The organism is Streptomyces sp. NPDC041784, assembly GCF_055591025.1.
The window spans coordinates 1-56,076 of the sequence record NZ_JBVJAB010000034.1 but is presented as its reverse complement, the minus strand read 5'-3'; the positions used below and the strand labels follow the sequence as shown (position 1 = coordinate 56,076).

At 72.2% G+C, this 56,076-nt stretch carries 52 protein-coding genes and 3 pseudogenes (1 of these 55 only partly in view); 27 read left to right on the top strand and 28 right to left on the bottom strand.

What is annotated here, in order from left to right:
• The 3 genes in view from ACZ6D7_RS40560 to ACZ6D7_RS40550 are tightly spaced (at most 11 nt apart) and all read left to right on the top strand, a layout consistent with a single transcriptional unit that may run on beyond the window.
• Positions 1-441: the 3' end of a sarcosine oxidase subunit beta family protein gene (locus tag ACZ6D7_RS40560; RefSeq protein WP_469502017.1), read on the top strand. The gene continues 792 nt to the left of window position 1, outside the view; 441 of the gene's 1,233 nt are visible here — the last part of the coding sequence; the start codon falls outside the window, past its left edge; the stop codon is at positions 439-441.
• Between the two features lie 11 nt (positions 442-452).
• Entirely contained in the window at positions 453-3,701 is a 3,249-nt protein-coding gene (locus ACZ6D7_RS40555) for a sarcosine oxidase subunit delta family protein (protein WP_469502013.1), read from the top strand.
• A complete protein-coding gene (locus ACZ6D7_RS40550) occupies positions 3,694-4,299 on the top strand; it encodes a sarcosine oxidase subunit gamma (RefSeq protein ID WP_469502010.1) in 606 nt (201 codons plus the stop codon). The genes ACZ6D7_RS40555 and ACZ6D7_RS40550 overlap by 8 nt, the downstream gene beginning before the upstream one ends.
• A 109-nt stretch (positions 4,300-4,408) precedes the next feature.
• On the opposite strand, the gene ACZ6D7_RS40545 is transcribed toward ACZ6D7_RS40550, so the two are convergent.
• Both ACZ6D7_RS40545 and purU read right to left on the bottom strand, forming a co-directional pair.
• Positions 4,409-5,200 (bottom strand): IclR family transcriptional regulator, encoded by a 792-nt coding sequence (locus tag ACZ6D7_RS40545; RefSeq protein WP_469502007.1) that lies wholly within the window; start codon positions 5,198-5,200, stop codon positions 4,409-4,411.
• Positions 5,201-5,232: 32 nt separating this feature from the next.
• Entirely contained in the window at positions 5,233-6,105 is an 873-nt protein-coding gene (gene purU / locus ACZ6D7_RS40540; protein ID WP_469502004.1) for a formyltetrahydrofolate deformylase, read from the bottom strand.
• Between the two features lie 253 nt (positions 6,106-6,358).
• On the opposite strand from purU, the gene ACZ6D7_RS40535 reads away from it, so the two are divergent.
• Positions 6,359-7,492, top strand: coding sequence for an aromatic ring-hydroxylating oxygenase subunit alpha (locus ACZ6D7_RS40535; protein ID WP_469502001.1), 1,134 nt, complete (start codon positions 6,359-6,361; stop codon positions 7,490-7,492).
• A gap of 65 nt (positions 7,493-7,557) precedes the next feature.
• On the opposite strand, the gene ACZ6D7_RS40530 is transcribed toward ACZ6D7_RS40535, so the two are convergent.
• The 3 genes from ACZ6D7_RS40530 to ACZ6D7_RS40520 form a co-directional block, all read right to left on the bottom strand.
• Positions 7,558-8,409 carry an MOSC domain-containing protein gene (locus tag ACZ6D7_RS40530; RefSeq protein ID WP_469501998.1) on the bottom strand — a complete coding sequence of 284 codons (852 nt, stop codon included), beginning with the start codon at positions 8,407-8,409 and terminating at the stop codon, positions 7,558-7,560.
• Positions 8,410-8,534: 125 nt separating this feature from the next.
• The gene (locus tag ACZ6D7_RS40525) at positions 8,535-8,858 is read right to left on the bottom strand and encodes a pyridoxine 5'-phosphate oxidase C-terminal domain-containing protein (protein WP_469501995.1); all 324 of its coding nucleotides are present in this window, start codon (positions 8,856-8,858) and stop codon (positions 8,535-8,537) included.
• Positions 8,859-8,934: 76 nt separating this feature from the next.
• Positions 8,935-10,074 carry a magnesium and cobalt transport protein CorA gene (locus tag ACZ6D7_RS40520; RefSeq protein ID WP_469501991.1) on the bottom strand — a complete coding sequence of 380 codons (1,140 nt, stop codon included), beginning with the start codon at positions 10,072-10,074 and terminating at the stop codon, positions 8,935-8,937.
• Positions 10,075-10,240: 166 nt separating this feature from the next.
• Here ACZ6D7_RS40520 and ACZ6D7_RS40515 point away from each other — a divergent pair, with 166 nt between their 5' ends.
• The gene (locus tag ACZ6D7_RS40515; RefSeq protein WP_469501987.1) at positions 10,241-11,347 is read left to right on the top strand and encodes a winged helix DNA-binding domain-containing protein; all 1,107 of its coding nucleotides are present in this window, start codon (positions 10,241-10,243) and stop codon (positions 11,345-11,347) included.
• Between the two features lie 124 nt (positions 11,348-11,471).
• On the opposite strand, the gene ACZ6D7_RS40510 is transcribed toward ACZ6D7_RS40515, so the two are convergent.
• From ACZ6D7_RS40510 to ACZ6D7_RS40500, 3 genes are all read right to left on the bottom strand, one after another.
• Positions 11,472-12,263: a S1 family peptidase gene (locus ACZ6D7_RS40510; protein WP_469501984.1), complete on the bottom strand. Its 792-nt coding sequence runs from the start codon at positions 12,261-12,263 to the stop codon at positions 11,472-11,474.
• A 259-nt stretch (positions 12,264-12,522) separates the two neighbouring features.
• Entirely contained in the window at positions 12,523-15,333 is a 2,811-nt protein-coding gene (locus tag ACZ6D7_RS40505) for a helix-turn-helix transcriptional regulator (protein WP_469501979.1), read from the bottom strand.
• A 250-nt stretch (positions 15,334-15,583) separates the two neighbouring features.
• Entirely contained in the window at positions 15,584-16,423 is an 840-nt protein-coding gene (locus ACZ6D7_RS40500; RefSeq protein ID WP_469501976.1) for a response regulator transcription factor, read from the bottom strand.
• A 200-nt stretch (positions 16,424-16,623) separates the two neighbouring features.
• Here ACZ6D7_RS40500 and ACZ6D7_RS40495 point away from each other — a divergent pair, with 200 nt between their 5' ends.
• The gene (locus ACZ6D7_RS40495; RefSeq protein ID WP_469501973.1) at positions 16,624-18,294 is read left to right on the top strand and encodes an AMP-binding protein; all 1,671 of its coding nucleotides are present in this window, start codon (positions 16,624-16,626) and stop codon (positions 18,292-18,294) included.
• Entirely contained in the window at positions 18,291-19,904 is a 1,614-nt protein-coding gene (locus ACZ6D7_RS40490) for an AMP-binding protein (RefSeq protein ID WP_469501969.1), read from the top strand. The genes ACZ6D7_RS40495 and ACZ6D7_RS40490 overlap by 4 nt, the downstream gene beginning before the upstream one ends.
• A gap of 32 nt (positions 19,905-19,936) precedes the next feature.
• Here ACZ6D7_RS40490 and ACZ6D7_RS40485 read toward each other — a convergent pair whose 3' ends face one another.
• A complete protein-coding gene (locus tag ACZ6D7_RS40485; protein ID WP_469501966.1) occupies positions 19,937-20,272 on the bottom strand; it encodes a hypothetical protein in 336 nt (111 codons plus the stop codon).
• A gap of 862 nt (positions 20,273-21,134) precedes the next feature.
• Between ACZ6D7_RS40485 and gcl the strand changes: the two genes are divergently transcribed.
• Complete coding sequence (gene gcl / locus ACZ6D7_RS40480; RefSeq protein ID WP_469501964.1) at positions 21,135-22,919, top strand: glyoxylate carboligase; 1,785 nt, start codon at positions 21,135-21,137, stop codon at positions 22,917-22,919.
• Between the two features lie 107 nt (positions 22,920-23,026).
• Here gcl and ACZ6D7_RS40475 read toward each other — a convergent pair whose 3' ends face one another.
• From ACZ6D7_RS40475 to ACZ6D7_RS40460, 4 genes are all read right to left on the bottom strand, one after another.
• Positions 23,027-23,656: a TIGR04222 domain-containing membrane protein gene (locus ACZ6D7_RS40475; RefSeq protein WP_469501961.1), complete on the bottom strand. Its 630-nt coding sequence runs from the start codon at positions 23,654-23,656 to the stop codon at positions 23,027-23,029.
• Between the two features lie 135 nt (positions 23,657-23,791).
• Positions 23,792-24,037, bottom strand: a complete 246-nt coding sequence (locus tag ACZ6D7_RS40470; protein WP_469501959.1) for a hypothetical protein — start codon at positions 24,035-24,037, stop codon at positions 23,792-23,794.
• A 556-nt stretch (positions 24,038-24,593) separates the two neighbouring features.
• Positions 24,594-25,487 carry a 2-hydroxy-3-oxopropionate reductase gene (locus ACZ6D7_RS40465; protein ID WP_469501956.1) on the bottom strand — a complete coding sequence of 298 codons (894 nt, stop codon included), beginning with the start codon at positions 25,485-25,487 and terminating at the stop codon, positions 24,594-24,596.
• 25 nt (positions 25,488-25,512) lie between these two features.
• A complete protein-coding gene (locus ACZ6D7_RS40460; protein WP_469501955.1) occupies positions 25,513-26,352 on the bottom strand; it encodes a TIM barrel protein in 840 nt (279 codons plus the stop codon).
• 138 nt (positions 26,353-26,490) lie between these two features.
• Here ACZ6D7_RS40460 and ACZ6D7_RS40455 point away from each other — a divergent pair, with 138 nt between their 5' ends.
• From ACZ6D7_RS40455 to ACZ6D7_RS40425, 7 genes are all read left to right on the top strand, one after another.
• Positions 26,491-26,739, top strand: a complete 249-nt coding sequence (locus ACZ6D7_RS40455) for a YkoF family thiamine-binding protein (protein WP_469501952.1) — start codon at positions 26,491-26,493, stop codon at positions 26,737-26,739.
• A complete protein-coding gene (locus tag ACZ6D7_RS40450; protein WP_469501949.1) occupies positions 26,736-27,104 on the top strand; it encodes a helix-turn-helix domain-containing protein in 369 nt (122 codons plus the stop codon). The genes ACZ6D7_RS40455 and ACZ6D7_RS40450 overlap by 4 nt, the downstream gene beginning before the upstream one ends.
• Before the next feature lie 123 nt (positions 27,105-27,227).
• Positions 27,228-27,746 carry a 2-oxo-4-hydroxy-4-carboxy-5-ureidoimidazoline decarboxylase gene (uraD, locus tag ACZ6D7_RS40445; protein ID WP_469501947.1) on the top strand — a complete coding sequence of 173 codons (519 nt, stop codon included), beginning with the start codon at positions 27,228-27,230 and terminating at the stop codon, positions 27,744-27,746.
• Between the two features lie 12 nt (positions 27,747-27,758).
• Positions 27,759-28,178 (top strand): hydroxyisourate hydrolase, encoded by a 420-nt coding sequence (uraH, locus tag ACZ6D7_RS40440; protein ID WP_469501945.1) that lies wholly within the window; start codon positions 27,759-27,761, stop codon positions 28,176-28,178.
• 2 nt (positions 28,179-28,180) lie between these two features.
• Complete coding sequence (pucL, locus tag ACZ6D7_RS40435; RefSeq protein WP_469501942.1) at positions 28,181-29,098, top strand: factor-independent urate hydroxylase; 918 nt, start codon at positions 28,181-28,183, stop codon at positions 29,096-29,098.
• 28 nt (positions 29,099-29,126) lie between these two features.
• Entirely contained in the window at positions 29,127-30,500 is a 1,374-nt protein-coding gene (locus tag ACZ6D7_RS40430) for an 8-oxoguanine deaminase (RefSeq protein WP_469501939.1), read from the top strand.
• Between the two features lie 73 nt (positions 30,501-30,573).
• Complete coding sequence (locus ACZ6D7_RS40425; RefSeq protein ID WP_469502066.1) at positions 30,574-30,810, top strand: hypothetical protein; 237 nt, start codon at positions 30,574-30,576, stop codon at positions 30,808-30,810.
• Here ACZ6D7_RS40425 and ACZ6D7_RS40420 read toward each other — a convergent pair.
• The gene (locus ACZ6D7_RS40420; RefSeq protein ID WP_469501936.1) at positions 30,776-31,588 is read right to left on the bottom strand and encodes a helix-turn-helix domain-containing protein; all 813 of its coding nucleotides are present in this window, start codon (positions 31,586-31,588) and stop codon (positions 30,776-30,778) included. The two genes, ACZ6D7_RS40425 and ACZ6D7_RS40420, sit on opposite strands and share 35 nt — an antisense overlap.
• A gap of 96 nt (positions 31,589-31,684) precedes the next feature.
• Here ACZ6D7_RS40420 and ACZ6D7_RS40415 point away from each other — a divergent pair, with 96 nt between their 5' ends.
• Positions 31,685-32,536 carry an NAD(P)H-binding protein gene (locus tag ACZ6D7_RS40415; protein ID WP_469501934.1) on the top strand — a complete coding sequence of 284 codons (852 nt, stop codon included), beginning with the start codon at positions 31,685-31,687 and terminating at the stop codon, positions 32,534-32,536.
• A 33-nt stretch (positions 32,537-32,569) separates the two neighbouring features.
• Here ACZ6D7_RS40415 and ACZ6D7_RS40410 read toward each other — a convergent pair whose 3' ends face one another.
• The 4 genes from ACZ6D7_RS40410 to ACZ6D7_RS40395 form a co-directional block, all read right to left on the bottom strand.
• The gene (locus tag ACZ6D7_RS40410) at positions 32,570-32,992 is read right to left on the bottom strand and encodes an acyl-CoA thioesterase (RefSeq protein WP_469501931.1); all 423 of its coding nucleotides are present in this window, start codon (positions 32,990-32,992) and stop codon (positions 32,570-32,572) included.
• A 73-nt stretch (positions 32,993-33,065) separates the two neighbouring features.
• Complete coding sequence (locus tag ACZ6D7_RS40405) at positions 33,066-33,722, bottom strand: hypothetical protein (RefSeq protein ID WP_469501928.1); 657 nt, start codon at positions 33,720-33,722, stop codon at positions 33,066-33,068.
• Positions 33,723-33,761: 39 nt separating this feature from the next.
• Positions 33,762-34,361, bottom strand: coding sequence for a histidine phosphatase family protein (locus ACZ6D7_RS40400; protein ID WP_469501925.1), 600 nt, complete (start codon positions 34,359-34,361; stop codon positions 33,762-33,764).
• A 67-nt stretch (positions 34,362-34,428) separates the two neighbouring features.
• On the bottom strand, positions 34,429-35,637 hold the full coding sequence (locus tag ACZ6D7_RS40395; RefSeq protein WP_469501922.1) for a pyridoxal phosphate-dependent aminotransferase: 1,209 nt from the start codon (positions 35,635-35,637) through the stop codon (positions 34,429-34,431).
• Between the two features lie 87 nt (positions 35,638-35,724).
• On the opposite strand from ACZ6D7_RS40395, the gene ACZ6D7_RS40390 reads away from it, so the two are divergent.
• Positions 35,725-36,351 carry a winged helix-turn-helix transcriptional regulator gene (locus tag ACZ6D7_RS40390; RefSeq protein WP_469501920.1) on the top strand — a complete coding sequence of 209 codons (627 nt, stop codon included), beginning with the start codon at positions 35,725-35,727 and terminating at the stop codon, positions 36,349-36,351.
• A 78-nt stretch (positions 36,352-36,429) separates the two neighbouring features.
• Here the strand turns inward: ACZ6D7_RS40390 and ACZ6D7_RS40385 are convergent, their stop codons facing one another.
• From ACZ6D7_RS40385 to ACZ6D7_RS40375, 3 genes are all read right to left on the bottom strand, one after another.
• Complete coding sequence (locus tag ACZ6D7_RS40385) at positions 36,430-37,233, bottom strand: hypothetical protein (protein WP_469501918.1); 804 nt, start codon at positions 37,231-37,233, stop codon at positions 36,430-36,432.
• Positions 37,233-38,513 carry a VWA domain-containing protein gene (locus ACZ6D7_RS40380; protein ID WP_469501915.1) on the bottom strand — a complete coding sequence of 427 codons (1,281 nt, stop codon included), beginning with the start codon at positions 38,511-38,513 and terminating at the stop codon, positions 37,233-37,235. Before ACZ6D7_RS40380 ends, ACZ6D7_RS40385 begins: the two co-directional genes overlap by 1 nt.
• A gap of 143 nt (positions 38,514-38,656) precedes the next feature.
• Positions 38,657-40,168, bottom strand: a complete 1,512-nt coding sequence (locus ACZ6D7_RS40375) for an IucA/IucC family protein (RefSeq protein WP_469501912.1) — start codon at positions 40,166-40,168, stop codon at positions 38,657-38,659.
• 125 nt (positions 40,169-40,293) lie between these two features.
• Here ACZ6D7_RS40375 and ACZ6D7_RS40370 point away from each other — a divergent pair, with 125 nt between their 5' ends.
• On the top strand, positions 40,294-41,853 hold the full coding sequence (locus ACZ6D7_RS40370) for an IucA/IucC family protein (protein WP_469501910.1): 1,560 nt from the start codon (positions 40,294-40,296) through the stop codon (positions 41,851-41,853).
• Here ACZ6D7_RS40370 and ACZ6D7_RS40365 read toward each other — a convergent pair.
• Positions 41,848-43,500 (bottom strand): FAD-binding oxidoreductase, encoded by a 1,653-nt coding sequence (locus tag ACZ6D7_RS40365; protein ID WP_469501907.1) that lies wholly within the window; start codon positions 43,498-43,500, stop codon positions 41,848-41,850. The two genes, ACZ6D7_RS40370 and ACZ6D7_RS40365, sit on opposite strands and share 6 nt — an antisense overlap.
• A 373-nt stretch (positions 43,501-43,873) precedes the next feature.
• Here ACZ6D7_RS40365 and ACZ6D7_RS40360 point away from each other — a divergent pair, with 373 nt between their 5' ends.
• Together ACZ6D7_RS40360 and ACZ6D7_RS40355 are read left to right on the top strand one after the other, a co-directional pair.
• On the top strand, positions 43,874-44,800 hold the full coding sequence (locus ACZ6D7_RS40360) for a HipA family kinase (RefSeq protein WP_469501904.1): 927 nt from the start codon (positions 43,874-43,876) through the stop codon (positions 44,798-44,800).
• Positions 44,797-45,078, top strand: a complete 282-nt coding sequence (locus ACZ6D7_RS40355; protein ID WP_469501902.1) for an Rdx family protein — start codon at positions 44,797-44,799, stop codon at positions 45,076-45,078. Before ACZ6D7_RS40360 ends, ACZ6D7_RS40355 begins: the two co-directional genes overlap by 4 nt.
• 7 nt (positions 45,079-45,085) lie before the next feature.
• Here the strand turns inward: ACZ6D7_RS40355 and aceB are convergent, their stop codons facing one another.
• Entirely contained in the window at positions 45,086-46,708 is a 1,623-nt protein-coding gene (gene aceB / locus ACZ6D7_RS40350; protein WP_469501899.1) for a malate synthase A, read from the bottom strand.
• A gap of 187 nt (positions 46,709-46,895) precedes the next feature.
• Entirely contained in the window at positions 46,896-47,495 is a 600-nt protein-coding gene (locus ACZ6D7_RS40345) for a nucleotidyltransferase family protein (protein WP_469501896.1), read from the bottom strand.
• A gap of 205 nt (positions 47,496-47,700) precedes the next feature.
• On the opposite strand from ACZ6D7_RS40345, the gene ACZ6D7_RS40340 reads away from it, so the two are divergent.
• A complete protein-coding gene (locus tag ACZ6D7_RS40340; RefSeq protein WP_469501894.1) occupies positions 47,701-48,015 on the top strand; it encodes a DUF5955 family protein in 315 nt (104 codons plus the stop codon).
• 38 nt (positions 48,016-48,053) lie between these two features.
• Here the strand turns inward: ACZ6D7_RS40340 and ACZ6D7_RS40335 are convergent, their stop codons facing one another.
• Entirely contained in the window at positions 48,054-48,362 is a 309-nt protein-coding gene (locus tag ACZ6D7_RS40335) for an antibiotic biosynthesis monooxygenase family protein (protein ID WP_416986242.1), read from the bottom strand.
• Between the two features lie 87 nt (positions 48,363-48,449).
• Complete coding sequence (locus tag ACZ6D7_RS40330; protein WP_469501890.1) at positions 48,450-49,247, bottom strand: IclR family transcriptional regulator; 798 nt, start codon at positions 49,245-49,247, stop codon at positions 48,450-48,452.
• Positions 49,248-49,523: 276 nt separating this feature from the next.
• Between ACZ6D7_RS40330 and allB the strand changes: the two genes are divergently transcribed.
• Together allB and alc are read left to right on the top strand one after the other, a co-directional pair.
• A complete protein-coding gene (gene allB / locus ACZ6D7_RS40325; RefSeq protein WP_469501888.1) occupies positions 49,524-50,864 on the top strand; it encodes an allantoinase AllB in 1,341 nt (446 codons plus the stop codon).
• Between the two features lie 59 nt (positions 50,865-50,923).
• Complete coding sequence (alc, locus tag ACZ6D7_RS40320) at positions 50,924-52,039, top strand: allantoicase (protein ID WP_469501886.1); 1,116 nt, start codon at positions 50,924-50,926, stop codon at positions 52,037-52,039.
• Between the two features lie 152 nt (positions 52,040-52,191).
• Here alc and ACZ6D7_RS40315 read toward each other — a convergent pair whose 3' ends face one another.
• Positions 52,192-52,938 (bottom strand): SDR family NAD(P)-dependent oxidoreductase, encoded by a 747-nt coding sequence (locus tag ACZ6D7_RS40315; protein WP_469501883.1) that lies wholly within the window; start codon positions 52,936-52,938, stop codon positions 52,192-52,194.
• A 125-nt stretch (positions 52,939-53,063) separates the two neighbouring features.
• Here ACZ6D7_RS40315 and ACZ6D7_RS40310 point away from each other — a divergent pair.
• From ACZ6D7_RS40310 to ACZ6D7_RS40300, 3 genes and pseudogenes are all read left to right on the top strand, one after another.
• Positions 53,064-53,887: pseudogene (locus ACZ6D7_RS40310) on the top strand (AIM24 family protein).
• 74 nt (positions 53,888-53,961) lie between these two features.
• On the top strand, positions 53,962-54,588 hold the full coding sequence (locus ACZ6D7_RS40305; RefSeq protein WP_469501881.1) for a dihydrofolate reductase family protein: 627 nt from the start codon (positions 53,962-53,964) through the stop codon (positions 54,586-54,588).
• Positions 54,589-54,676: 88 nt separating this feature from the next.
• Positions 54,677-54,934, top strand: a pseudogene (locus tag ACZ6D7_RS40300) (guanyl-specific ribonuclease); the annotation flags it as partial.
• A 233-nt stretch (positions 54,935-55,167) separates the two neighbouring features.
• Here ACZ6D7_RS40300 and ACZ6D7_RS40295 read toward each other — a convergent pair.
• The gene (locus tag ACZ6D7_RS40295; RefSeq protein ID WP_469501880.1) at positions 55,168-55,839 is read right to left on the bottom strand and encodes a site-specific integrase; all 672 of its coding nucleotides are present in this window, start codon (positions 55,837-55,839) and stop codon (positions 55,168-55,170) included.
• Between the two features lie 95 nt (positions 55,840-55,934).
• On the opposite strand from ACZ6D7_RS40295, the pseudogene ACZ6D7_RS40290 reads away from it, so the two are divergent.
• Positions 55,935-56,076 (top strand): annotated as a pseudogene (locus ACZ6D7_RS40290) (IS5/IS1182 family transposase); the annotation flags it as partial.

The window sequence follows — 56,076 nt, the reverse complement described above, 5'->3', positions numbered from 1 at the left end:
CACCCGACGGTCGTCATGTCCAACGCGGTCCATGTGTACGTCAGCCAGGCGCACAAGGGCGAGCTGGTGATGGGCGCGGGCATCGACTCGTACAACTCCTACACCCAGCGCGGCGCGTTCCACATCATCGAGGAACAGATGTCGGCGGCCCTGGAGCTCTTCCCGGTCTTCGCCCGCGCCCACGTGCTGCGCACCTGGGGCGGCATCGTCGACGTCAGCCCCGACGCCTCACCGATCATCGGCCTCACCCCGGTCGACAACCTCTACCTCAACTGCGGCTGGGGCACCGGCGGCTTCAAGGCCACCCCGGGCGTCGGCTGGGTCTACGCCCACACCATCGCCCACGACACCCCTCACCCCCTCAACGCCCCCTTCTCGCTCGACCGTTTCACCACCGGCGCGCTCGTCGACGAGCACGGCGCGGCCGCGGTGGCCCACTAGGGAGCCGAACCATGCTGTTGATCCCCTGCCCGTGGTGCGGGCCCCGAGACGAGGCCGAATTCCACTACGGCGGCCAGGCCCACGTGCCGTATCCGGAGGACCCGGCGGCCCTGACCGACGAGGAATGGGCCCGCTACCTCTTCTTCCGCGACAACCCGAAGGGCCCGTTCGCCGAGCGCTGGAACCATACGGCGGGCTGCCGCCGCTGGTTCAACGCGGTGCGGGACACGGCGACGAATGAGCTGCTGGCGGTGTACCGGGCGGGTGAGCCGCGTCCGGCAACTGCTGAGCCGCGTCCGGTCCATCCAGCCCGTCTGGGGGTACCCCCTCTGGGGGAGTTCGAGGCCGAGGCCCTTTCAGGGCCGAACGGGGGTCTGGGGGCGGAGCCCCCAGCGGGGTCCAGGGGTGGACCCCTGGATTCGGGAAGGGGCGGGGTGGGAGAGAACCAGCCGTTCCGCCTGCCCACCGGCGGCCGCGTCGACCGCAACCATCCCCTGACCTTCACTTTCGACGGCACCGCATACCAGGGCTACCGAGGCGACACCCTCGCCTCCGCCCTCCTCGCCAACGGCGTCATCCAGACCGGCACCAGCATCAAGCTCGGCCGCCCCCGAGGCATCTTCTCGGCCGGCGTCGAGGAGCCCAACGCGGTCGTCCAGATCGAGGAACCCTTCCCCGAGCCGATGCTCCCCGCGACGACCGTCGAGCTGTACGACGGCCTGGTCGCGAGCAGCCTCCCCGGCCAGGGCCGCCTCGCCACCACCGCGGACCCGTCCCGCTACGACGCCGTACACGCGCACTGCGACCTGCTGGTCGTCGGAGCCGGGCCGGCCGGCCTCGCAGCCGCAGCGGCGGCGGCGAAGAGCGGCGCACGCGTCATCCTCGCCGACGACCGGCCGGAACTCGGCGGCAGCCTCCTCGGCACCGGCGAACTCCTCGACTGGGTCGACGAGACCGGCACCCGGCTCGACGCGGCCCCCGACGTCCGCGTCCTGCGCCGCACCACCGTCTTCGGCTACTACGACGACAACCATCTCCTGGCCGTGGAGCGCCGCACCAACCACCTCGGTGCCGAGGCCCCGCAGAACGTCTCCCGCGAACGCGTGTGGCGTATCCGCGCCCGTCGCGTCGTCCTCGCCACCGGCGCCCACGAGCGCTCGCTCGCCTTCGCGGACAACGACCGCCCCGGCGTGATGCTGGCCGCCTCCGCGCGTGCCTACGTCAACCGCCACGGCGTCCTGCCCGGCCGCCACGCGGTCGTCCTCACCACCAACGACAGTGCCTACGCGGCCGCGCTGGACCTCACCGCGGCGGGCGTGGCCGTCGCGGCGATCGTCGACACGCGCACCGAGCCGGGGGAGTGGGCGGAGCGTGCCCGGCAGGCCGGCATCGAGGTGCTGTCCGGCCATGCCGTCACCGGCACGGAAGGCGCCCCGCGGCTCACCTCCGTGACCGTGGCCCCGTACGGAGAGTCCGCGGGGCAGCGGGAGTTCGCCGCCGACCTGCTGCTGGTGTCCGGCGGCTGGAACCCCGTCGCGCACCTGTTCAGCCAGGCGGGCGGCACCCTGCGCCACGACGAGGAGCTCGGCACCTTCGTTCCCGACGCCTCCCGCCAGCCGGTCGAGGTCGCGGGCAGCGCGAGCGGTGTCCTCGACCTGGCCCGGGTCCTCGCACAGGGGGCCGCTGCCGGAGCCCGCGCGATCGAGGCCGAGGGCTACACGTCCGAGACGCCCCGCCTCCCGCGGGTGCCCGTACAGCCCGAGACACCCCCCATGCGGGTCTTCACCGTCCCGGGCCGCGAGGGCGCCCCGCGCTTCGTCGACCTCCAACGCGACGTCACCGTCGACGACCTGGCCCGCGCGACCGGCGCCGGAATGCGCTCGGTCGAGCACACCAAGCGCTACACCACGGCCGGCACCGCCAACGACCAGGGCAAGACCTCCGGCGTCCTGGCCAGCGGCGCCGTCGCCGAACTGCTGGGCGTGGACATCTCGGCGCTCGGCACGACCACGTTCCGGCCGCCGTACACCCCCGTCTCCTTCGCCACCCTCGCCGGCCGCGACCGCGGCGCGCTGCACGACCCGATCCGTACGACGGCCCTGCACGCCTGGCATGTCGCGCACGGCGCGCTCTTCGAGAACGTCGGCCAGTGGAAGCGCCCCTGGTACTACCCGCAGGACGGCGAGGACATGGAGTCGGCCGTGCTGCGCGAGTGCGCGGCCGCCCGCGAGGGCGTCGCCTTCATGGACGCCTCCACCCTCGGCAAGATCGACGTCCAGGGCCCGGACGCCGGCGCGTTCCTCGATCTGCTCTACACCAACATGATGGGCACCCTGAAGGTCGGCATGATCCGCTACGGCGTGATGTGCCGCCCGGACGGCATGGTGTTCGACGACGGCACCGTCATCCGCCTCGCCCAGGACCGCTTCCTGGTCACCACCACGACGGGCAACGCGGCCGCCGTACTGGACTGGATGGAGGAGTGGCTCCAGACGGAGTGGCCCGACCTGCGCGTCCACTGCACCTCTGTGACCGAGCAGTGGGCCACCGTGGCCCTGGTCGGCCCGCGCTCCCGCGAGGTCCTCGGCTCGCTGGCACCCCGACTGGCCGTCGCCAACGAGGACTTCCCGTTCATGGCCTGGCGGGACACGACCGTCGCCGGCATCGACGCGCGCGTGTGCCGGATCAGTTTCTCCGGCGAACTCGCCTACGAGATCAACGTGTCACCGTGGGAGGCCCGCGCCCTGTGGGAGGCGCTGTACGAGGCCGGCGCCCCGTACGGCATCACCCCGTACGGAACCGAGACCATGCACGTCCTGCGGGCGGAGAAGGGCTATCCGATCGTCGGCCAGGACGCCGACGGCACGGTGACGCCGCAGGATCTCGGCATGAGCTGGGTGGTGTCGAAGAAGAAGCCGGACTTCATCGGCAAGCGTTCCCACGCCCGCGCCGACGCCGTCCGCCCCGACCGCAAGCACCTGGTCGGCCTGCTTCCCGACGACCCGGGCACCTTCCTGCCCGAGGGCACGCACCTGGTCGCGGACCGGGTGCTGCCCGCCCCGCCGGTCCCGATGCTCGGCCATGTCACGTCCAGCTACCGCAGTGCCGCCCTCGGCCGGACCTTCGCGCTCGCCCTGATCAAGGGCGGCCGGGACCGCATCGGCGAGCGGCTCTACGCCCCCGTGGGCGACCGGCTGGTCCCGGTGACCGTCGCGAGCCCCGTCCTCTACGACCCCGAGGGAGCCCGCCGCGATGGCTGACACCGCCCTTACCGCCCCGCTCCGCAGCCCTCTGTCGCACGTCGCGGACCGCCTGGCCGCCGCGACACGCACGTCCGGGGGTGCGATCCGGCTGGCCGAACTGCCCTTCCTCACCCAGATCGACGTGCGCCTCGACCCCAAGGGCACGGCGGCGGACGCCGTCGGGCGGGCGCTGGGCCTCCCCCTGCCCGTCGAACCCGGCACCGTCGTACGCGCCGGGGAGCTGACCGCGCTGTGGCTCGGCCCCGACGAGTGGCTCGTGGTCGGCCCGCCGGGCCGCCGGCAGGACCTGGAGGGCCGGATCCGTGAGGCGGCCGGTGACGAGCACGTGTCCGTCACCGACGTCTCCGCCCAGCGCACCACCCTCCTGGTCACGGGCCCGCGCGCCCGCGACCTGCTGGCCCACGGCTGCGCGCTGGACCTGCACCCGCGGTCCTTCGGTGCCGGACGCTGCGCCCAGACCACCCTGGGCCGCACCCAGGTCGTGCTGGTCGCCCGTGACGAACCCCGGGCCGGATTCTGGGTGCTGGTCCGTTCGTCCTTCGCCGGCTACCTCACGGACTGGCTGCTGGACGCGGCTGTGGAGTGGCGGGCCTGAGATCCGGGTGAGCGCGCGGACGGCGGCCGGTGATCCAGAGAATCGATCACCGGCCGCCGTCCGTCCTGCCTGCCTGCCGGTGGGGAGAGGCGGAGCCGTGGGCGGGGCGTCAGCCCAGGTGGCCGAGCCGGCGGCTGAGTTCGTCCGCGCCCTCGATCAGCACCGGTGCGATGTCGTGCATCCGCTGCTCGGTGAGGCGGAAGGCGGGCCCCGAGGCGGAGAGGGCGGCGACGGTCTCGCCGTCGGCCGAACGGACGGGAGCGGCGATGGCGTTGAGGCCCTCCTCGTACTCCTCCACCGTCATGGCGTAGCCCCGCTCGCGGGCCTCGGCCAGATCCGCCTCCAGCTTCTCCCTGGAGGTCAGCGTGCGCGCCGTCATGCGGTCGAGCCCGGCCGCGGCGATGAGCTGGTCCCGGTGCTCGGGCGTGAGGTGGGCCAGGAGAATCTTGCCGCTCGATGTGCAGTGCATCGGCGTCTGCCGTCCGACCCAGTTCTGCGCGGTGATGGCGGACTGGCCGCGCACCTGGTCGAGGTTGATCACGTGGTGGCCTTCGAGCACCGCGATGTTCATCGTCTCGCCCAGGACCTCGGCGAGACGCTCGCAGATCCCCCGCCCGTGCTTGGTGACGTCGATGCGGCCCGTGACCGCACCGGCGAGGCGCACGATCCCGAAGCCGAGGCGGTACTTCCCGCGCTCGCCCTCCTGCTCGACCATCCCATGTGCCTCCAGCGCGCCGAGCAGGCGAAACGCGGTGGACTTGTGGACGTCGATCGCCTCGGCCACTTCACTGACGCCTGCCTCGCCGCGCTGGGCCAGGATCTCCAGCACGGTGACAGCCCGGTCGACGGACTGCACACCGCCACTGGACGTGCCCGCGGACTCGGTGCCGTAGCTGTTCATGGCGAAACAATAGGCGAACAGGTCAGCACTGGTCAGCGGAAGACGACCGTGCGATTGCCGTTGATCATGATCCGGCTCTGGCTGTGCCACTCCACGGCCCGGGCGAGGACCTGCGCCTCGACGTCGCGCCCCAGGGTGACCAGACTCTCGGGGCTCTGAGCGTGGTTCACGCGGATGACGTCCTGCTCGATGATGGGCCCCTCGTCGAGGTCCGGGGTGACGTAGTGCGCCGTGGCCCCGACGAGCTTGACGCCGCGCTCGTGCGCCTGGACGTAGGGCCGCGCGCCCTTGAAGCTCGGCAGGAACGAGTGGTGGATGTTGATCGCCCGGCCTTCGAGCTGCTTGCACAGGTCGTTCGACAGGATCTGCATGTAGCGGGCGAGGACCACGAGGTCGATGTCGAGCTCGTCGACGAGCTTCAGCAGCCTCGCCTCCGCGTCGGCCTTCGTCTCCCGGGTCACGGGAACGTGGTGGAAGGGGATCCCGTAGCTCTCGGCGAGCGGTTCGAAGTCCCGGTGGTTGGAGACGATCGCCGGCACCTCGATGTTCAGCGCGCCGGTGCGTCGGCGGAAGAGCAGGTCGTTCAGGCAGTGTCCGAACTTCGACACCATGATCAGGGTGCGGGTCGGGGTCGACGCGTTGTGCAGCTGCCAGGAGATCCGGTACGCCTCCGCCACCGGGGCGAAGCCGGACCGCAGGTCCTCCAGTGACGTGCTCGGGTCCGAGACGTCGAAGTGCACCCGCATGAAGAAGAGGTCCTGCAGCCGGTCGTCGAACTGCTGACTCTCCTGGATGTTCCCGGAGTGCCGGACGAGGAAGCCGGTGACGGCGTGGACGAGGCCGGAGCGGTCCGGGCAGGAGAGGGTGAGGACGAACTCACGGTCGGGGTGCGGTCGAAGAGACACTGAGTCCTCCCGGAGAGTGCGCATTACGCAACAGTGGGATTGATACGCAACATGGTCCTGGTTGTGGTGCCCCGCGGTCAAGGGGCCGCACCTGACGCCGCCTCCCTCGGGGCGGCGCGACTTCGGCGGCCCTCGGGAGACCTCTTGACAGTGATCCGGGCGGGCTGCACTGTTTGTTGCGTAAGTCGATACAGGTTGCATATGAAGCAACTTCAGCGGTTCCTGCCCGAGACGCTTTCCTCCGAGGTGAACCATGACCACGACCGGCCTGCCCGACAGCCTGATCGCGACTCTCCCCGGTGATCACTACACCGACCCGGAGATCTTCCGTCTGGAGCAGGAGCGCATCTTCGAGTCCATGTGGTTCTGCGTGGCACGCTCCTCGGAGCTGGCGAAGCCGGGCGCGTTCAAGACCGTGGACGTGGGGCGGGAGAGCGTGCTGGTGACCAGGTCCCGGGACAGGTCCGTCCGCGCCTTCTTCAACGTGTGCCGGCACCGGGGCGCGAAGCTGTGCACGGAGGAGTCCGGTGAGGTGAAGCGGGCGTTCCAGTGCCCCTATCACGCCTGGACCTACGACCTCGACGGCAAGCTCGTCGCGGCTCCGAACCTGACGAAGATGCCGGACGTGGGCCGTACCGAGTACGGCCTGGCGAGCGTGCCGGTGCGCGAGTGGCTGGGCTATGTGTGGGTGTGCCTGGCCGAGAACCCGCCCCCGTTCGAGCAGTCGGTGATCGCGGATGTGGTGGCGCGCCTGGGCGACGTGGAGTCCATCGACCGGTACGACATCGAGAGCCTGGAGGTCGGCAGGCGGATCGTCTACGACGTGAAGGCGAACTGGAAGCTGATCATCGAGAACTTCATGGAGTGCTACCACTGCGCGACGATCCACCCGGAACTGACCGAGGTGCTCCCGGAGTTCGCCGACGGCTACGCCGCGCAGTACTACGTGGGCCACGGTGCCGAATTCGGCGCGGACGTCCAGGGGTTCACCGTCGACGGCTCGGCGGGCCTGGACCGTATTCCCACGGTCTCCGAGGAGCAGGACCGCCGGTACTACGCGATCACGGTACGGCCGCAGGTGTTCGTCAACCTGGTCCCCGACCATGTGATCTTCCACCGGATGTACCCGGTGGCCGTCGACCGGACGATCGTCGAGTGCGACTGGCTGTACCTGAAGGGCGTGGTGGAGAGCGGCCGGGACGTCAGCCGGTCGGTGGAGCTGTTCGACCGGGTCAACCGGCAGGACTTCGACGCCTGCGAGCGCTGCCAGCCGGCGATGAGCTCGCGCCTGTACGCCAAGGGCGGCGTCCTGGTGCCCAGCGAGCACCACATCGGCGAGTTCCACGCCTGGGTCCAGGACCGCCTCGGCTCGGGCCGGCCCGAGTAGGTCCGGTCACGGACGAGGCGGCCACGGCGGCGGCACTGCTCGAACTCGGAGAGGACGCCGCCAGGTCAGGCCCAGCGGACCTGGTCGCCGAGCTGGATCAGCCCCGGCCGGAGCACCTGGGCGTAGACGCCGGCGCACGGCTGCGGTCCCATCGACTCCAACGGGATGACCCGGTTGTGGTCCGCCAGGACCCGGAGCGCGGCGGTGTCCGGGGGGAGAGCGCCGTGCGCCAGGGTGGGAACGGCGCAGCGCGGGGTGCGGGCGATGACGCGCAGGGTGAGGTCGGCACCGATACGGAGGGCCCGGCCGGTCCAGTCGTTCTCCGCGAAGCCCGGTCCGAGAGGGGTACGGATCACGATGTTGGGGCGGTAGCGCTCCGCCGCGGCCGTGCCGGTCGGGGCGAGGGCGGCGATGCGGGCGACCGTCGAGGTCGTGAGGAGATGGACGGGCGCGTAGTCGAAGAACGTTCCCTCCGGAGAACCGCCGCCCAGCCGCCCCTCTCGTGCGCTCACCGGCAGCTCGGAGACGTTACGCAGGACGTCCTCGGGGTCGGCGCGGTCGAGTGTCGCCTCGTGCGGAGGGGTGTCGGTGAGCGAGACGCGGCGGCCGACGACCTCCGACAGCGCGTCGTCGACCCCCGGATCGGTCGACCACAGCTCCTTGCCCCCTGGAGCGGCGATGCGTACCGCGCAGTCTTCGGCCCGTGCGGTGAGGGCGAGCAGTTGGCGCCACAGACGCGGATGCTTGGCGCTGGCGACCTTGCCGGTGTCCCGGTCCGTCAGAGCGAAGCGCCGGTCGCGGGCGAGGCCCCGCTCTGTGACATCGACGGCGGCGAGCTCCTCGCCGAGCATCGACTTCACCGGGTAACGCAGCAGCCGGCCCACCGCCCCCAGCGTGCCTGATTCTCCCGACGTCACCGTGCAAAGTATCGAGGCCTGTACAGCGGACGCCAAGGGCCTCCCGGAGCCCGCTGGTGCAGTGCCCTGCCGAGAGGCCGCCGCACACGGCGATGGGTGCGCGGCTCTTCCTCCCCCCCGTGGAGCTACGGCCACAGCATGTGGCGTTCCCACGCGCTGTGACGGTCAGGGCGTTCGTAGCGCAGCCGGTTGTGGAGGCGGCCCTTGTCCGCCCGCCAGAACTCGATCTCGACCGGAACGAGGGTGTGGAGCGTCCATTCGGGGCTGACCAGAGCGGGCTTCGACTCGATGCGGGCCGGCGCCGCACGGAAGGCCCGGTCGCGCTCCTCGGGGCCTTCCAGGTGCTCGCTCCGGCGGCCCAGCAGCACCGCGGCGCGGGCTGAGGGCGCACGCGCGAGCAGGTCGGCGGCGCTCTGCTCGGGGGACGCGGGCTCGACGGTGCCCCGCACCCGTACGGGGCGGGAGCCGGACGACCGGACCCGTGGTCCACGGGCGCCGCAGCGCGTCAGCGATGTGGCTGGCTGCTCAAAGCCAGTCCCGCCTCTTGAAGATGACGTACAAACTGGTGCACACCACCGCCATCAGGAGGATGGCGAAGGGGTATCCCATCACCCAGTGCAACTCCGGCATGTGCTCGAAGTTCATCCCGTAGATCGTCCCGACCAGCGTCGGGGCGAACAGAATGGCCGCCCAGGAGGAGATCTTCTTGATCTCCTCGTTCTGGGCGAAGCCCGCCTCCGCCAACGCCCGCATCTCCGCGTTCTGTTGCTGGGTGACGAGGGTGGCGTTGACGGTGAGGATCTCGGTGAGGGCCAGGCGGAAGCTGTCGACGCGTTCGCTGGTGTGGGTGACGTGGTCGGCGACGTCCCGCAGGTAGCGCTGGAGTTCCTCGTCCGTGCCGTACTTGGAGAAGCCGGCCATCAGGCCGTGCAGCATGCCGACCAGGGGGCGGGTGGCGCGCTGGAACTCGACCATCTCGCGGGAGAGTTCGTAGATGCGGCGGGAGACCTCCGGGTCGCCGCGGAAGACCTCCGTCTCGATCTCGTCGATGTCGTTCTGGACGCCGTAGACGACCGGCGCGTAGTCGTCGACCACCGCGTCCAGGATCGCGTACAGCACCGCCTCGGGGCCCAGTCTCAGCAGCTCCGGGGTCGCCTCCATACGGCGGCGCACCGCCGACAGGTCCGGCGCCGCTCCGTGGCGGACCGTGATGACGAAGTCGGGGCCCACGAACACGTGCAGCTCGGCGAAGTCGATCTCCTCCGGCGCGTCGAGGTAGCGGGCGGCGCGCAGCACGACGAAGAGGGTGTCGCCGTACCGTTCCAGCTTGGGGCGCTGGTGGGCCTCCTTCGCGTCCTCGACGGCGAGCGGGTGCAGGTCGAACTCCCCGGCCAGGGAGTGCAGTTCGCTCTCCGTCGGGCGGGCCAGGCCGATCCAGGCCATGCCGGCCGGCTGCTCGCGCAGTGCCCGGAAGGTCTCCGCGAGGGTGTCGGGCGCCAGGACGCGGACGCCGTCGCGGTAGAGCACCGCCTGCACGACGCTGGCGACCTCGCCGCCCTCCGGCGGCTCGGGGTCCTGCGGGGCGGGCGGGCTCGCCGGTGCCGAGGGCGGCGGGGGCGGCGTGCGGCGCCAGCCGGGCTTCCGGGGACTGGGGCGCTCGGGCATCGCGGCTGCCTCTCCGTCGGGTCGGTCGAGCCTACGTCCGCTTGATCACGGTGCAGGATATACCGGGCATACGACCCCCGGAGGGTCACCCCGATCCGCCTCCCTCCCCCCACTCGCCCCGCGTTGCGGACAGAACGTGTCCGCAAGCCCCGATATTTTCCTGTACATGACGAAGACGACCTCCGCCGCCCCCGTGCTCGACGCCCGCGCCCTCAACCGCGCGACCCTCGACCGGCAGTTGCTGCTGCGGCCCTCCGCGCTGTCGGCGAAGGAGGCCGTGGCACATCTGCTGGGGCTCCAGGCCCAGAACGTCAGGCCGCCGTACTACGCGCTCGCGGCCCGCCTCGACGGGTTCGGCCCGGAGCGGCTGTCGGCGCTGATGGCCGACCGCGAGGTGGTCCGGATCGTCACCATGCGCTCCACGATCCACACCCACACCGCCGACGACTGCCTCACCCTGCGGCCGCTGGTCCAGCCCGCCCGCGACCGTGAGCTGAACGCGTTCCGCAAGGGTCTCGCCGGGGTCGATCTGGACCGGCTCGCCGTGCTCGCCAGGGAACTCGTGGAGACGGAGCCGCGCACGATGGGGCAGCTGCGCGAGGCGCTGTCCACGCATTGGCCGCAGGCCGACCCGCAGTCCCTCGCGATCGCGGCCCGCTGTCGGCTGCCGCTGGTCCAGGTCACCCCGCGCGGGCTGTGGGGGAGGAGCGGACAGGTCGCCCTGACGACCGCCGAGCACTGGCTCGGGCGGCCCGCCGCACCGGCCCCGGCGCCGGAGGACGTCGTCCTGCGCTATCTCGCCGCCTTCGGCCCGGCCTCCGTCAAGGACATGCAGACCTGGGCCGGGCTGACCCGGCTGCGCGAGGCCTTCGAGCGGCTGCGGCCGCGGCTGGTCACCTTCCGGGACGAGCGCGGCGTCGAGCTGTTCGACCTCCCGGAGGCCTCCCGCCCGGACCCGGCGACCCCGGCCCCGCCCCGGTTCCTGCCTGAGTTCGACAACCTGCTGCTGTCCCACGCCGACCGCTCCCGGGTCGTCCCGCCCGAGTACCGGGGCCGCACCTGGCAGGGCAACCAGGCCCACAGCACCCTGCTCGTCGACGGCTTCCTGACGGGTGTGTGGCGGCTCGAGGAGGGCGCGCTGGTCGTCGAGCCGTTCGGGCGCCTCACCGCGGGGCAGCGGCGGGAGGTCACCGAGGAGGGCGAGCGGATGCTGGCCGCGCTGCACCCGGGACAGCCGTACGACATCCGGTTCGGGACCGTCGTACGGAGCTGACGGCCGGCCCGACCGGGCGCGGGCATTGGAAAGGGGGCGCTGCGGGCCGCTCGTGGAGGCTCGCAGCGCCCCCTGGTATGTCACCTGAGGGGTGCTCAGGAGTGCTGGGGGGTCACGCGGTGACTTATGAGTTCACCTGCGTGGTGACCAGGCTGGAGAAGGTGGTCAGCCGGGTGTAGACACCCGGGTAACCGGCCTGCGCACAGCCCTCGCCCCATGAAGTGATCCCTGCCAGGACGCCCCCGATGAGCAGGGGACCGCCGCTGTCGCCCTGGCAGGTGTCTACGCCGCCGGAGGTGTATCCGGCGCAAACCATGTCGGACTGGATGAAGTCCGAACCGTAGGAGCTGCTGCAGCTGGAGTCGGACACCGTCGGCACGGTCGCCGTCCGCAGCTGGTTGGACGAACTGCCGTTCGCCGAGGTGGTGCCCCAGCCCAGGACCCGGGCGGTGGTGCCGGCCGCGTACACACCGGTCTGGGACGAGGAGACGTACGACGCCGTGGTGTACGGCATCGAGGTCGACAGGGTCAGGACGGCCACGTCGTCGCCGTTGGTGGCGTCCGTGTAGCTCGGGTGGATCCAGATCTTGCTCACCCGGCTGACCGTGCCGTTCGTACCGTTGAGGTACGTGCGGCCGCCGACGACGCGCACACTGCTGGTGGTCTCGCCGACCATACAGTGCGCGGCCGTGACGACCTTGGTCGCCGAGACGAGGGTGCCGCCGCAGAACTGGTTCTGCGAGGCGTCCGTGATCTGCATCATGAACGGGTACGCGGTCGTGGTGGTCGTCGTGCCGCCGACGATCGGCTGCGGCGCTGCGACAGCGGTGGGGGCGCTGAGCAGAGCGGTCGCGGCCGCCGCGGCGGTCGCCGCGACGAGGGCGGCGGCCTTCTTGGCACGGTAGAGCCCGAACATGAGTCTCCTCGTGGGGGATTTGCCGGTGGGGGGTCGCGCGGGTGTGGGGGGTGTGCACGGGGGTCGCGGGACCGACCCCCGTGTGCCCGGGCGAGCGGCACATCCCGAACGCTAGGGCCCGGCGCACCCTCCTCCCAATGAGGGAACCCCCTAGGGGAGTTGGGGCAGGGAAAACCCTCGGTCGCCCCCAGGGGACCCACAGGTGCCTCCGGGTCCGCGCTCAGTGGACCCGCGAAGGGCAGTTAACCCCGCGCCCCGCTCACTTGGCGTGGCGCCCCGCCGCCAGTCGGACAATATCCACCCGCGAGCGGATCCCCAGCTTCCGGTAGACCCGGGTCAGGGTCGCCTCGACCGTCTTGACGCTGATGAACAGGCGCGCGGCGATCTCCCGGTTGGTGGCGCCCTCCATGACCAGCGCGGCGACCTGACGCTCCATCGAGGCCAGCCCCTCCAGCGCGTCGGCCGCGGGGGCCGGCCGGGCGGCCGGCTCCGGCCCGGCCGACCCCTCCAGGGCCGCCGCGTCCACCTGGCGCAGCCAGGGCAGCGCCCGGCACCGCCTGAACAGCCGCGCCGCCTCGTCGTACGACGTCGGCTCCGGCCGCCGGGTGCGCAGCCGGGCCTGCGCGAACGCGGCCCGCGCCTCCTCCAGTCCGTAGCCCAGTTTGGCGAGCCGGTCCTGCACGGACGTCAGCCGGGCCAGCGCGGCCTCGTGGTCGCCGTGCGCCGCCCGCACCAGGGCCTCCGCACGGTCCAGGACCGCGAGGACGCTCTCCCGGCCCAGCCTGAGCGCGTGCTCGCGGGTGACGTCGATGACGTCCTGCGCCTCGCCCGGCTCGCCCACCCGGACCAGCGCCTCGGCGAGGTCGCCCTGCCAGCGGCCGCGGGCCGGGTCGGTGATGCCCAGGCCCTGCTCCAGCTCCCGCACCCGGCGCAGCGAGGCCACGGTGCCCGCCGCGTCCCCGGCCACCAGCTGGGCGTAGCCCAGCGCGGCCAGCGCCCGCGAGAGGTACATCTGGTCGCCGTCCTCCTCGGCGCGGTCGGCGGCCTCCCGGGCCAGCGCCAGCGCCCGGTCCACATCACCGCCGGAGGCCTCGGCCAGGGAGGTGAGCATCGCGGAGGCACCCAGGCCGATGCCGGAGTCCCGGGCCAGCCGCAGGCTCTCGCGGGCCAGGTCGAGGGCGCGTCCGCAGTGCCCGGAACGCAGTTCGGTGTCGGCGAGGAACCGCTGGAAGTGCACCTCGCTCTCGACCATCCCGCGCCGGCGCACCTCGCGCAGCAGCGCGGTGATGGTGGAACGGGCCTCGGGGAGCTGGTCGCTCATCAGCAGCCAGCGGAACCGGGCCATGCCGGCGCCGTTGTGATGGCACGCCACGTACGGGTCCTGGGGTTCCTTCAGCGCCCGTTTGATGGTGGTCGGCGCGAGCGGATGGCCCATCAGGATCTCCGTCGACGCCTGGAAGGAGAGCGCGAACAGCTCCGTACGGCGGTCACCGCCCCGGGCGGCCAGCTCCGCGGTGTGCGCGGCCTCCTGCCGTGCCTCGGCGAAGTCGCCCTCGACGATCAGCTTGCGCCAGGCGAGGTGGTAGTGGACCAGGGCGAGCAGCCGGGGGTCGTCGCCGGCGTCGGCGAGGGCCTGCGGGAAGACGGAGTCGACCTCGCCGAGGGCCTGCCCGGCGGCCTCGATGACCACCTCCCAGGCGCGGATCCGGTCGGCGGGCACGGTGGCCCGGGTCAGCACCTCGCGCGCGATGTCCCGGGCGAGGTCCACCTCGCCAGCCGTGATCGAGTCCTCCGCCGCCTGCAGCCGGTGCTCGTCCGGGGCCGGGGCACCGTCCGGCGGGGTGTGCCGGGCGGCGAGCAGCCCGAGCGAGGCGGCGACCGACGGCGCGCCCCGGTCCCGGGCCAGCGCGGCGGCCTCGGCGAGCCGGGCGGCCACCTCCGGGTCGGTGCCGGTGGTCGCCAGCGCCAGGTTGCGGGCCCGTTCGATCGGATCGGAGGCCGCCGTGGACAGCGCCGCGTGCGCGGCCCGGCGATCCTGCGCGGGCGCCTCCGCGTACAGCGCCGCCGAGATCAGCGGGTGCGCGAACCGTACGGCCGGCCCCTCGGACTCGGTCGCCAGCAGCCCCAGCGCGGCCGCCTGGGCGGTCTCGGCCTCGGCGTTCTCCCGGCCGGCCGCGTGCAGCAGGGCCAGCGTGGGGCGGGCGCCGGCGCTGGCCACCAGCAGGGTGCGGCGGGCCTCGTCGGAGAGCATGTCGAGCCGGCTGAGCACCAGCGCGCGCAGCGAGGTGGGCACCGGCAGCGGCTCGCCGGGCCGGGGCGGGGTCGGATTCTCGCCGAGGGCGCGGCCCAGTTCCAGGGCGAACAGCGGGTTGCCGCCGCTGGTGCGGTGGATCTCCCGCACGGTCGAGCGGGGCAGCGCGGTGTAGCCGCGGTGGTCGAGCAGCGCGGAGACCTGGGCGCGGGAGAGCGGGCTGAGGCGGACGGCGAGCGTGTCGGGCGGGGACGCGCGTAGATGCCGGTCGTACTCCTGGCCCTCCGTGCGCACCGCGCACAGCAGTTGGACGGGGGTGTCGCCCAGCCGGCGGGCGGCGAAGCCGAGCAGTTCGGCGCTGGCCGGGTCCAGCCACTGGAGGTCGTCGGCGACGAGCAGCACCGGACCGGCGGCGGCCAGGGCGCGCAGGGCCGAGAGCACGGCGAGACGCAGGGCGAGGCCGTCGCGTTGCAGAGTCGATTCGCCTCGGCCGGTGAGCGCCGACTCCAGGGCCGTGCGCTGGGCCGACGGCAGCTTGTCCGAGATCTCGTCCAGGACCAGGCCGAAGAGGTCGGCCAGGGCCAGGAACGGAAGGTGTGATTCGGACTCGGTCGCCGAGCAGCGCAACACGGTGTGCGCCGACTCGCCGTAATCCGCGGCCAATGCCCGCAGCACGGTCGACTTTCCTATTCCGGCGGGGCCGTGGAGGAGCACACTGCCGCCGCGCACCAACTGGTCCCGGGCGGAGCCGAACAGCTCCTCCCTGCCGATGACCAGGTCGGGGCGGCATCTGGCAGGCTCCTTGAAGTCCCGTCGCACGGTTACCGCTCCCCTCCGTGTGTCGTGTCCGGGCCAAATTCTAGGCAACGTCTCTTTGAAATTCGGAGGGACAGCGTGGTGAGGCAGATAACAAAGTGACGCACAGGGAAATTCATCACGGCCGCCGGTGAATGGAAGCTGATCGTGCGGACCTCTCTCGAGTCGGACGCAGGACCCCTCCCTGGCTTGATCCGAGCGCTGTTCCCGGGGACGTCCCGGATGTGCGAGCACTCTGCCACGGCCGTGTTACCTACGGCAGCAGTCCCGCCCGCCGTGCCGCCACCACCGCCTCCCCGCGCGTGTGGGCGCCCAGTCGGCGCATCGCCGACCGCAGATACCCCTTGACCGTCTCCGGGCGCAGGCCCAGCCGCTCGGCGGCCGCCGCGTTCGTCGCCCCCGCCGCCACGCACGCCAGCACGTCCAGCTCACGCGGCGCGAGCACGACCGGACACTCCCCGGCACCCGGCCCCGCCTCGTGGCCCGGGGCCAGCAGTCCGCAGACGTCGAGCAGTTCGGCACGCAGCGCCGAGTCGCCGATCCGCGGGGCCAGCGCGCGCAGGGCCGCGTGCGCCTCGCGCACCTGTTCCCACTCGGCGCCGCGATCGGGCTGCGGACGGGCCGCCGTCAGCAGGTCGCGCACCTCGTCCCCGGCGACCAGCGCCTGCTCCACGTCCCGGGCCACGTCCACCGCCGCGTTCAGGGTGCGGTCGCCCAGCGGCTGGGCCGTGCGCAGAGCGCCGTACAGCACCCCGCGCACCCGCCGCCGCACCACCACCGGGACCGCCAGCACCGAGCGCAGACCCTCCTCGGCGACGGCCGCGTCGTACTCGTGGCTGATCTGCCGGGAGAGGGAGTAGTCGGTCACCGCGCACGGGCGGGCCAGCGCGACCGCCTTGCCGCCCAGGCCGTTGCCGGAGGTCACCGCGAGGCCGCTGAGCGCGGGCGTGGCTGCGCCGCTGAACTCGCTGATCCGCATCCGGTGGCGCCCCGGCTCCACCAGACCGCCGAAGGCGACCGGCAGCCCCGTCGTGCGCCGCAGCCGCGCCAGCGCACCGCGCATCTCCGCCGTTCCGCCCGTGTCCGCCGCCACGTCCTCGCCCTTTCCGCGTGGCTAGGTGCCGCACACCCCCGTTCGGGGGTAGTGAGACCTGCATCACGGATTACACGATGTCAGAGAGCCGCTGGCAATGGTCCGGAACCACGGGAGTGAGCCGATGGGCGCGAGACCCACGGGACGCGCCCCACGGAACGCGTCCCGCGGCGGAACGACCCGAGAAGCAAGGAGGACGGATGACGACGGCGACGGAGAGCTTCCGCAGGGCACGGGACTTCCTGCTGGAGCACCGCGAGGACTACACGACCGCTTACGAGCGCTTCGAGTGGCCCCGCCCGGAGCACTTCAACTGGGCCCTCGACTGGTTCGACGTCATCGCGGACGGCAACGACCGCACCGCCCTGCACATCGTCGAGGAGGACGGCTCGGAGACCCGGCTGACCTTCGCCGAACTGTCCGAGCGCTCCGACCGGGTCGCTACCTGGCTCCGCGGGCGCGGGGTCAGTGCCGAGGACCGGATCCTCGTCATGCTCGGCAACCAGGCCGAACTCTGGGAGACCGCCCTCGCCGCGATGAAGCTGCGCGCCGTCGTCATCCCGGCCACCCCGCTGCTCGGCCCCGCCGACCTGCGCGACCGCGTGGAACGCGGCCGGGTCCGGCACGTCCTCGTGCGCGCCGAGGACACCGGCAAGTTCGCCGAGGTGCCGGGGGAGTACACCCGGATCGCCGTCGGCGGCGCGCCCGAGGGCTGGCAACGGTACGAGAACGCCTGCGACGCCCCCGCCGGCTTCACCCCGGACGGCCCCACCCACGCCGACGACCCGCTGATGCTGTACTTCACCTCCGGCACGACCGCCCGCCCCAAGCTGGTCGAGCACACCCACACCTCGTACCCGATCGGCCACCTGGCCACCCTGTACTGGATCGGCCTCAAGCCCGGCGACGTGCACCTCAACATCTCCTCACCCGGCTGGGCCAAGCACGCCTGGTCCAATCTCTTCGCGCCGTGGAACGCCGAGGCGACCGTCTTCATCCACAACTACTCCCGCTTCGACCCGGCCCGGCTGATGGCGGAGATGGACCGCGCGGGCGTCACCACCTTCTGCGCCCCGCCCACCGTCTGGCGCATGCTCATCCAGGCCGACCTCACCCAGCTGCGCACCCCGCCCCGGGAGGCCGTGGCCGCCGGCGAACCCCTCAACCCCGAGGTCATCGAGCAGGTCCGCCGCGCCTGGGGCGTCACCGTCCGGGACGGCTTCGGGCAGACCGAGACGGCCGTGCAGATCGCCAACAGCCCCGGCCAGGAGCTGAAGACCGGCTCGATGGGACGGCCCGGCCCCGGCTACCGGGTGGAGCTGCTCGACCCGGTGTCGGGCGCGCCCGGCGCGGACGAGGGCGAGATCGCGCTCGATCTCTCGGTCCGGCCGGTGGGCCTGATGACCGGATACCACGGTGACCCCGACCGTACGGCGGAGGCGATGGCCGGCGGCTACTACCGCACCGGTGACATCGGAGCACGGGACGAGAACGGCTACCTCACGTACATCGGACGCAGCGACGACGTCTTCAAGGCCTCCGACTACAAGATCAGCCCCTTCGAGCTGGAGAGCGCGCTGCTGGAGCACGAGGCGGTGGCCGAGGCGGCCGTCGTCCCCGCCCCGGACGAGCTGCGGCTCGCCGTGCCCAAGGCGTACGTCGTCCTGGCCGAGGGCTGGGAGCCCGGGCCCGACACCGCGAAGATGCTGTTCGAGCACTCCCGTGAGGTCCTCGCCCCCTACAAGCGCGTGCGGCGGCTGGAGTTCGCCCCGCTGCCCAAGACGGTCAGCGGCAAGATCCGCCGGATCGAGCTGCGCGAGGCGACGGCGGCGGGCTCGGCGCAGGAGTACCGCGAGGAGGACTTCCGGTGACCTCGGACACGGCCCGCGCGACCTCGTACACCCACGGCACCAGTGGCACCCCGCTGCTCGGGGACACCATCGGCGGCAACCTGGACCGGGCCGTGGCGGCCTGGCCGGACCGCGAAGCGCTGGTCGACGTGGAGTCGGACCGGCGCTGGACGTACGCCGCGTTCGGCGCGGACGTCGACCGGCTGGCCCGCGCCCTCCTCGGCGCCGGGGTCGCGAAGGGCGACCGGGTGGGGATCTGGGCGGTCAACTGCGCGGAATGGGTGCTCGTCCAGTACGCCACCGCCCGCATCGGGGCGATCATGGTCAACATCAACCCGGCCTACCGCACGCACGAGGTCGAGTACGTGCTCAACCAGGCCGGAGTGTCGCTGCTCTTCGCCTCGCTCCGGCACCGGACCAGCGACTACCGGGCGATGGTCGAGCAGGTGCGGCCCAGGTGCGCCGGGTTGCGCGAGGTGGTGTACATCGGCGACCCGAGCTGGGAGGCGCTGCTCGCGCGGGCGACCCCCGACACCGCCTACCCGGACCTGTCCTGCGACGACCCCGTCAACATCCAGTACACCTCGGGTACGACGGGCTTCCCCAAGGGGGCGACCCTCTCCCATCACAACATTCTCAACAACGGTTACTTCGTGGGCGAGATGATCGCCTACAGCGAGCAGGACCGGATCTGCATCCCGGTGCCCTTCTACCACTGCTTTGGCATGGTCATGGGCAATCTGGCGGCGACCTCGCACGGCGCCTGCATGGTGATCCCGGCCCCCTCCTTCGACCCGAAGGCCACCCTGGAGGCGGTCCAGCAGGAGCGCTGTACGTCCCTGTACGGCGTCCCGACCATGTTCATCGCGGAGCTGAACCTCCCCGACTTCGCGTCCTACGACCTCTCCTCGCTGCGCACCGGGATCATGGCGGGCTCGCCCTGCCCGGTGGAGGTGATGAAACGGGTGGTCGCCGAGATGAACATGACGGAGGTGTCGATCGCCTACGGCATGACGGAGACCTCGCCGGTCTCCACCCAGACCCGCCGCGACGACGACCTGGAGCATCGCACCGGCACGGTCGGCCGGGTCCTGCCGCACATCGAGGTGAAGGTCGTCGACCCGGCGACCGGGGTGACGCGGCCGCGCGGCACGGCGGGCGAGCTGTGCACCCGTGGATACAGCGTGATGCTCGGTTACTGGAACGAGCCGGAGAAGACCGCCGAGGCCGTCGACGCGGGCCGCTGGATGCACACCGGGGACCTCGCGGTCATGCGTGAGGACGGCTACGTCGAGATCGTCGGCCGTATCAAGGACATGATCATCCGGGGCGGCGAGAACATCTACCCGCGCGAGATCGAGGAGTTCCTCTACGGGCACCCCGGGATCCAGGACGTCCAGGTCGTCGGCGTCCCGCACGAGAAGTACGGCGAGGAGGTCCTCGCCTGCGTGATCCCCCGCGATCCGGCCCACCCCCCGACCCTGGAGGAACTCCACACCTTCTGCGCGGGCCGCCTCGCCCACTACAAGATCCCGAGCCGGCTCCAAGTGCTGGACACCTTTCCGATGACGGTCTCGGGCAAGGTCCGCAAGATCGAACTACGGGAGTCGTACGGGGGCCAGGTGTACTGATCACGAGCGCTGTGGCCCACCCCGGCCGTCGCTCAGGCGCCCCCGGCGTCCAGGGCGGCGGCCGCTGCGTTCAGTGGTCGGGGGGTGCCCGTCGGATCCAGAAGGAAGAGCGGGACGTGGAGCCGGTCGGCGCCGGCCCGGGCCTCGTCGGCGTATCCGGCGAGCGAGAAGTACACGCACTGCGAGGACTCCTGCATGGCCGTCAGCCACAGACACTCCACGTCCCGCAGTGAGGCCGGGCGCGCGCTCGGGTCCACCTGGGCCAGCAGCCCCCGCGCGGCGAGCCCGATGCCGGAGGTGGGCCGCTGGTCGGCCCGGCGGACGTCGTCATGGCCGAGCCAGCGCAGATAGAGTGCGGCGGCCGTCACCGCGTCGAGCGCGGTACGGATGGCGACGGAACGGAAGGCGGGCCGACCGTTCGCCGACGCGGGTTCCGTGGCCGGGACGGCCGCCGACGGCGAAACCGGTTCCGCAACCGGTTCCGCAACCGGCTCCGGTTGCCGCTGGGGCCCGGCCGACGCGCCTTGCCCGGCCGATGCGGAGGGTTTGGCAGTCCCGGCAGCCCCGGCCGACTCGGGGTGCCTGGCCGACTCGGGGTGCCTGGCCGTCCCGGGCCCCGTCGACCTCGTACTCCCGCCCGGCTCGGAGGGTGTGGCCGACCCAGCAGTCTCACTCGTCCCGGCGTGCTTGGCCGTCCCGGGCCCCGCAGCCCCGGCGGACCCGGCGTGGTCGGTCGACCCCTCGGGCCCGGCCGCCCAGGGAGACTCACCCGCCCCCGCCGCCCCGCTCACCCCCGTCACCGGGATGCGCAGTACCGTCCCGCACGGGCAGCCCAGTTCGGGGTGGGGCCAGTGAGTGCGGTGGCCGCAGGCCGTGCAGTGGAGGGTGATCCACTCCTCGTCCCACGCCCGGTGGGCGACGGCCGACGGTGCCGTACGGAGGTCGAGCGGCGGGGCGACGGGAGCACCGCACGCGCACGGGTAGGACGGCGCGGTGTAGAGGCGCTCGCGCCGGCAGGCCGGGCAGCGCACCGGCACGCTCTCGGACATGGCCCCATGGTCCTCCTTCGGCCCCCGCTTGTCCGTCTCTTGACGACCTTCGTGTGCCCACTTACATTGCTTCCAGATAGTAGAAAAGAATTTCCGTAATGCGGAAAAGCCAGGAAAAGCTAAGTTCTCACCGCGGGGCGCGACGGGAGAGCGATTCCGACAGCCGAAGCAGGAGTACTCGATGGCTCGAATGACCGCTGCCCGCGCGGCAGTTGAGATCCTCAGGCGCGAGGGCGTCACCGCCGCGTTCGGGGTGCCCGGCGCGGCGATCAACCCCTTCTACGCGGCCCTCAAGGCGTCCGGCGGCATCCAGCACACCCTCGCCCGCCATGTGGAGGGCGCCTCGCACATGGCGGAGGGCTACACCCGCACCCACCCGGGCAACATCGGCGTCTGCATCGGCACCTCCGGCCCGGCCGGCACCGACATGATCACCGGCCTGTACTCGGCCACCGGCGACTCCATCCCGATCCTGTGCATCACCGGCCAGGCGCCGACCGCCGTGATCCACAAGGAGGACTTCCAGGCCGTCGACATCGCCTCGATCGCGGCACCCGTGACGAAGTGGGCCGTCACCGTCCTGGAGGCGGCCCAGGTGCCCGGCGTCTTCCAGCAGGCCTTCCACCTGATGCGCTCCGGCCGCCCCGGCCCGGTCCTGATCGACCTGCCGGTCGACGTCCAGCAGACGGAGATCGAGTTCGACCCCGACACCTACGAGCCGCTCCCGGTCTTCAAGCCGGCCGCGACCCGCGCCCAGATCGAGAAGGCCTTCGGCATGCTGAACGCCGCCGAGCGCCCGCTGATCGTCGCGGGCGGCGGGGTCATCGGCGCCGACGCTTGCGAACTCCTCGTCGAGTTCGCCGAGTTGACGGGCACTCCGGTGATCCCGACCCTGATGGGCTGGGGCGCGATCCCCGACGACCACGAGCTGAACGCCGGCATGGTCGGCCTCCAGACCTCGCACCGCTACGGCAACGCGACCTTCCTGGAGTCCGACTTCGTCCTCGGTATCGGCAACCGCTGGGCCAACCGCCACACCGGCCGGATCGACGTCTACACCGAAGGCCGCACCTTCGTGCACGTCGACGTCGAGCCCACCCAGATCGGCCGCATCTTCGCCCCCGACTACGGCATCGCCTCCGACGCGAAGGCGGCCCTGACCCTTTTCGTCGAGGTGGCGAGGGAGCTGCGGGCACAGGGGCGGCTCCCCGACCGCTCCGCCTGGGCGGCCGCCGCGCAGGAGAAGCGGGCGACGCTCCAGCGCCGTACGCACTTCGACGACGTCCCGATCAAGCCGCAGCGCGTCTACGAGGAGATGAACAAGGCGTTCGGCCCGGACACCCGATACGTCACCACCATCGGCCTCTCGCAGATCGCCGGCGCCCAGATGCTGCACGTCTACCGGCCGCGGCACTGGATCAACTGCGGTCAGGCGGGCCCGCTCGGCTGGACCGTCCCGGCGGCGCTGGGCGTGGCGAAGGCCGACCCCGGGGCCCAGGTCGTCGCACTCTCCGGCGACTACGACTTCCAGTTCATGATCGAGGAGCTGGCGGTCGGCGCGCAGCACCGGATCCCGTACATCCACGTCCTGGTGAACAACGCCTACCTGGGCCTGATCCGCCAGGCGCAGCGGGCGTTCGACATCGACTTCCAGGTCAAGCTGGAGTTCGAGAACATCAACTCGCCCGAACTGGGCGTCTACGGCGTCGACCACGTCAAGGTGGCCGAGGGGCTCGGCTGCAAGGCGATCCGGGTGACGGACCCCGCCGACCTGGGCGCCGCCTTCGAGCAGGCGAAGAAGCTGGCCGCCGAGTTCCAGGTGCCGGTCGTCGTCGAGGCGATCCTGGAGCGCGTCACCAACATCGCGATGTCGACGACCAACGACATCGGCAACGTCGTGGAGTTCGAGGAGATCGCCACCGAGCCGGAGCACGCGCCCACGTCGATCAGGACGCTGAAGGTCTGAGCCGGATCCCTGTGGGGAGGGGGCGGCCCGTCCGGGGGACGGGCCGCCCCCTTCCGTCGGTTCAGCAGGAGCCGCCCCATGACGTCAGCAGGAGCCGCCCCAGGACGTCAGTACGAGCCGCCGCAGGACGTCGATCCGCCGCAGTAGAACCCCGAGCCGCTCGAACTTCCGCTGCTCCCGCCCCCGCGGGGAGCCCGCCGGTGGAACGGCTTGCCCGCCACGTCGGCGCGCGGGAGCAGCCCCGCCCGCAGGGCGAAGCGCGGCACGAGGACGCGCAGGGCCTCCTCGCCGTACAGGGCCACGGCCAGCGTCGCGTCGCCGGCCGGTACGTCCTTGCGGTCGGCCGGGAGCGGATGCTCGGCCCGCAGGGCCTGGAGGGCGCCGCGGCCGGCGCGGCTGCGGTGCGGTGGCAGCAGCCGCAGCAGGCCCGCGGACCGTACGCCCCGCACCAGGTCGGCGACGGCCCGGCCGACAGTGGGATGGACCATCAGCTCCGGAAGACCGGCGGGCCGCTCGAGGGCCTCGCGCACGGCTTCGGCGAGCGGCGGAAGGAGGGGCGAGGCCTGCCCGGCATCCTCGGGGGACGCTCCCGAGGTCCGCAGTCTGCCGGGCCGGCCCGCCTCGACCACGCCCCGCAGATGCAGGTCGACGACGGCCGTCGTGACGGCCGCGCGGGGACCTCCCCGCAGCAGCGCGACCTCGTACGGCTGAAGCCGGACCGACCCGTCTCCGCTCATGGCGCGTCCCCCCGTGGCGGGGCCCGCCGCCCCCGTGCCGACGGGCCCCACGTGACCACAATGTGCCCGCGGGCAGGGGCGGTTGAAGCCTGCTGAACCAGGTTCAGAGGTTGATTTGAGGTTGGCGTAGTCCGGCTACGACTCCTGCTGTCCATGGTGCTCGGACAGTCCTGGCCAGTCGTCCGGGCCGCCGCCCTGCCACTCGATGAGGTCGCTCACCTCCACCTCGATCCGGTCCAGGTCGGCCATGCGCAGGATCTCGACGACGTCGTCGAGATGCGAGGCGACCCCGAGGACGGTGTCACCGGAGGTGACCCGCCGGGATCCGTCCAGTGCCGGCGGGTGGACCACGATGTGCGGAAACCGCGTCGGATTGCCCATGACCTCAGCGTCCTGCGGGCGCAGCGGATCCGCACGCGGAACGCCGGACGCCCAGGCCCCCCGTCGGTGGTGTGCCGACGGGGGGCCTGGGCAACGGTTGGCCGTCCGACGGCGCGAGGCTGGGCGCGACAGGACGTTCGCGCCGCCGGACGGGGTCTCCTGTGGCTGGGACCACGGGTACTGGGGCTACGGCCCAGGCTGCGGCTGGGACTACCGGTACTGCGGCTGGGACCGCGGCGGGTGCGACGGACCGGGCCCGCCCTCCCTCAGGTCGGGAAGGGGGCTCGGGCCTTGCGCCACCGCACTGGCGCGCACACCGCCGCGGTCCTCGCCCTGCCCGCACCGCCGCGAGCGGCCACCCCTCATCCGGGCCGTTCGACTGGTGCGGGCCGACTGCGGGCCCGGCCCCGTACGGGGCGCCCGCTCGCAAGGAGCGGGCGCAGGCGGACCCTGTGCTGGTCCGGTCGGTCCACGTGGTTCTCCGGACGGCGCCACCGCCTGGGCGCGACAGGACAGTTGTCAGCGGGAGCGCCGCCCGGAAGTCTCGGAGGTGGGCTCAGACCTGAGCGCCGGAGAGGCGCTCGACCGCGCGCAGCAGCGCGGAGTGGTCCAGCCCGCCGTCGCCCTGCGCGCGCAGGCTCGCGACCAGCTGGGCGACGACCGCGCCGACGGGCAGCGCCGCGCCGACGGTACGGGCGGCGTCCGTGACGATGCCCATGTCCTTGTGGTGCAGGTCGATGCGGAAGCCGGGCCGGAAGTCCCGCTGGACGAAGTTGTCCGTCTTCCGGGTCAGCACGGTCGAGCCCGCGAGGCCGCCGTTGAGGACGTCCAGCGCCGCCTTCAGGTCCACGCCCGACTTCTCCAGGAAGACCACGGCCTCCGCGCACGCCTGGATGTTCACGGCGACGATCAGCTGGTTGGCGGCCTTCACGGTCTGCCCCGAGCCGTGCGGACCGCACCGCACGATGGTCCGGCCCAGCGCCTCGAAGAGCGGCTTCGCCTCGTCGAAGTCGGCCTGCTCACCGCCGACCATGATGGACAGGACGGCCTCGATCGCGCCGGCCTCGCCACCGGACACGGGCGCGTCCAGGACGCGGATGCCCTTGTCCCGCGCGGCGGCGGCCAGGTCGACGGAGGTCTGCGGGGTGATGGAGGACATGTCGACCAGGAGGGCGCCGGCGCGGGCGTTCTCCAGGATGCCGTCGGGGCCGTAGGCGATGGCCTCGACCTGCGGTGAGGCGGGAACCATCGTGATGATCACATCGGCGCCGGCGACCGCCTCGGCGATCGAGCCGGCCGCGGTGCCGCCGGCGGCGGTGAGCCGGTCCAGCTTGTCCTGCTCCAGGGTGTGGCCGGTGACGTCGTAACCCGCCTTGATCAGGTTCTCGGACATGGGGGAGCCCATGATGCCGAGGCCTATCCAGGCGACCTTGGGGAGTGCGTTGCTCATGGGAGGGTGCCTCTCGGTACGGGGATCAGCGGGGCAGCCAGTCGAAGGCCTCGGCGCTCGGGCGGTCGCCCGGCTTGTACTCCAGGCCGACCCAGCCGTCGTAGCCCGCCTTCGTCAGCCGGTCGAGGAGGTCCGCCAGCGGCAGTGAGCCGGTGCCCGGCGCGCCGCGGCCGGGGTTGTCGGCGATCTGGACGTGGCCGGTCTTCGCCGCGTACGTCTCGATCACCCGCGGCAGGTCCTCGCCGTTCATCGACAGGTGGTACAGGTCCATCAGGAACTTCGCGTTGCCGAGCCCGGTGGCCGCGTTGACCTTGTCGACGACCCCGACCGCGGCCGGTGCGCTCACCAGCGGGTAGTGCGGTGACTCCGGCCGGTTCAGCGCCTCGATCAGCAGGATCGCGCCGATCCGGTCTGCGGCTCGGGCGGCCAGGACCAGGTTCTCCAGGGCGAGCGCGTCCTGCTCGGCGGGGTCGACGCCGTCGACGCGGTTGCCGTAGAGCGCGTTGAGCGCCGTGCAGCCCACGGACTCGGCGAAGCCGGCGGCCACCTCGACATTGGCGCGGAAGCGCTCCGACTCCTCGCCGGGCAGCGACAGGGCGCCACGGGCCGGGCCGGGGAGCCGGCCGGCGTAGAAGTTCAGGCCGATGAGCCGGACGCCCGCGTCCTCGATCGCCCGCTTCAGGGCGTCGAGCGCGGAGGGCTCGGGGGTGGGGGTATCGACCCAGGGCCACCACAGCTCGACCGCGGTGAAGCCGGCCGCGGCGGCGGCCGCGGGGCGCTCCAGGAGCGGGAGTTCCGTGAAGAGGATCGACAGGTTGACGTTGAAGCGCCGGTCTTCGGCTGTGCCCGATGCAAAGAGTGGCATGAGGGGCCGCGCTCCCTTCCGTGTCGAGTAATTCCGTAATGCGGAAGTTAGTTTCTACGTATTGGAAGATTGCCGCCGGAGGTCGGAGCTTGTCAAGAGGGCTCGGCGGAAAGCCGTACCGCGCGTTAGGTTGAGCGCGTGCGATTGAGAGTGGAGTTCACGACCGAGCCCTTCGACCTCGACGAGGCACCCGCGCACGCGCTGGTGGCCCGTGAGGTGATCGAGGCGGCCGACCTGGACGCGGTGGACGTCGGACCGTTCGGCAACACCGTGGAGGGCGGCGCCGACGCGGTGCTCGGCGCCGTGGACGCCCTGCTGCGCAAGTCCCTCGGCGCGGGCGCCACCCGGATCTCGCTCCAGGTCAACGTCCTCGGGGAGGGCGAGTGAGCCCCACCGGCGACGAGCCCTTCATCGCGGCCGTGAAACCGCTGGTCGACGCGATGGGCGGCGAGATGCTCCCGCCCGACGAGGCCGGCCCGGACGACGTGGTGCTCACCTGGGAGGGCGCGGACGCCGTCGCCGTACGCCTGCCCCAGCTCGCCGACTCCCTCGACCACATCCTCGCCGCCATGGAGCGCAAGAAGGGCAGGCCGCTCGCCGACCTGGACCGCAAGGCCAAGCAGGAGGTCGTGCGGATACTCGAGGCGCGGGGCGCCTTCTCCGTCCGGCACGGCGTGGAGACCGTGGCGAGCGCGCTCGGGGTGAGCCGCTTCACGGTCTACAACTACCTGAACCGGGAGAAAGAGACCTGACCGCCGGACCCCAGGGTGGCCGGATCGGGCCGTGTGGAGCCGGGTGGGGCCGCACGGGGCTTGTTACCCGGAATTTTCAACAAAGTGTTGACGTGGTGTTGCGGGGAGGCGTTAGCTGACCCCGTGACTTCGACTTCCACGCCCTCGGGCCTGGCCCGGTTCAACGGCCTAGAGGAGTCCGCGGCCCGCGCCGCCCTCCTGGAGGCCTGCGCCTCCATGGCGTGGGCGGACCGGCTGCTCGCGGCCCGCCCCTACGCCACCGCCGACGAGCTGTACGCCGCCGGCGACGCCGCCATGGCCGAGCTGACCGCGGCCGACCTGGCCGAGGCGATGGCCGGGCACCCGCCGATCGGCCGCCCGAAACCGGGCGACCCGACCTCGGCCCGCGAGCAGCGCGGGATGGCCGGCGCCTCCGAGGAACTCAGGGCGCAGATGCTGGAACTGAACCTGGCCTACCAGGACCGGTTCGGCCATGTCTTTCTCATCTGCGCCACCGGCCGGACCGGCGAGCAGATGCGCGACGCGATCGAGGAACGGATCGGGAACTCGCCCGAGCGGGAGCGTGAGATCGTCCGCGCCGAGCTGGGGAAGATCAACCGTATCCGGCTCGCCCGCATCGCCGGCCCCGTCGAAGAGGACTGAGAGCACCCCCCCATGAGTACCAGCACCAGCACCAGCGCCGGCAGCACCGCCTCCGTGTCCACCCACATCCTGGACACCAGTGTCGGCCGCCCCGCCCGGGGTGTCGCCGTCCGGCTCTCCGCCCGTACCGGGCGGGACGCGCCCTGGCAGGCGCTCGGCGGCTCCGCGACCGACGCGGACGGCCGGTGCAAGGACCTCCCGGCCCTGCCGGAGGGGACCACCCACGTACGGCTCGACTTCGAGGTCGAGGCGTACTTCGAGACATCCGCGAAGAAGCAAGCCGATGCGCAGCAGGACGCCCCCGCGAATCGGGACAGCGGTGCCGTGTTCTTCCCCGAGGTGGTCATCACCTTCGCGGTGAGGGCCGGCGAGCACTATCACGTACCGCTGCTGCTCAACCCGTTCGGCTACTCCGTTTACCGAGGGAGCTAGCTATGGCAGACAATTCCGGCCCCGCCCGCCCAGTGTTGGGACAGAACCAGTACGGCAAGGCCGAGAACCGAGTCGTCCGGATCACGCGGAACGGTGCCACCCACCACATCAAGGACCTCAACGTCTCCGTCTCGCTGAGCGGCGACATGGAGGAGGTCCACTACTCCGGCTCCAACGCCAACGTCCTGCCGACCGACACCACCAAGAACACGGTGTACGCGTTCGCCAAGGAACACGGCATCGAGTCCGCCGAGCAGTTCGGCATCCACCTCGCCCGCCACTTCGTGACCTCGCAGGAGCCGATCCACCGCGCCCGGATCCGCATCGAGGAGTACGGCTGGGAGCGGATCGAGCACGGCGGGGAGGGCGCGCACTCCTTCGCCCGCACCGGCCAGGAGACCCGGCTGACCCAGATCACCTACGACGGCACGGCGTGGGAGGTCGTCTCCGGACTGAAGGACCTCGTCGTGCTGAACTCGACGAACTCCGAGTTCTGGGGGTACGTCAAGGACAAGTACACGACGCTCCCCGAGGCCTACGACCGGATCCTCGCCACCGAGGTCTCCGCCCGCTGGCGCTTCAACTGGACCGACGACGAGCAGCCCGCGCCCGACTGGGAGACCTCGTACCGGGAGACGAGGAAGCACCTCCTCGCGGCGTTCGCCGAGACCTACTCGCTCTCCCTCCAGCAGACCCTCTACGCGATGGGCTCCCGGATCGTCGAGCAGCGCGCCGAGATCGACGAGGTCCGCTTCTCCCTCCCGAACAAGCACCACTTCCTGGTGGACCTGGAGCCGTTCGGGCTGAAGAACGACAACGAGGTGTACTTCGCCGCCGACCGCCCCTACGGCCTGATCGAGGCCACCGTCCTGCGGGACGGCTGTGAGGCGCGGATCCCGGCGGACCTCACCAACCTCTGAAGCGGACACGGAAGGAAGAGGACGCACGATGACCCAGCGCATCGTCATCGAGAACTGTTCGATCGCGACCGTGGACGCGGACGACACCGAGTACGCCGACGGCCATGTCGTCATCGCCGGCAACCGCATCGAGTCGCTCGGCGCGGGCCGGGCCCCCGAGGGCCTGACCGACGTCGTACGCCGGATCGACGCCACCGGTCACCTGGTCACCCCCGGCCTGGTCAACACCCACCACCACTTCTACCAGTGGATCACCCGGGGCCTGGCCACCGACCACAATCTGTTCGACTGGCTCGTCGCGCTCTACCCGACCTGGGCGCGCATCGACGAGCCGATGGTCCGCGCGGCCGCCCAGGGCTCCCTGGCCATGATGGCCCGCGGCGGGGTCACCACCGCCATGGACCACCACTACGTCTTCCCCCGGGGCTCCGGCGACCTGTCCGGCGCGATCATCGGCGCCGCCCGTGACATGGGCGTCCGCTTCACCCTCGCCCGGGGCTCCATGGACCGCAGCGAGAAGGACGGCGGACTGCCCCCGGACTTCGCCGTCGAGACCCTCGACGGCGCGCTCGCCGCCACCGAGGAGACCGTACGGCAGCACCACGACGCCTCCTTCGACGCGATGACCCAGGTCGCCGTCGCGCCCTGCTCGCCGTTCTCCGTCTCCACCGAACTCCTCCAGCAGGGCGCCGAGCTGGCGCGCCGGCTCGGGGTGCGGCTGCACACCCACGGCTCGGAGACGGTCGAGGAGGAGAAGTTCTGCCACGAGCTGTTCGGCATGGGCCCGACCGACTACTTCGAGTCCACCGGCTGGCTCGGCGAGGACGTGTGGATGGCGCACTGCGTCCACATGAACGACTCCGACATCGACGCCTTCGCCCGGACGAGGACGGGTGTCGCCCACTGCCCCTCGTCCAACGCCCGGCTCGCGGCCGGCATCGCCCGCGTCCCCGACATGCTGGCGGCCGGCGTCCCGGTCGGCCTCGGCGTCGACGGCACGGCGTCCAACGAGTCCGGCGAACTCCACACCGAGCTGCGCAACGCCCTGCTCATCAACCGCCTCGGCGCCCACCGCGAGGCCGCCCTGAACGCCCGTCAGGCGCTGCGCCTCGGTACCTACGGCGGCGCCCAGGTCCTCGGCCGCGCACGCGAGATCGGCTCGCTGGAGCCGGGCAAGCTCGCCGACCTGGTGCTGTGGAAGCTGGACACCCTCGCCCACGCCTCCATCGCCGATCCGGTCACCGCGCTCGTCCTCGGCGCGGCCGCCCCGGTCACCGCGTCCTTCGTGAACGGCCGTCAGATCGTGGCGGACGGCCGTCTGACGCTCGCCGACGAGGACGCCATCGCGCGTGCCACGCGCGAGGAGGCCCAGCGCCTGGCCCGGATCGCCGCCCAGGCCTGAGCCGACACGACTCCGGTCGAGGGGGACGGCCCTCGGCCGGTGGCCGGGGCCCCGTACGGGGCCCACGGCGGCCGTGCCCGGGGCGCGCGTCGGACGCGCGCCCCGGAACGGTCCCCCTCGCCGTCCGTCGATCCACCCCGGTCCCGCACGACCGCGCACCACCTCCCTGACGGCCCGGATCGTCCTGGACTCCGGCATCTCGACCGGCTGCGTGGCGGCCGTCCTGCTCAACCTCGTCTTCAACCACCTGGGCCGGGACCGGGACGCGAAGGACGTCACGCATCCGATGGAGGCGGTGACCCCGGGCTGAGCGGCCGGCAGGGTGTGGCCCGGGGCAGCCGCCCGGTGCGGAACGCGCCGGGCGGCACCCCCATCAGGGCGCGGAAGTCGGCCGTCAGGTGCGACTGGTCGTAGTACCCGGTGGCGGCGGCGAGTTCGGCCCAGGGCACCGTGGCCGCGTGCGTCAGGACATGGCGTACGCGGTCGATGCGGGCGTAGTGCTTGGGGGAGACCCCGACGCCGTCGGCGAACAGATTGCGCAACTGGCGCTCGCTGACGGCGAGTCGGCGGGCCACCTCCCCCACCCGGACGGGCGTGCGGTCCCGGCGGGTCGACAGGGCGTCGACGGCGGCCCGCAGCAGCCGCTCGCGGGGGCCGTCCTCGGCGGGCGGGAGCAGCTCCGCCAGACGTGCCGTGATCTCCTCCCTTGCCCCGCCGGTCAGTTCACGGGCCAGCCGCCGGGCCGCGGTGGCCGGCAGGTCGGAGAGCCGCACCACATGGCCGACGAGATCCACCGCCGGCACCCCGAACAGCGGGCCCACCGCCCCCGGCACCAGGCGGAGTTGCACACACGACGCCACCGGCCGCGCCGGATCCGCGTGATAGGTGGCCCGGGTGCGCGGCCCGACGACCAGGGCGTCACGGCGCCCGTCCCGCTCGGCGCGTACGACGACCTTCGTCGCCGTGTCCGGTACGTGCGCGAAGGGCAGCTCCGCGGGGCGGTCGGGGGCGATCGTCCCGATGCCGGTGAACCAGGGCCGCAGCGCGGCGGGGACCGGCAGGGCGCGCTCGGCGAAGGTGTGCGTCACCCCTCCACCGTAGGCGTGCCGCGGGCCGTGGCGGGCGGCCGAAGCGTGCCGGAATCTCCTAGAGCCGCGCCGCCGCCGGGCGCCACCGTGGGGGCCATGATCCTTGTGACCGGTGCCACGGGCACCATCGGAACCGAACTCGTACGACTCCTCGCGGCCCGCGGTGAGAAGGTGCGCGCCCTGGTCCGCGACCCTGCCGGGGCCCGGGTGCCCGCCGGCGTCGAGGTGGCGCGCGGCGACTACACCGACCGGGCGTCCCTGGAGGCGGCGATGTCCGGGGCGGTGGCCGCCTTCCTGGTGGGGCTGCCCGGACCGTCCGTGGAACACGACAGCGCCCTGGTGGCGGCGGCACTGGCCGCGGACGTGGGCCGACTGGTCAAGCTGTCCGCGATCGGCACCGGTGATCCCGAGGTGGGCCCCTCGGGGCGGTGGCACGAGAAGGGCGAACGGGCCGTCCGGGAGAGCGGCGCCCAGTGGGCCGTCCTGCGGCCCTCCTCCTTCGCCTCGAACACGCTGAGCTGGGCGCGGGCCCTCGGGGCGGGCGAGCCGGTGCCGAACACGAGCGGCGACGGGCTCCAGGGGGTGGTCGACCCGCGTGACGTCGCCGAGGCGGCCGCAGTCACCCTTCTCGACGAGCGGTACGCGGGGCGGACGTACACCCTGACCGGGCCCGAGACGATCAGTGTGCCCGGCCAGGCGGACGTCCTCGCCGCCGTCCTCGGCCGCCCGGTGCCGACCCGCGACCTCACCCCGGAGGAGGCCCGCGCGTACGTCCTGTCCTGGCTGCGGGACGAGGCGGCCGCCGACGCCGTCCTGGCGGGCGCCGCGTATGTCCGCCGGGGCGGCAACGCCGTCGTCACCGAGGACGTGCCGCACCTGCTGGGGCGGCGGGCGCGGACGTACCGGGAGTGGGCGGCGGACCACCGGAAGGCGTTCGGGGAGGAGTGAGGCGGGGGCGAGGACGCGCTCCGATCCGCGGCCCTACAGCCCGAACAGGCTGGGGTCCGTGGCCAGTTCCTTGAAGTAGTCCTGCGGGTTCGCCACCATGCGGCGTTCCTTCAGGTCCAGCAGCCCGCCGACCGCGGTGAGTTCGGCCGAGACCGTGCCGTCCGTCTTGCGGATGATCTGCTCGATCCGGAACGTCTTGCCGCCGCCCCACAGGAAGGCGCAGGTCACGTCGATCTCGTCACCGGCGAGCAGTTCGCGTTTGTAGCGGATGGTCGTCTCGAGGGCGACCGGGCCCACGCCCCGGCCGTTCAGGCCGGTCTGGGTGATGCCCGCGGCGTGCAGCAGCGACCAGCGCGCGTGCTCCGCGTAGTTGATGTACACGCTCTGGTTGACGTGTCCCTGGGCGTCGGTCTCGTATCCCCGGACGGTGACGCGGACGGAAAACGGCTCGTTCATGGCTTCCCTTCTCGTCGACGGCGCATCGGTGCCCTCGCCACCGATGTATCGGGCATCGATCTTGGCATGTCCCTCACACGCGGCGGGGGGAAGCCAGTAGATAGCGCGCTCTGGTCCGGGGATCGGTGTGCGCGCCGACCTGCCAGCCCGCCTTCTCCAGTGTCTCCGCGCAGGCCGTGAGTGTCCCGTCGTCCGGTCCGTGCACGGCGACGGCGTCGGGCTGGGGCGTGGCGCGGACGCGGTAGCCCTCGGTCGCCTGCCTCGGGTCGGGGCCGTCCGCCCCGGCGGGCCGGTGCCCGGCCGCCTCCAGCGCCAGCGCCGCCGCCCGCACCAGGTGCGTGCGTTCCCAGCCGCAGGGGCGGTCCACCGCGCCGTCCGGGTTCGTCATCCGGCGCAGCTCCAGCAGCCCCTGCCAGGCACTGTGCACCTCACGCGCGCGGGCGGCGCCGGACGCGCCGGGCTCCTCCTCGCCGCCGACCCGCGCGGCGAACACGCCGGCGCCGGCCCCGGGCACGTCCATCACGGGCTCGGGTTCGGGCTCGGGCGGTGCCTCCCGTATCCGGTGCCCGGCCGGTGTCAGGAAGTGGTCGTGCGGCGGCCTCGGGTGCCGGAAGGCGAGCCCGTGCCTCACCAGCGCCGCGAGCTGCGCCTGCGTCCCCCGCAGCCGCCCGGTGACCGGTTCGGCGGCGTCGATCACACGCCGCTGCGCGGCGGTCGGCGGTCGTGTCACGGCGTGCCCCCTCCGAGAGTCCTGCTGCCCTCTCGAAGGCTACGACCCGGGTCTGACATTCCAGGCGGCGATCACCGGCCGCCCGTGCTCCGTGCCCAGCCGGGACAGCGTTCCGGTGGCGAGCTGGAAGTGCGCGCCCTCCGACGCGGGCAGCCCGAGCCGCCGGGCCGTCAGCACCCGCAGGAAGTGCCCGTGCGCCACCAGCACCACGCACCCCTCCGTGTTGGCGTGCGCCGCGTCGACCTTGGCCAGCATCCGGTCGGCCCGCTCCCCGACCTGCTCCGGGGTCTCCCCGGGATGCTCGGGCGGTCCGGGCGCGACCCCGTCCGTGAACAGGAACCAGTCGGGCCGGGTGCGATGGATCTCGACGGTCGTCACGCCCTCGTACCCGCCGTAGTCCCACTCGTGCAGGTCGGCGTCGACCCGGAAGCCGTGCAGCCCGATCAGCTCCGCCGTCTCCCGCGCCCGCTGGAGCGGGCTGACGAACGCGGCCCCGATCCGGTGCGAGCGGATCAACGGCACCAGCCCTCGCGCCTCCTCCCGCCCGTGCTCGGTCAGCGGTACGTCCGTCAACCCGGTGTGCCGTCCGGACCGCGACCATTCGGTCTCACCGTGCCGGACGAGAAAGAGATCACCCATACGGCACAGGCTAGGCCCTGTCCGGCCGGTCCTGCCGCGCACGCGGCGCCCGGCAGGCCGCCCGCCGCTACTGCCGGTACCCGCTCAGGAACCGGCCGATCCGTCCGATGGCCGCCTCCAGGTCGTCCGCGTGGGGGAGGGTGAGGATGCGGAAGTGGTCGGGGGTCGGCCAGTTGAAGCCGGTGCCCTGGACGACCTGGATCTTCTCGCGCAGCAGCAGGTCGAGGACGAACCTCTCGTCGTCGTGGATGGGGTGCACCTTGGGGTCGATGCGCGGGAACGCGTACAGCGCGCCCTTGGGCTTCACGCAGGACACGCCCGGGATCTCGTTGAGCTTCTCCCAGGCCACGTTGCGCTGTTCGTGGAGCCGTCCGCCGGGTGTCGTGAGGTCGCGGATGGACTGGCGGCCGCCGAGCGCGGCCTGGATGGCGTACTGGGCGGGCGCGTTGGCGCACAGGCGCATGGAGGCCAGCATGGTGAGGCCCTCCAGGTAGTCCTTGGCGTGCTGCCGGGGGCCGGTCACCACGAGCCAGCCCGAGCGGAAGCCCGCCACCCGGTACGTCTTCGACAGGCCGCAGAAGGTCAGCACCACCAGGTCGGGGGCGAGCGCGGCGGCCGAGTGGTGGACGGCGTCGTCGTACAGGATCTGGTCGTAGATCTCGTCGGCGAAGACCATCAGGCCGTGCCGGCGGGCCAGGTCGAGGATGCCCTCGACGATCTCCTTCGGGTAGACCGCGCCGGTCGGGTTGTTCGGGTTGATGATGACCACGGCCTTGGTGCGGTCCGTGATCTTCGACGCCATGTCGTCCAGGTCCGGGTACCAGTCGGCCTGCTCGTCGCAGAGGTAGTGGACCGCCTTGCCGCCCGCGAGGGTGGTCACCGCCGTCCAGAGGGGGAAGTCGGGGGCGGGGATCAGGATCTCGTCGCCGTCCTCGACCAGCGCCTGTACGGCCATCGAGATCAGCTCGGAGATGCCGTTGCCGAGGAAGACGTCGTCGACGCCGACGTCCAGGCCCAGGGTCTGGTAGCGCTGGGCCACGGCCCGGCGGGCGGACAGGATGCCGCGCGAGTCGGTGTACCCGTGCGCCTGCGGCAGCATCCGGATCATGTCCTGGAGGATCTCCTCCGGCGCCTCGAAGCCGAAGAGCGCCGGGTTGCCGGTGTTGAGGCGCAGCACGCTGTGGCCCGCCTTCTCGAGTGCGTTGGCGTGCTCGACCACCGGGCCGCGGATCTCGTAGCAGACCTCGCTGAGCTTGTTCGACTGCCGGAACTCCATGCGCGCTCGCCCCTCCGGTTCGTTGTGTTGCTTGGTTTTACCAAGTTCCAGCTTGGAAAGTCCAACGACATGTCTAGACTGCGTGCCATGTCACGTCGCCGAAGCTACGACCAGTACTGTTCCGCCGCCCGCGCGCTCGACGCCGTCGGTGACCGCTGGACCCTGCTGATCGTCCGGGAGCTGCTCGCCGGCCCGCGCCGCTACACGGACCTGCACGCCGACCTGCCGGGCGTCAGCACGGACGTGCTCGCCGGACGACTGAAGGACATGGAACGGGACGGTCTCGCCACCCGGCGCCGGCTGCCCCCGCCGGGCGCGGCCTACGTGTACGAACTCACCGGCCGCGGGCGGGAGTTGCTGCCGGTGCTCCAGGCGCTGGGGACATGGGGCGAGGGTGAGCTGGGGGAGCGGCGGCCCACCGACGCCCTGCGCGCGCACTGGTTCGCGCTGCCGCTGCTGCGCGGCCTGGCGGGGGAGGGGCTCGTCGAAGTCCGGCTGGAGGAAGGGGACTTCCACCTGCACGTCGGGGTGCCGGAGGGGCCGGTCTACGGCGACGGCCGCGCACCCCGTGAGCCCGACGCCCGGCTCTCGCTCGACGCCGACACCGGCACGGCCGTCGCCCGCGGGGAACTGGGCGTGCTGGACGCCGTCCGCGCGGGGCGGATCGAGGTCACCGGCGAGGGGACGCTCGCCAAGGAGCTGCGGGAGGCGTGAGAGAAGGCCCACCGCCGCACCGCGGTGGGCCTTCTGAGGAGACGTCAGGCATTCGGGATCCTGACCGGGGCGGGAGTGTCAGGCTCCCGGCGGCACCTGCCGGGGCCGTCCCGAGCCGCGCGTCAGCGCGTAGCCGCCGATGCCGGCCAGCGCGGCCAGCACCGCGCCGAGCCCGGTCCACACCCAGCGGTCGGACCACCAGCCGGACGCCCAGCCGTCGTCGGGCTCCAGGCTCGACAGCACGGCCGAGGCCGACTCAGCGTCCTCCTCCGCCTCGGACGTGACGGCGATCCCGGGGACGAGCGGCTCGGCCAGCGAGCCGTCCACGGCCGCCGAGCCGCCGATGTCCTTGGAGTCGACCCGCAGTTCGGCGCTCATCGGCAGGCCCAGGTCGGACGACTTGAGGCCGGTGGCCGTCAGCCGGACGTAGTACGTGCCCGGCAGCGGGTCGTTCGCCCACGGCTCCGACCAGGCGCGGACCGTGCGCAGCACGCAGGCCAGCTCCACGGAGGCGGTGCCCTGGGCGGCGGTGCGGGTCTGGGCGCCGTACTGGCAGGCCTGACGGCGCCGCAGACCGTCGTACACGTCGATCTGCCAGGTCTGGGCCACGTGCTCGTCCGGCAGCTTCACCGTCGCCTTCACGGTGGGCCGCAGGCCCGAGTCGGCCGGGAACGACCAGTACAGGTAGTCACCCGTGGAGGCGCTCGCCGTGGCCGTCTGCCCCTGCTCGACCTCCGTCGCCGTACGGAACGACGTGCCCGCGGAGGTGGGCGCGGAGCCGTCCTCGGACGGGCTCGCGGAGGGGGAGGAGTCGGCGGCGGCCGGTCCGGCCGCGAGCCCCAGCGCCAGCAGCGCGCCGCTCAACACTCGTGTGATCCGCATCAGTTGGTCCTCCAGACCGCGACACGCCAGCGCGACACCCAGCCCCAGACGACACCCGCGAGGAAGCCGACCAGCACCAGCAGGCCGAGCAGCCACCAGCCGCGGCCGAGACCGAAGGAGGCCACGTCGCTCGCCGGCGAGGGGGCGTCGACCACGTCCACGGTCAGCTCCACCGGCATGCCGGGCGTGGTCTTCACGCCGGATGCGGCCGAGTAGGAGTTGGTGACCTGGAGACACACCGTCTCGGCTGGGGGTACCCCCTCTGGGGGAGCGTCCTCGTCGTCGCTCTCCGCCTTCGGATAGCGCAGACCGGTCGAGATGACGTCGGTGCGGCCGATGCCGGAGGCCTCGCCGCGCACGATCTCCCGGCCGTGCACGGTCACCGCCCGCAGCAGCACCCCGTAGTCGGGGTTCATGGCCCGGTCCGCCGACACGCTGACCGAGGCACGCAGTTCCTGGCCCGGCTCGACGTCGACCCGGTACCAGCGCTCCTGGCCGAACTCCTCGCGGTCGGTGTACAGACCGGACTTCAGCGTCGGCGCCTTCGAGCAGGAGTCCGCGCCCTCGGTGGCGACCGGGGTCACCACCGGGTCGGCCGCGCGGTCCACCAACTGGTTGACCTTGTCGGCGAGTTCGTCGGTGTGCTCGACCGAGGTGTAGGTGCCGCCGGTGGCCTCGGCGATACAGCTGAGCTGCTGGCGCATCTTGATGTTGGGCACCAGGCCGAGGGTGTCGATGGTCAGGCCGATGCCCTTGGCGGCGATCTCGCGGGCCACCTCGCACGGGTCGAGCGGGGCGCAGGTGTCCTCGCCGTCGCTGATCAGCACGATCCGCTTGGAGCCGGAGCCGCCGTCGAGATCGTCGGCCGCCTTCAGCAGGGCGGGACCGATCGGCGTCCAGCCGGTCGGCGACAGGGTCGCCACCGCCGCCTTGGCCTCGGTCCGGTCCAGCGGGCCGACCGGGTAGAGCTGCGCGGTGTCCTTGCAGCCCGTCTTCTGGTCGTCGCCCGGGTAGTTGGCGCCCAGGGTGCGGATGCCGAGGAGGACGGTCTCCGGGGTCGCGTCCAGCACCTCGTTGAACGCCTGCTTGGCCGCGGCCATCCGCGTCCCGCCGTCGATGTCCTTCGCCCGCATGGAACCGCTGACGTCGAGGACCAGGTCGACCTTGGGCGCGAGGGCTGTGGTCTCGTCGGCGACCGCCCCGGCCGGGAACGCGAGCCCGGCCGTGAGCGCGGCGAGCAGGGCGCAGACGCCCGCCGCCAGCCGTTGTGTTCTGATCATCGGCGGATCCTATTGATCAGGGGTGTCCCGCCACAAAGCGGGGTCGGTCGGCGAGCGGGGCCTGTCGTGAACGGGGTCGGTCGGCGAACGGGGAATGTCGTGAACGGGGCATGTCGTGAACGGGGCCTGCCCGCGAACCGGCGTCAGTCCGCCTGCGCGGTCAGCGGGTTGGGCAGCGCCGCCCACCGGTCCCCGGCCCCGCCCGGCGACAGCCGCATCAGCGTCAGCGCCTTCACCGGCAGCGGTTCCTCGCACAGCGCCACCAGGTCCGGCGTGCGCGGCAGCTCCCGTACGGCCGACTCCAGGGCCGCTCCCAGGGCCGCCCGGCCGCCCGTCGTGCCCGCGAGCGCGCCGCCCACCATCGAGCCGAACAGCTTGCGCCGCAGGGCCGTCACGTCGTCCGTGAGGATCCGCGCGGGCAGGTCCCCGGGCAGCGGGATGCCGGCCTTGGCCAGCCGGGCGGGGCCGACGCGGATGTCGGCGAGGTCGCGGTAGACCAGCCGCAGCGGGGCGCCCGACGCCGACAGTACGACCAGCAGGTTCTGGCCGTGCGCCTCCAGCGCCACCCCCAGCTCCAGCAGCCGCAGCCCGACGGTGAGGCACAGCCGCGCGAACTCCGCCGACCAGCCTGGGGAGGACGGTAGTTCGGTGGTGGCGAGGGCGGCCACCGGGACGACGTGCTCGCCCGGCGCGCCGTACACGCCCGGCGACTCGCGCAACACGGCGGCCAGATCGGGGGAGTCGGCCGTGGCCGCGCCCAGGGTGCGGGTGACGTGCAGCAGACCGTCCGTGCGGGCCGCGAGGGTCTCCGCGAACGCCGAGAGGGCCGCCGAGGCGGCGACCGAGCCGACGGAGATGTCCCGGACCGAGGACGTCAGCCGGGCGCTCAGCGCGGTCTTGACGTGCGGCCCGTCCGGCAGCGCGAGCGTGCGCAGCGACATCAGCGGACGCGCCGGGACGCCGTGCTCGCAGGACCGCTTGAGGACGTGCGCCGCCTGCCACGGGTGCACCGGGAGCACCAGCCGCTGCCCGTCCCGCAGCTCCGCGGGCCATTCGCCCGACACCAGGCACTCCGCGGCCGGCACCGGCAGCAGCCCCAGCCGTACCGTGGGCCCGTGCTCCGGCCCGTAGGCCAGCTGCTCCGCCACCGTGAAGCCGGGCCGGGAACGGCAGCTGGGGTGGTACGGATGCCCGTCGACGACCCGCCGCTCCCATTCCCAGTCGTGCACCGGCCACTCCTTCGAGCGCGGCTGCTGCTGCCCGGCCCGCGACAGGGCCAGCGACGCGACGCTGTGCCCGAGTTCGGCCGCGAACTCCCCGCCGTGCGGCACCGCCAGCGCCGTCGTCAGCCGCGCGGGATCGTCGTACGCCACCCCGTCCAGCCGCACGCCGGTCACGTACGCGGTGGTGGCGTACGGGTCGGGATGCGGGCCGTGCAGCAGGCGGCCGTCGCGCAGCCGCAGCGTGAGGCCCTCCGCGCCGCGCTCCCGGTGCTCGATCCAGGGCAGCGGCTCATGGGCCAGGGCCCGCCACAGCCGGGTCAGTACGGCCGCCCGGGCGCCGGGCAGCGCGGCCGTGAACCGGGGCCCGAGATCGGGGCGCACCACGGCGAGATCGGCGGCCACCTCGGCCTCGGCGGTGGGAGGACGGTGCACGGGCGGGCTCCTCGGGTACGAATACGGGTACAAGTCGGGTACGAGCCGGTACGACCAGGGCGTCACGGCCGGGCCGGGACGCCAGCGATACTGATCGTCTCCGCACACATGAACCGTAGGGAATCGTGGACCGCGTCGATCTCAGCCCCCCGCCCGCCGAGCCCGCAGAGGCCGCGGTGCCCGCAGTGCCCGCGGACGGCGCCGTAGGTGACGGCGCCGCCGACGCCTACGCGGCCGCGCCGCTGCTCAACTGCCTGCTGCGGGAGGTCGCCGAGCCGCTGCCCGCGCATCCGGAGCGGGACGGACGGCTGGTGTACCGGCTGCCCGGCACCGGCCGGCTGCTGCGGGTGCGCGGCGCCCGGCGGCCCGCCGAGCCCGAGGTCCGCGCGGACGGCGCCTGGCACCGGCTCGGCCACACCGAACTGGTCAAGCTGACCGGTGAGGAACTGCGCCGCCACACCGGCCTGTCCAACCACGAACTCCCCGCCGAGATGATCGACAGCAGGGACGCGGTGGCCGCCCTGCTCGCCGCACGCGCGCGGACCGTCCCGCCCGCCGACTCCTATCTGCGCTCCGAGCAGTCCCTGGTCACCGGCCACCCGCACCACCCCGCCCCCAAGGCGCGCGGCGGCGCCCCGGCCGCGCGCTGGCTGCCGTACGCCCCCGAGGCGTACGCCCGCTTCCCGCTGGTGCTCCTCGGGGTGCGCGAGGACACGGTCGTCGAGGAGGGCGACACCTCCGCCCTGGACGCCCTCGGCACGGCCCCGCCCGGCTACCGGCTGCTGCCCGCCCACCCCTGGCAGCTCGACCTGACGGACCGCGAACTGGCCCCCGCCTTCGCCGACGGCCGTCTGGTCCGGCTCGGCACCACCGGGTTCGACGCCTGGCCGACCGCCGCCGTGCGCACGCTGTACGCGCCCGAGCGGGACCTGTTCCTGAAGTTCAGCCTCGACGTCCGCATCACCAACGACGTCCGCCGGCTGTGGCGGCACGACCTGCTGAAACTGCGCCGCACCGACGCCGCCGCCGGCCAGGCGTTCAAGGCGGCCGGCGGCCCGGCGGCCTGGCTGAGCGACCGCGGCTACCGCACCGCCGGCTTCGCCTTCGAGGAACTGGCCGTCCTGGTCCGCGACGGGCTGCACGACCACCTCCTGCCCGGTACGACCCCGTTGCTCGCCGCGGGACTCGTGGAGGGCTTCGAGGGCAGCCCGCTCGCCGCGACGGCGGACCCGGCGGCCTGGTGGGACGCGTACCTGGCCGCCGTGGTCCCCCCGGCGCTCGCGGCCTTCGCCGACCACGGCGTCGTCCTGGAGGCCCATGTCCAGAACACGCTGGTCGCCGTCGACGCGGCCGGTACGCCGGTGCAGGCGCTGTTCCGGGACGCCGAGGGCGTGAAGCTGCTGGCGGACGTGGACCGGGCCGCCGGCTGGGAGCGGCTCGTGTACTGCCTGGTCGTCAACCACCTCACCGAGATCGCCGCCGCCCTCGTCGAACGGCATCCCGGGCTCGACCCCTGGCCGGCCGTCCGCCGCGAGCTGGCCCGCCACGACCTGCCCGAGGCCCTCGCCCTGCTCGGCGCGCCCACCCTGCCCGGCAAGACGAACCTGCTGCTGCGCTGGACCGGCGCGGACGGCGCCGACGCCCGCTACCTGCCCCTGCCCAACCCGCTGGCGGCCGGGTCATGACCCGGCCGGCCCGCCCTTGACGGACTGCGCGTGCCGGAAGACGTCGTGCGGGTCCCAGTGCCCCTTGGCCCGTTGCAGGCGGACGTAGTTGCCCTGGTAGTAGAGCCGGTGCCACGGCTGACCCGAGGTGTTGAGGGATGTGTCGTTCAGGTCGACGTCCGGGTAGTTGATGTAGCAACCGTCCGTGTGGGACGACAGCGACGCGGGCAGCGCCGGATCCGGTACCGCGGGCACGCCACCGGTGGTCCGGTAGACGTCCCGGTAGAAGTCGCGGATCCAGCGCAGGTGCGGGGCGGCGATGCCCGCGTCCTTCTCGGCGTCCCGGTAGTCGTACACCCCGTTCCTGTCGGCGTCCTTGTCCCAGGTCCAGTACGCCTGGTACTGGAGTTTGAGGACGGAGGAGCGCTGGGGCACGGCGGTCGCCTCCGGGGCCACGTCGTTGACCGCCCCGCCGTAGGAGTCGACCTGGACCAGCGCGTCGGGGTTGCTGTAGATCGGGTCGGTGAGGTGGCGGTGGATCGCGTCGATCTGCTGATCGGTGAAGGCCTTGGTGTGGTAGGCCGACTTGTACTTGCCGCAGCGGTTCGGACCGGAGCCGTTCAGGCTCTGGGTGGCGGTCAGCCACGGCAGGCGGGTCGGGATGAACAGTTCGGTCTGCGCGGGGTGTTCGCCGATCTGGAGGTCCAGCGCCGTCTCCGCGACATGGTGGACGCCACCGGTGCTGAAGCCCTCGGTGATCCAGTCCAGGAAGGCCTTCAGACGTGCGGGTGAGTCTTGCCGCGTGCCGTCGAGCTGGACGGTCAGTCCGACCTTGCCGGCGCTCTCGTGGGTGAGCTTGAGCAGGGTGAAGAGGTCGCGGTAGCCGTGGCGGTGGATGAAGTCCGGTCCCGTGCCCGCGTGCTCGTGTTCGAAGAACTGTCCGTAGCGGCGCACCAGCGACTTGAACAGGTCGGGCCGTTTCGCGAAGTCCTTCCACTCCCAGGCGACCGACCTCAGCAGGACCTGGGCGGGCGGTTCGGGCAGGTCGCGGAACCAGTACCTGGTGATCACTCCGAAGTTGCCGCCGCCGCCTCCGGTGTGCGCCCACCACAGGTCCCGCAGGGCCGGGTCGGCGGAGTCCTTTCGGGCCACGGTGATCTTCGGGTTCCTGCCGTCGGCGACGGTCACGACCTCGACGGCGTACAGGTAGTCCACGGTGAGGCCGAACAGACGGGACAGCAGGCCGTAACCGCCGCCGGAGACGTGACCGCCGAGGCCGACCGAGTAGCAGGAACCGCCGGGCAGGGCCAGGCCGGCCGACCGGTACAGCTGTGTGGTGCTGTGCCAGTTCGTCGCGCCCGCCTCGACGCAGTACGCGTTCATCGACGGGTCGTGGTAGACGCGATTCAGCTGACCGACGTCGATGATGACGCCGACGTCGGCGGACGCGACGAAGTTCTCGTAGCAGTGGCCGCCCGAGCGCACGGTGACCCGGCGGGCGGCGTTGGCCGGGTCGGCCCGGAACTTGGCGAGCGCCGCGACCACGTCGGCCGCGGACGTGGCCACCACGACGTAGTCGGGCCGGGCGATCCAGCGCTGGTTGAAGCCGCGGCGCAGCGCGTCGTACGGCGCGTCGCTCGGGTGGACCTCGATCGGTTGTGCCGACATGAGGCGGACCCTCCAGGGGAGAGGCGGGTGGGAGGCGCGAGGCGGTACGGACCGAAGGGCCGCACCGCCCAGTCTGCGAAGGCGCCCATGGTCCGAGGAAGGCGCGACGACGCCGGGTGAACGCACGCGCGTCGGCGGGAGCGCTTCCCGCGCCGGGTTTGGACGCGGTGGCCACCGAAGGGCGACGTGCGCGCCGGGCCGCCGCTCCTGCGGGAGTCGCCCCCTGCGACGCCGCCGTGGTCCGGCCCTGGTCGCCCAGGCCGTGGCATCGGCCGCCCGGTTACTATTTTCACTTCGGGCCGCGGCCCGCGAGCACGGGCCCCGGCTCGCCCCGCGTGGCATCGGCCGTCGATCGTGAGGCGAAGAGATCGCATTGCCTGGGAAAAAGCTGAGAGAGGTCACTGCGACCCGCTACGTCGAGCCCCTGCGGTCCGGCGGCTCCGTGCCCGGCGTCGTCGAGGCCGACGACCTGGGCACCTACGTCGTGAAGTTCACCGGCTCCGCGCAGGGCCGCAAGGCGCTGGTCGCCGAGGTGATCGTGGGAGAGCTGGCCCGGGCGCTGGGGCTGCGCTTCCCCGAGCTGGTGCTGGTCCACTTCGACGCGGCGATCGCCGGGAGCGAGCCCCACCAGGAGGTGCGCGACCTGCACACCGCCAGCCACGGACTCAACCTCGGCATGGACTACCTGCCGGGCGCGAAGGACTTCACCCCGGACGTCGCCGAGGTCTTCCCGGTGGACCCGCTGGAGGCGGGCCGGATCGTCTGGCTGGACGCGCTGACCGTCAACGTCGACCGGACCGTCCACAGCTCCAACCTGATGGTCTGGCCCACGTTCGGCACCGCGCCGCCGCGCCTGTGGCTGATCGACCACGGCGCCGCCCTCGTCTTCCACCACCGCTGGGACGGGTCCGACCCCGCCAGGGCGTACGACTTCCGCCACCACGCCCTCGGCCACTACGCGCCCGACGTACGGGCCGCCGACGCCGAGCTGGCGCCCAAGGTCACCGAGGACCTGCTGCGGGAGATCGTCGCGGAGGTCCCGGACGCCTGGCTGACGGACGGACCCGGTTTCGCGACCGCCGAGGAGGCCCGCACGGCGTACGTGGAGCACCTCCACGCGCGTGCGCGTGTCTCCGCGGCCTGGCTGCCCACGGACTTCCCCACGCGGGAGGAGCGCGCCGCCGAGGAAGCCGTGCGCGCTGCGAAGACCCGGCAAGGACGGCCGGACTGGCTCAAGCGGGTGCCCGACCTGCACGGCAAGCCGGCCGCGGAACAGGATTGGTCGGTACACCTGGGATGACGGACACACAGCGCGTCGAGATCGAGTACTGCACCCAGTGCCGCTGGCTGCCGCGCGCCGCCTGGCTGGCGCAGGAGCTGCTGACGACCTTCGAGGCGGAGCTGACGGAGCTGGCCCTCAGGCCCGGCAAGGGCGGCGTCTTCGTCGTCCGGGTGAACGACGAGGTGGTCTGGGACCGCCGAGAGCAGGGCTTCCCGGAGCCGACGGCGGTCAAGCGGGCCGTACGCGACCGAGTGGCCCCGGGGAAGTCCCTGGGCCACTCGGACACACCCGCGTGAGGCCGGCTCAGCCCCGGAGCTGCTCGTAGGCGGGCAGGGTGAGGAAGTCGGCGTAGTCCTCGTCGAGCGCGACCTCCAGCAGCAGGTCGTGGGCCTGCTGCCAGTGACCGGCGGCGAACGCCTCCTCGCCCAGCTCGGCGCGGATGTTCGCCAGCTCCTCGGCGGCGACCTCGCGGGCCAGCTCGGGGGTCGCCTTCACACCGTTCTCGAACTCCACGCCGGCGTTGATCCACTGCCAGATCTGCGAGCGGGAGATCTCGGCGGTGGCCGCGTCCTCCATGAGGTTGAAGATGGCGACCGCGCCCAGGCCGCGCAGCCAGGCCTCGATGTAACGGATGCCGACCTGCACGGCGTTGACCAGACCCGGGTAGGTCGGCTTCGCCTCCAGCGAGTCGATCGCGATCAGGTCGGCCGCCGCCACGTGGACGTCCTCGCGCAGCCGGTCCTTCTGGTTCGGGCGCTCGCCCAGGACCCGGTCGAAGGACTCCATGGCGATCGGGACCAGGTCGGGGTGGGCGACCCAGGAGCCGTCGAAGCCGTCGTTCGCCTCGCGGTCCTTGTCGGCGCGGACCTTCTCGAACGCGACCTTGTTGACCTCGGCGTCCCGCCGTGAGGGGATGAAGGCCGCCATGCCGCCGATGGCGTGGGCGCCGCGCTTGTGGCAGGTGCGGACGAGGAGCTCGGTGTACGCGCGCATGAACGGGGCGGTCATCGTCACGGCGTTGCGGTCCGGGAGGACGAACTTGGTACCGCCGTCACGGAAGTTCTTGACGATGGAGAACAGGTAGTCCCAGCGCCCCGCGTTCAACCCCGAGGCGTGGTCGCGGAGTTCGTAGAGGATCTCCTCCATCTCGTACGCGGCCGTGATGGTCTCGATCAGGACGGTCGCGCGGATGGTGCCCTGCGGGACACCGACGTGGTCCTGGGCGAAGACGAACACGTCGTTCCACAGCCGGGCTTCGAGGTGCGACTCGGTCTTGGGCAGGTAGAAGTACGGGCCCTTGCCGAGGTCGAGCAGCCGCTGGGCGTTGTGGAAGAAGTACAGGCCGAAGTCGACGAGGGCGCCGGGCACCGGCTCGCCGTCGACCTGGAGGTGGCGCTCGTTCAGGTGCCAGCCGCGCGGCCGCATGACGACGGTGGCGAGTTCCGCGTCGTCCTTGAGGGCGTACGACTTACCGGAGTTCGGGTCCGTGAAGTCGATGTTCCGGGTGTAGGCGTCGATCAGGTTGACCTGGCCGACGACCACGTTCTCCCAGGTCGGCGCCGAGGCGTCCTCGAAGTCCGCGAGCCAGACCCGGGCGCCGGAGTTGAGGGCGTTGATGGTCATCTTGCGGTCGGTGGGGCCGGTGATCTCGACCCGTCGGTCGTCCAGGGCCGCGGGGGAGGGGGCCACCTTCCAGGAGTCGTCGGCACGGATCGCGGCGGTCTCCGGGAGGAAGTCCAGGGTGGAGGTGCGGGCGATCTCGGCGCGGCGCTCGGCGCGACGGGCGAGCAGTTCGTCACGGCGCGGGGTGAAGCGCCGGTGCAGCTCGGCCACGAAGGCGAGGGCCGCCTCGGTGAGGACCTCCTCCTGCCGGGGCAGGGGCTCGGCGTCGACGATGGCCAGCGGGGACGGCGCTGGTGCGGACATGAGCTGTCACTTCCTTCAGCGAGCGTGGCACCGGGTGCCAGGAGATCCGGGTAGGGCGGAGAGCGCCTGCTGAGCAGCAGGATGCTTCTGATCAGTGGATACTAGTTTCCTCATTGTGGAAGTTCAATGGTTTGTTGATGTCGAGACTCTTCGGGTCGAGGCAAGGAGGCGCTCAGTGCCAGGCCTTTCACTCAAGGTGCGCGAGATCCTCGGGCGTGTCGATGTCGTCGGGCCGGGCCACGTCCCCGCACTCGACGAGCGTGATCGCCTCGTCGTGCGCCGTGAGGTAGGCGCGGGCCCCCCGGTCGCCGGTCGCGCTCGCCGCGACGCCCGCCCAGTGGGCGGCGCCGAACAGCACGGGGTGGCCGCGTACGCCGTCGTAGGCGGCCGCCGCCAGGGACTCCTCGTCCCGGTAGGCGGCGCGCACCCGGCCCGCCGCCTCGGCCCCGATGCCCGGCTGGTCGACCAGCGACACCAGCGCGGCGCGCGCCCCCGTCCCGGCCAGCGAGCCGAGCCCGGCCCGCAGCGAGCCGCCCATGCCCGCCTCCCACTCCGGGTTCTCCACCAGGACGCATCCGTCCAGCCGGGCGGCCTCCCGTACGGCGTCGGCGGCCGCCCCCAGGACCACGTGGATCCGGGTGCAGCCGGCCGCGCGCAGCACCCCGACCGCGTGCTCCACCAGTGGCCGTCCCCGGTGCGTCAGCAGCGCCTTGGGGTGCCCGCCGAGTCGTCTGCCGCCGCCGGCCGCGAGCAGCAGACCGGCGACCTCGTCCTGCGTGCGTGTCATGGTCCCTGCATACCGCACGGCACTCCCCGAGCACCCATGGAACGATCACGCAGCGCAGCAAGCCGATGACGCAGCGGACTGGCGCCCGCGGCCCGGCGTGGCGTTAACTGGGCGCCCGCACTGACGGACCGGGCGCCCGACCGACGCCCGGGTGGGGGCATGCACCACAACGGGACGCGCACGACAGCGTGCGAGGGGGAGGACTGTGTTGCGGAGCGTGGAGCAGAGGACTGTGACCGGCAGCGACGAGGATCCGCGGGTGTCGGAGCTGCGGTCCGCCGTGTCCCGGCTGCGCCGGGAACTCGCCGCACACCCCGCCGAGTTCCCGGACCGGGACATCGCGGAGGAGGAACTGGCCGCCCTGGACGCCATGGCCGCCGGAGGCGCGCCCGAGATACCGCGGCTGCGCCGCTCCCTGCTGCTCATCGCGGGCGCGATCGGCTCGGTCAGCGCGCTCGCGCGAGGTCTGGCGGAGGTGCGCCGGGCGGTGGACCTGTTCGGGGGGCCGCCGCGCCGCTGAGGCAGGGCCGCTCGGACGCCGGGGGTGGGCCGCCGGTCTCAGATGTCGCAGACCAGCTCGTAGCCCCCGCTCTGCATGTCGTCGCACAGGGCGTGGACGGCCTTGAAGCGCTCGCCGAAGTCGGGTGAGCCCTGCCAGGCGCGCATCGAGTCGAGATCCCGCCAGGCGGCGAAGGAGACGAAGTGGTCCGGGCTTCTGAGATCCCGGATCAGACGGGCCCCGAGGAACCCGTCGTTCGCTTCCTTGGTCCAGGTGAGGAACTCCCGCCAGAGCTCGACGAACTCGTCGGCCCTGCCCTCCTTGACCTGCCAGTTTCCCGAGGACCAGTGCTTGTTCTCCTGGAGCATCGTGAACACCTCGCTCGGCAGCGGTCCCCCGCTCCCAGGCTAGGCTCCGTCCGGCCGCACCGCCCCCGAAGGCACCCGCACCCCTGGCTAGACCGTCTGCCCCGAGCTGGCCAGCGCCTCGGACAGTTCCACGGCGACCTGCTTCAGCACCGGCACGATCTCGTCCGTGGCCGCCTCCGTGACCCGTCCGGCCGGGCCGGAGATGGAGATGGCCGCCGCGGTGGGGGAGTCCGGCACGGACACCGCCAGGCAGCGCACGCCGATCTCCTGCTCGTTGTCGTCGACGGCGTAACCCGTCTGCCGCACGTCCGCCAGCGCCGCCAGGAAGCCCTCCGGCGTGGTGATGGTCCGCTCGGTCGCGGCGGGCATGCCGGTGCGGTGGAGCAGGGCGCGCACCTCGGCGTCCGGGAAGCCCGCGAGGAGGGCCTTGCCCACGCCCGTGGAGTGCGGCAGCACCCGTCGGCCGACCTCGGTGAACATCCGCATCGAGTGCTTGGACGGCACCTGTGCCACGTACACGATCTCGTCGCCGTCGAGCAGCGCCATGTTCGCCGTCTCGCCGGTCTCCTCGACCAGCCGGGCCAGGTACGGCCGCGCCCAGGTGCCCAGCAGCCGGGACGCCGACTCGCCGAGCCGGATCAGCCGGGGGCCCAGCGCGTACCGCCGGTTGGGCTGCTGGCGGACGTACCCGCAGACGACCAGGGTGCGCATCAGCCGGTGGATGGTGGGCAGCGGCAGCCCGCTGCTGGCGGACAGCTCGCTGAGGCCGACCTCGCCGCCCGCGTCGGCCATCCGCTCCAGGAGGTCGAAGGCGCGCTCGAGGGACTGGACCCCTCCGCCGGCGGACTTGGCGGAGTCGGTGGTGCTGGCGCTCGACGTCGGCACGGCGCGTTCCTTTCGAACCTGGCAGGACTCGGAACTGGCGGGAAGAGCTGAAGCCTACCCGGCGGTCGGTTGACTCCCCGGTGGTGCGTGACTACGTTCTGCTTCACGGAATAGTAATTCCGCCTTGCGGAAACGTCCAGAGTGTCGACGGTGGGGGCACCCTGGAGGAGTGTGCTCTTGACGACGTGCGAGGCGTGGGTGAAGACTCCTTCAACAGAAAGTTGAATTCCGTTGCGTGGAAGTTTCTCCGAGGTGAACGGAAGAGAGGGGTCCGGGGTGTCCGACGCTGAACTGGTGGTGCGCTCGACACGGGTGGTCACCCCGGAGGGGACGCGCGCCGCCTCGGTCGCCGTCCTGGCCGGGCGGATCACGGCCGTCCTGCCGTACGACGCGCCCGTCCCCGCGGGCGCCCGCCTGGAGGACTTCGGCGACGACGTCCTGCTGCCCGGTCTGGTCGACACCCACGTCCATGTCAACGACCCCGGCCGCACCCACTGGGAGGGCTTCTGGACCGCCACGCGCGCGGCGGCGGCCGGCGGCATCACGACCCTCGTCGACATGCCGCTCAACTCCCTCCCGCCGACCACCACGGTCGAGAACCTCCGTACGAAGCAGCGGGTCGCGGCCGACAAGGCGCACATCGACGTCGGCTTCTGGGGCGGCGCCCTGCCCGACAACGTCAAGGACCTGCGCCCGCTGCACGACGCCGGTGTCTTCGGTTTCAAGGCGTTCCTGTCGCCGTCCGGCGTGGACGAGTTCCCGCACCTCGGCCAGGACGAGCTGACGCGGTCCCTGGCCGAGATCGCCGGCTTCGGCGGCCTGCTGATCGTGCACGCCGAGGACCCGCACCACCTGGACGCGGCCCCGCAGGCGGGCGGCCCGAAGTACGCCGACTTCCTCGCCTCCCGGCCCCGCGACGCGGAGGACACGGCGATCGCCCAGCTGATCGCCCAGGCCAAGGGCCTGCACGCGCGCGTGCACGTGCTGCACCTCTCCTCCGCCGACGCGCTGCCGCTGATCGCGGCGGCGAAGGCGGAGGGCGTGCGCCTCACGGTCGAGACCTGCCCGCACTACCTCACCCTCACCGCCGAGGAGGTCCCGGACGGCGCCAGCGAGTTCAAGTGCTGCCCGCCCATCCGCGAGGCCGCCAACCAGGACCTGCTCTGGCAGGCGCTGGCCGACGGCACCGTCGACTGCGTGGTCACCGACCACTCCCCGTCCACCGCCGACCTCAAGACGGACGACTTCGCCACCGCCTGGGGCGGCATCTCCGGCCTCCAGCTGAGCCTCGCGGCCGTCTGGACGGAGGCCCGCAGGCGCGGCCACGGCCTGGAGGACGTGGTCCGCTGGATGTCGACGCGCACGGCGGAGCTGGTCGGCCTCGCCGACCGCAAGGGCGCCATCGCGCCCGGCCGCGACGCCGACTTCGCCGTCCTCGCCCCCGACGAGACCTTCACCGTCGACCCGGCCGCCCTCCAGCACCGCAACCACGTCACCGCGTACGCGGGCCGGACCCTGTACGGCGTCGTGCGGTCCACCTGGCTGCGCGGCGAACGCGTTCACGCGGACGGCGAGTTCACCGCGCCGAAGGGCGAACTGCTCACGCGCACCCCCTGAGCCCAGCGGCTCGGGTTCCACCCGCACCGGCCGACTCCCGAAAGGAAGACCTGATCACCGTGGCAGCGATACCGCACTTCACCGGCGACGCGAACCCCTACGGCGGCGGCGACCCGTACGCGGACTACCGCACCGCCGACCTCCCCTTCACGCACCACGCCAACCTCGCCGACCGGCAGCTCGGCGCCGCCGTCATCGCCGCCAACGACGAGTTCTTCGCCCAGCGCGAGAACCTGCTGGTGTCCGGGCCCGCCGAGTTCGACCCCGAGCACTTCGGGCACAAGGGCAAGATCATGGACGGCTGGGAGACCCGCCGCCGCCGCGGCGCCTCCGCCGACCACCCGTGGCCCACCCGCGACGACCACGACTGGGCCCTGGTCCGCCTCGGCGCGCCCGGTGTGATCCGCGGGATCGTGGTCGACACGGCCCACTTCCGCGGCAACTACCCGCAGGCGGTGTCCGTCGAGGGCACCTCCGTCCCCGGCTCCCCGTCCCCCGAGGAGCTGCTGGGCGACGACGTGAAGTGGACGACCCTCGTCCCGCGCACCCCCGTCGGCGGCCACGCGGCGAACGGCTTCGCCGTCTCCGCCGAGCAGCGCTTCACCCACCTGCGCGTCAACCAGCACCCGGACGGCGGTATCGCCCGGCTGCGCGTGTACGGCGAGGTCGTGCCCGACCCCGCGTGGCTGGCGGTCCTCGGCACCTTCGACGTGGTCGCCCTGGAGAACGGCGGCCGGGCCGAGGACGCGTCGAACCTCTTCTACTCCCCGGCGACGAACACCATCCAACCGGGCCGCTCCCGCAAGATGGACGACGGCTGGGAGACCCGCCGCCGCCGTGACCGGGGCAACGACTGGATCCGCTACCGCCTGGCGGCCCAGGCGCGGATCCGCGCCCTGGAGATCGACACCGCGTACCTGAAGGGCAACAGCGCCGGCTGGGCAGCGGTCTCCGTCCGCGACGGCGAGGACGGCGAGTGGACCGAGATCCTCCCGCGGACCCGTCTCCAGCCCGACACCAACCACCGCTTCGTCCTGCCGGCCCCGGCCGTCGGCACCCACGCGCGCGTGGACATCTACCCCGACGGCGGAATCTCCCGCCTGCGCCTGTTCGGCTCCCTCACGGAGGAGGGCACGGCGAGGCTGGCGGCCCGCCACCAGGAACTGGGCGGCTGACCCTCACCCCTCGAACGCCGGCCGGCATCCTCCCAGCCCGTCCGGCGTTCGAGGACGAGGCCGTTCAGGTCGAAGGGGGGTCTGGCAGCACAGCCCCCAGGAGGCCGCACCAGGCGACGCACCCGCACGTGTCCCCCCGAGCCGCCGGAGGTCTACGCCGCGTGACCGCCGTCCACGGCGAACTCCGCCCCCGTCACGAAAGCGGCCCCCGCCAGATACGCCACGGTCGCGGCGATCTCGTCCACCGTCCCGAACCGCCCGACCGCCGTCAACCCCGTCTGCCCCGCCGCGAACGGCCCGTCCACCGGGTTCATGTCCGTGTCGACCGGCCCGGGATGCACGATGTTCGCCGTGATCCCCCGCCCGCCCAGCTCCCGCGCGAGCGCCTTCGTCAGCCCCACCAGCGCCGCCTTGCTCATCGCGTACAAGGTCCCCCCGGGTCCCGGCACCCGCAGCGCCATACAGCTGCCGATCGTGATGATCCGCCCGCCCCGCGGCATCAGACCGGCCGCGGCGCGCGAGGTGAGGAACACCCCGCGCACATTGACGGCCAGCACCCGGTCGACGTCCGCCAGGGGCAGGTCCTCCAGCGGCCCGAGCACCCCGATCCCCGCGTTGTTCACCAGCACGTCGAGCCCGCCGAGCAGCTCCGCCGTGCGCTCCACCGCGCCCGCCGCCTCGTCCGCGTCCCCGGCGTCCGCGCGCAGCGCCACCGCCCGCCGCCCCAGCGCCTCCACGGCCCGTACGACGTCCCGCGCCGCCTCCTCGCCGTTCACGTAGGTCACGGCCACGTCCGCGCCCTCCCGGGCGAGCCGCAGGGCCGTGGCGGCGCCGATGCCCCGGCTGCCGCCGGTCACCAGGGCCACCTTGCCGTCGAGCGTGCCGCAGGCCGTTGTCATGGGTCCCTCCCAGGTCGTCGTCATGGGCCCATCCCACCGCCCCGCGCCCCCGGCGTGCCGGCGGTGGACGGACGCCGACCTCGACCCGCCGGAACTCTTTCCTCCGCCTCCCGCGTTCTCCTTTCGTGACTCTTCAGCAAGACATCGTCGGCACCGCCATGCAGATGGCCGTCGTCACCCTGCACCCCGGCCAGAGCGTGTACTGCGAGGCGGGGAAGTTCCTGTTCAAGACGGCGAACGTGACCATGGAGACCCGTCTGAGCGGCCCGTCCGCGAACGGCGGCCAGTCGCCCCAGGGCGGTGGCGGCAGCGGCGGCGGCATGGGCGGCATGCTGCGCCAGGCCATGGGCACCGCCATGCAGGTCGGCCAGCGCGCCCTCGCGGGCGAGTCGCTGGCGTTCCAGTACTTCACCGCGCAGGGCGGCGAGGGCACGGTCGGCTTCGCCGGTGTGCTCCCGGGCGAGATGCGCGCCCTGGAACTGCACGGCACACGCGCGTGGTTCGCCGAGAAGGACGCCTTCGTGGCCGCCGAGTCCACCGTCGACTTCGGCATCGCCTTCCAGGGCGGGCGCACCGGCATGAAGGGCGGCGAGGGCTTCGTCCTGGAGAAGTTCACCGGCCACGGCACGGTGATCATCGCGGCGCGGGCAACTTCATCGACCTCAACCCGGCCGACTTCGGCGGCCGCATCGAGGTCGACACGGGCTGCGTGGTCGCCTTCGAGGAGGGCATCCGGTACGGCGTCCAGCGCGTCGGCGGCCTCAACCGCCAGGGCGTCATGAACGCCGCGCTCGGCGGCGAGGGTCTGTCCCTGGCCACCCTGGAGGGCGACGGCCAGGTGATCCTCCAGTCCCTCACCATCGAGGGCCTGGCCAACGCCCTGAAGAAGGCGCAGGGAGGCGACAAGCAGGGGCCGACGGGCGGGCTGTTCTCGACGAACGCGGGCTGAACCGATGAGTTGCGGGCCCGGGCGGGGTCTGAGGTGATGACAGCAGACCCCGCATCCGGAAGCAGGCGATCTCCATGGGCAAGCTCGTCTCCACCATCTTCGTCACGCTCGACGGCGTCTACCAGGCGCCCGGCGGCCCCGAGGAGGACACCCGAGGCGGCTTCGAGCACGGCGGCTGGAGCTTCACCTACGGCGACGAGGACTTCGGCCGGTTCGTCAGCGAGGTCTTCGCCGACGCCGGCGCGTTCCTCCTCGGCCGCCGTACGTACGACATCTTCGCCTCGTACTGGCCGAAGATGACCGACCCCGCGGACCCCATCGCCGCCAAGCTGAACGCGCTGCCGAAGTACGTCGCCTCGTCGACCCTCACCGACCCGGAGTGGGCCGGCACGACGGTCGTCGCCGGTGACCTCGCCAAGGAGGTCACCGCGCTCAAGGAGCGCACCGACGGCCAGCTCCAGGTGCACGGCAGCGGCGCCCTCGTCCGTTCCCTGCTGGACCTCGAACTCCTCGACACGATCCATGTGCTGACGTTCCCGGTGGTGCTCGGCGCGGGCCGGCGCCTGTTCACCGAGGGCACCCTGCCGACGGCCTTCCGGCACACGGGCGGCCGCGTCACCGCCGGCGGTGTCTCCATCCAGTCGTACGACACGGAGGGACGCCCGCGGTACGGCTCCTACGAACTCCCCGAAAACGCCTAGGGGCGGGCCCGGTCGGCAGGTTAACTTCCCGAAAACTCCTCGGAGTTGTCATTGACATGCCATGGTCTACGCGCGTCATCATGAGGGCATGAGATTCCCCCCACGAATCACCCGCATCGGCGTCTCGGCCGCCGCACTGTCCGCCCTGCTGGTGGGCGGTACGGTCTCCGCCACCACGGCGCACGCCGCGGTGGGCAGCATCTGTTACGGCGATCTGCCCTCCCAGGCGTACACCACGCTCAACCTGATCGAGCAGGGCGGCCCGTTCCCGTACTCGCAGGACGGGTCGGTCTTCCAGAACAGGGAAGGCATCCTGCCCCAGCAGTCCACGGGTTACTACCACGAGTAAAAACCCGTGGCCTCCGCCGCACCCCAACTTCCCTGGTCAGAGCGTTGAACTGCTCTGCCGGTACTCACGGGGTCGAATCGGGGTCGAATCGAGTGCACCGGCCGTTCCACGGGCCGGCACCCCCTCGCGTCGCGATGGGTAGCCTCGAACCGACAGTGAGTCTTGCACAGCAGGGTCGGGTCGGGTCAAGTCCCCACACTTGGCCCGGGCCAGATCTCTGAGCGAGTGAATCATGCTGCCGCGAACAGAGAACCGAAGGTACTGACCTTGACGCCCTGGACCGCCAGCGGGGGGTGGGCGTAGGTGTCCCACGTCTCCGAGAACTCCGCGTGACGCGACAGGGCCTGAACCGTCTTCGGATCGAAATCGCCCGATGCGCCGAGCCGCGTCGTGTAGAAGTGTTTCAGGTCATGAAACCGAGTGTCGTAGGGCAGACCCGCCAGCTTCACGGCAGCCTTCCAGTTGATCCGGAAGGCCTCCCGCCTCAGGGAGTGGCCGTACCGGTTGGTCACAATCAGGCCCTCATCCGGCGGCGGTACGTAGCCTTTGGCTCTCCGCTGCCGCTCCCATTCCGTCGTGACTGGCACTGCCTGAGGGAAGGTCTCGATGTGCTCTTTCAAGCGCACGATCAGGAAGTGATCCACCGGGAGCGTGGCGTAACTGGCCTTGGTCTTCAGCTTCGCGGAGCGCCCTTCCTGCCGCTGCTCCTTGACATAGAGCTGATCCTGATCCCAGTTCACGGCATGTCGGGTAAGGCCGAAAGCCTCGCCCTCGCGAAGCCCTGCGCAGGCCCCGATCCACACCAGGATCTCTAGCCTTGGCTCTACCTCGCGCATGGCCCTGGCCAGGTTCGCCACTTGTTCCGGCGACAACGGGACACTGAGCGTTTTCAGAGTGGCCACCGGTTGGGTGACGGGGCGGCCTCCCGCAACGCACGAGGCTCCTGTGCCGTTGAGAGAGGTGTTCGACGTCTCGACTCATCAGCGCAGGAGCCTCGTTGGTTCCCTATCCTGCCGCACTCGACCTCCCGCACGCCCTGGTCGAGTGGGTAACCATGCTCATCGTCACCCGTGAGGGTGACCGCCGCTGCAAGCTCCCGCCTCACCAGCGTGCTCTCGTCGGCCTGGTCTACCTTCGCC

Bases quoted from the DNA above. Each gene is read 5' to 3' on its own strand.
- ACZ6D7_RS40510 (WP_469501984.1), bottom strand. From the start codon at position 12,263: ATGTTCGGGCTCTACCGTGCCAAGAAGGCCGCCGCCCTCGTCGCGGCG.
- ACZ6D7_RS40380 (WP_469501915.1), bottom strand. From the start codon at position 38,513: ATGATCAGAACACAACGGCTGGCGGCGGGCGTCTGCGCCCTGCTCGCC.
- ACZ6D7_RS40345 (WP_469501896.1), bottom strand. From the start codon at position 47,495: ATGACACGCACGCAGGACGAGGTCGCCGGTCTGCTGCTCGCGGCCGGC.
- ACZ6D7_RS40415 (WP_469501934.1), top strand. From the start codon at position 31,685: ATGATCCTTGTGACCGGTGCCACGGGCACCATCGGAACCGAACTCGTA.
- ACZ6D7_RS40305 (WP_469501881.1), top strand. From the start codon at position 53,962: ATGGGCAAGCTCGTCTCCACCATCTTCGTCACGCTCGACGGCGTCTAC.
- ACZ6D7_RS40515 (WP_469501987.1), top strand. From the start codon at position 10,241: ATGACGAAGACGACCTCCGCCGCCCCCGTGCTCGACGCCCGCGCCCTC.
- ACZ6D7_RS40355 (WP_469501902.1), top strand. From the start codon at position 44,797: ATGACGGACACACAGCGCGTCGAGATCGAGTACTGCACCCAGTGCCGC.
- ACZ6D7_RS40315 (WP_469501883.1), bottom strand. From the start codon at position 52,938: ATGACAACGGCCTGCGGCACGCTCGACGGCAAGGTGGCCCTGGTGACC.
- ACZ6D7_RS40555 (WP_469502013.1), top strand. From the start codon at position 453: ATGCTGTTGATCCCCTGCCCGTGGTGCGGGCCCCGAGACGAGGCCGAA.
- gcl (WP_469501964.1), top strand. From the start codon at position 21,135: ATGGCTCGAATGACCGCTGCCCGCGCGGCAGTTGAGATCCTCAGGCGC.
- ACZ6D7_RS40465 (WP_469501956.1), bottom strand. From the start codon at position 25,487: ATGAGCAACGCACTCCCCAAGGTCGCCTGGATAGGCCTCGGCATCATG.
- ACZ6D7_RS40520 (WP_469501991.1), bottom strand. From the start codon at position 10,074: ATGCCCGAGCGCCCCAGTCCCCGGAAGCCCGGCTGGCGCCGCACGCCG.
- ACZ6D7_RS40550 (WP_469502010.1), top strand. From the start codon at position 3,694: ATGGCTGACACCGCCCTTACCGCCCCGCTCCGCAGCCCTCTGTCGCAC.
- aceB (WP_469501899.1), bottom strand. From the start codon at position 46,708: ATGTCCGCACCAGCGCCGTCCCCGCTGGCCATCGTCGACGCCGAGCCC.
- ACZ6D7_RS40410 (WP_469501931.1), bottom strand. From the start codon at position 32,992: ATGAACGAGCCGTTTTCCGTCCGCGTCACCGTCCGGGGATACGAGACC.
- ACZ6D7_RS40460 (WP_469501955.1), bottom strand. From the start codon at position 26,352: ATGCCACTCTTTGCATCGGGCACAGCCGAAGACCGGCGCTTCAACGTC.
- ACZ6D7_RS40470 (WP_469501959.1), bottom strand. From the start codon at position 24,037: ATGGGCAATCCGACGCGGTTTCCGCACATCGTGGTCCACCCGCCGGCA.
- pucL (WP_469501942.1), top strand. From the start codon at position 28,181: ATGGCAGACAATTCCGGCCCCGCCCGCCCAGTGTTGGGACAGAACCAG.
- ACZ6D7_RS40365 (WP_469501907.1), bottom strand. From the start codon at position 43,500: ATGTCGGCACAACCGATCGAGGTCCACCCGAGCGACGCGCCGTACGAC.
- ACZ6D7_RS40535 (WP_469502001.1), top strand. From the start codon at position 6,359: ATGACCACGACCGGCCTGCCCGACAGCCTGATCGCGACTCTCCCCGGT.
- ACZ6D7_RS40495 (WP_469501973.1), top strand. From the start codon at position 16,624: ATGACGACGGCGACGGAGAGCTTCCGCAGGGCACGGGACTTCCTGCTG.
- ACZ6D7_RS40400 (WP_469501925.1), bottom strand. From the start codon at position 34,361: ATGGGTGATCTCTTTCTCGTCCGGCACGGTGAGACCGAATGGTCGCGG.
- ACZ6D7_RS40475 (WP_469501961.1), bottom strand. From the start codon at position 23,656: ATGAGCGGAGACGGGTCGGTCCGGCTTCAGCCGTACGAGGTCGCGCTG.
- ACZ6D7_RS40430 (WP_469501939.1), top strand. From the start codon at position 29,127: ATGACCCAGCGCATCGTCATCGAGAACTGTTCGATCGCGACCGTGGAC.
- ACZ6D7_RS40545 (WP_469502007.1), bottom strand. From the start codon at position 5,200: ATGAACAGCTACGGCACCGAGTCCGCGGGCACGTCCAGTGGCGGTGTG.
- uraH (WP_469501945.1), top strand. From the start codon at position 27,759: ATGAGTACCAGCACCAGCACCAGCGCCGGCAGCACCGCCTCCGTGTCC.
- ACZ6D7_RS40390 (WP_469501920.1), top strand. From the start codon at position 35,725: ATGTCACGTCGCCGAAGCTACGACCAGTACTGTTCCGCCGCCCGCGCG.
- ACZ6D7_RS40335 (WP_416986242.1), bottom strand. From the start codon at position 48,362: ATGCTCCAGGAGAACAAGCACTGGTCCTCGGGAAACTGGCAGGTCAAG.
- ACZ6D7_RS40385 (WP_469501918.1), bottom strand. From the start codon at position 37,233: ATGCGGATCACACGAGTGTTGAGCGGCGCGCTGCTGGCGCTGGGGCTC.
- ACZ6D7_RS40395 (WP_469501922.1), bottom strand. From the start codon at position 35,637: ATGGAGTTCCGGCAGTCGAACAAGCTCAGCGAGGTCTGCTACGAGATC.